A 56,634-nucleotide genomic window follows, 5' to 3' on the forward strand; every position below is an offset into this window, starting at 1 on the left:
GATGCCCGGGGTGTCGACGACCCAGCCGGAGTGGTCGGGCAGCGGCAGGGCCACGGCCGAGGTCGACGTGTGCCGTCCCTTGCCGACCCCGGAGACGACGCCGACGGCGCGGTCGGCGTCCGGGACGAGGGTGTTGACCAGCGTCGACTTGCCCACCCCGGAGTGCCCGATCAGCGCCGACACCCGCCCGGTGACCACCTCGCGCAGCTCCTCGGGATCGCGGTCGGATCGCGTCACGACCACCGGCAGGTCGAGCTCGGCGTAGTGGGCGGCGAACTCCGCCGGGTCGGCGAGGTCGGACTTGGTGAGGCACAGCACCGGCTCGAGGCCACCCGCGTAGGCCGCGACGAGGGCGCGGTCGACGAAGCCGGTGCGGGGGACCGGGTCGGCGAGCGCGGTGACGATCACCAGGTGCGACGCGTTGGCGACGACCACGCGCTCGTAGGGGTCGGTGTCGTCCGCGGTGCGGCGCAGGACGCTGCTGCGCTCGGCGACCCGCACGATGCGCGCGAGGGCGTCGTCACCCCCGGAGACGTCGCCGACGAGGTCGACGCGGTCGCCGACGACCACCGGCGTCCGGCCCAGCTCCCGGGCCCGCATCGCGACGATGCGCCGGGACGGGTCGTCGTCGGGCGCGCAGGTCCAGCGCCCGCGGTCGACGGCGACCACCATCGCCGCCTCCGCGTCGGCGTGGTCGGGGCGTCGCTTCGAGCGCGGCCGGGTGCCCCGCCCCGGACGGACGCGGACGTCGGACTCGTCGAGGCGCGACGTCTCCCCGCGCCCGCCGCCCCGCGCCCCGCTCGGTGACATGGGCGGCTCAGGACCCGGCGCCGACGAGCAGCGGCCAGTCGGCGGCGAAGTCGGGCAGGGTCTTGGTGGTGGCCGCGACGTCGTCCACGCGCACGCCGTCGACGACCAGCCCGACGATCGCGCCGGCGGTGGCCATCCGGTGGTCGGCGTAGGCGCGCCACGGGCGGGTCGGCGCCGACAGCGGCGCCGGGGCGATCTCCAGCCCGTCCGCGGTCTCGGTGACCCGAGCGCCCACGGTGCCCAGCTCCGCGGCGAGCGCGGCCAGGCGATCGGTCTCGTGGCCGCGGATGTGGCCCACGCCCCGCAGCCGCGACGTCGCTCCGTCCCGCGCGGCGACCGCGGCCAGCGCCGCCACGGTGGGCGTGAGCTCGCTGACCTCGGTGAGGTCGACGTCCACGCCCGGAGCCGGTCGGGCCCGCGGACGGTCAGCCCCGCGGCGCCGAGCTCGACGCGGGCGCCGAAGGCCTCGAGCACGCGGAGCACGGTGCCGCCGGGCTGCAGGTCGGTGTCCGGCCAGCCCGCCACGGTCACCTCGCCGCCGGTGGCGACGGCCGCGGCCAGGTACACCGCGGCGCCCGAGAGGTCGGGCTCGACGTCGAGCACCGCCGGCGCGGTCACGGGCCCCGGCGCGACGTGCCAGCGCGCGGCGCCCTCCCCGTCGTCCGGCCCGACGATGACCCCGGCGTCGCGCAGCATCGCCACGGTCATCGCCACGTGCGGCAGCGACGGCACCCCGCGGTCGCCGGCGTGGACGACGGTGACGCCGCGCGTGTAGCGGGCGCCGGAGAGCAGCAGCCCGGAGACGAACTGGCTGGACGCCGACGCATCGACGGTGACCTCGCCCCCGGCGGGCTGCGGGCCACCGGTGACGGTCAGCGGCAGGGTGTCGCCCTCGACACCGACGCCGAGCCCGCGCAGGCCGGCGACGATGCCGCCCATGGGCCGCTCGCGGGCCCGGGGTCGCCGTCGAGCACGACGGGCCCGTCGGCCAGCGCGGCGAGCGGCGGGACGAACCGCATCACGGTGCCGGCCAGCCCGCAGTCGACGTGCCCGCCGTGGAAGGTGCCGGGGGCCGTGACGGCCAGGTCGACGGTGCCGGTGCGGCCCTCGGTGAGCGTGACGGTGGCGCCCAGCGCCTCGAGCGCGCCGGCCATGAGCGTGGTGTCGCGCGAGCGGGCGGCGCCGCGGACGTGGCGGGTGAGGCCGTCGGTGCCCAGCGCGGCGAGGACCAGCGCCCGGTTGGTGACCGACTTCGACCCCGGCACCGACACCGTCCCGCGCACGGGCCCGCCCGCGGTCGGGGCGGGCCAGGGCTCGAGCACGTCGGTCATGACGCCATCCTCCCGCGCCGGAGCGACACCGGGGGAGCGGGACCCGCGGATGATCAACCGCCCAGATGCCGCCGGAGGTGGGCGACGACGTCGGCGGGCGCTTCCTCGGGCAGGAAATGACCGGTACGCAGGGTCGCCGTGGACAGCGTCCCGGCCCACCGCGACCAGACCTCGCCGGGGTCGAAGGGCAGGACGGCGTCGCCGGGGTCCTGCCAGAGCGCCAGGGTGGGCGCCGCGACCCGTCGTCCCCGCTCCCGGTCCGCCCGGTCGTGGTCCACGTCGACGGTCGCGCCGGCGCGGTAGTCCTCGCAGATCGCGCGGACGGTCTCCGGGCGCCGGCAGGCGGCGAGGTAGCGCTCCCGGACCTCGGGCGGGATGGCGTCCGGGACCACGGTCCACGCGTCGAGGAAGTGGCCGAAGAAGCCGTCGGGGTCGGCGCCGATCATCGTCTCGGGCAGCGGCGTCGGGTGCGCGAGCAGGAAGAGGTGGAACGCGAAGACGCCCGCCGTGCCGTGCAGGGCGTCCCAGGTCTCGACGGTCGGCAGGACGTCCAGGACGGCCAGGTGGGTGACCGCCTCGGGGTGGTCGAGGGCCGCGCGCAGCGCCACGAGCGCGCCCCGGTCGTGCCCCACCACCGCCACGCGCTTGTGGCCCAGGCGGCGCGCGACCTCGAGGAGGGTCCGGGCGGTGGTGCGCTTGGCGAGGGATTCCGGCACCGCGCTGTCCCCGTAGCCGGGCAGGTCGGGGCAGATCACCGTGTGGGTGCGGGCGAGCTCGGGGGCGACGTGGCGCCACACCTCGTGGGTCTGCGGGAAGCCGTGCAGCAGCAGGAGGGCGGGTCCGTCCCCGCCGACGTGCGCGACGACCTCCGCGCCGTCGACGGTCGTGGTGACGCGCCGGAAGCCATCGATCATGCCCCGAGGGTCGCCCTGGTGCCGGACGGTTCCGGTCCGCCTCCGTCGTCGACCACGGGGTGTTGGGGTGCGGTGCCAGGATGGAGGCATGTGCGGCCGCTACAGCCAGGCGAAGGACCCGGCGACCCTCGCCGAGGAGTTCGACGCCGTCGACGCCACCGAGGGCGCGTGGCCCGGTCCCGAGCACAACGTCGCGCCCACCACCACGGTGATCGCCGTCGTCGACCGGCACCCGCGCGACGGCGCCGGGAAGGCCGACCCCCAGCGGCTCGAGCGCAGCCTGCGCGCCATGCGCTGGGGGCTGGTGCCGGGCTGGGCGGACGACCCGAAGGTCGGCAGCCGGATGATCAACGCCCGGTCCGACTCGCTGACCAGCAAGCCCGCCTTCCGCCGCGCGGCCAAGGGCCGGCGCTGCCTGCTCCCGGCCGACGGCTGGTTCGAGTGGCAGCGCGACGGCCCCGGTGGACGCAAGGTCCCGTACTTCATCACGCTGCCCGGCGGGCGCTCGATCGCGTTCGCCGGCCTCTGGGAGACGTGGCGGCCGAAGGACGCGCCGAAGGGGACCCTCGGTCCGGGTGATGGGCCGCTGATCAGCACGACGGTCGTCACCATCGACGCCGCGGGCCCGCTCACCGCGATCCACCACCGGATGCCGCTCGTGCTCCCGGCCGAGCGCTGGAAGGCGTGGCTCGACCCCGACAACGACGACCCCACCGACCTCCTCGAGCCGCCCCCGCCCGAGCTGCTGACGTCGTTCGAGCTGCGCCAGGTCTCCACCAAGGTCAACAACGTGAAGAACCACGGGCCGGAGCTGCTCGAGGAGACCCACGACGAGCCCGAGCAGGTGGGCTTGGACCTGGACATCGACCGGGACCTCGAGGCCGACGTGCCGGCCACGCAGTGATCGCGGTCGAGACCCCGCACGGCCCCGCCCAGGTCCACCTCGAGGCACCCGACGGCGACCCGCACGCCCTCCTGGTGCTCGGTCACGGCGCCGGCGGCGGTGTCGAGGCGCCCGACCTGCTCGGCGCCCGCTCCGCGGCCCTCGGCGCGGGCCTGGCGGTCGCCCGCGTCCTCCAGCCCTACCGCGTCGCCGGGCGGAAGCCCCCGCGCCGGCCGCCCAGCTCGACGAGGCCTGGGCCGCGGTCGTCGCGCACCTGAGCGCGGCGTTCCCCGGGGTCCCCCAGGTGCACGGCGGGCGGTCCTCGGGCGCGCGCGTGGCCTGCCGGGGTGCGACGACGCTGGGCGCCGTCGCCGTCCTCGCGCTGGCGTTCCCCTGCTCGCCCCGCCCCGCCGCGACGGATCCCGCGCCGACCGGGGCCCCGAGATCGACGCCGTCACGGTGCCGGTGCTCGCGGTCTCCGGCGAGCGCGACCGCTTCGGGATCCCCGCGCCCACGGCCACCCGCGAGGTCGTCGTGCTCGCCGGCGACCACTCGCTCAAGGCCCGCGGGCCGGTCGCCGCCGCGGTGGCGCCGTGGCTGGCGCGCGTGCTCGCTCAGCCGGCCGACCCCGCGCCGGCCACCGCCCGCAGGTAGCGCTCGCCGGTCGTGCGCAGCTGGGCCACGAGCTCGGGCGGGCCGTCGACGTGGAAGTCCCTGTCGAGCATCCCGATGTAGGCGGAGACGGTGGCGACGCTGTCCGCGCCGGTCACGAGCACGCAGCTGCGCTCGTCGCGCGGCTCGACGACGCCCACCGCGGGGTTGATGTGCGCGAGCACCTCCGCCGCCGGGGCGTGGACCACGATCCGCGCGTGCACCGACCACCCGGACGCCGCGACCTCGCGGAGCACCAGGTCGGTGAGGTCCTCGGGCGGCTCGACGGGCGTGAAGCGACCGCCGCCCGGCGTGCGCAGCTCCAGGCCGTCGGCGCGCAGCACCGTCCAGCGGTCGTCCCGCGGGTCGCGCACCACCACGTACCAGCGGCGCTGCCAGCTGACGAGGCGGTAGGGCTCGAGGAGCCGGCTGGGTCCGTCGGCGGCCCCGGCGACCCGCAAGGCCGTCCGATCACGGATCGCCTCGGCGAGCGCGCGCAGCAGCGCCGGGTCGACCTCGGGGTCGGGCGCGTCGGACCCGGTGTTCTCCGGTCCGCGGTCGGTGGCCTCGGTGAGGGCGGCGAGGGTGCGGCGCAGGCGGTGGGGCAGCACCCGGTCGAGCTTGGCGAGCGCGCGGTCCCCGGCCTCCCGGGTCCCGGCGAGCCCGGTGCCGGCGCGCAGCCCGAGGGCGATCGCCACGGCCTCGTCGTCGTCGAGCAGCAGCGGGGGCAGGGAGGCCCCGATCCCGAGCCGGTAGCGCCCGGTCCGACCCGTCTCGGCGTCGACGGGGTAGCCGAGCTCGCGCAGCCGGGCCACGTCGTTGCGGATCGTCCGGGTGCTCACCCCGAGGCGGGCGGCGAGCTCCGGTCCCGGCCAGTCGGGGCGGGACTGCAGCAGCGAGAGGAGGGCCAGCATCCGGGCCGAGGTGTCGCGCACGGGATGAATCCTGCCCGTAAACGAGGAACGAAACGTGCCTGGTTGGGTCCTATCGTTCTCCCATGAGCAGCGACACCAGCAGCAGCACCGTCATCGGCCGCTTCACCATCGAGGTCCCGCAGGCCGAGCTGGACGACCTCGCCGACCGGCTGGCCCGTACCCGCCTGCCGCGCCCGGCCCCCGGGGACGACTGGGACTACGGCACGCCGAACCACTACCTCGCCGGGATGGTCGAGCGGTGGCGCACGACGTTCGACTGGCGCGCCCAGGAGAAGCGGATGAACGCCGTGCCGAACTTCCTCACCGAGATCGACGGCCAGACCGTCCACTTCGTCCACGTGCCGTCGGCCGAGCCGGACGCGACGCCGCTGCTCCTGCTGCACACCTACCCCGGCTCGTTCGCCGAGTTCCTGGACATGATCGGCCCGCTCACCGACCCCGTCGCCCACGGCGGTCGCGCGCAGGACGCGTTCTCGGTGGTCGTGCCGTCGATGCCCGGCTTCGGGTTCTCGACGCCGGTGGCCGACCGCGGCTGGACGATGGCCCGGGTCGCGCGCACCTACGACACCCTCATGCGCCGGCTCGGCTACGAGTCCTACGGCGCCCACGGCAGCGACGGCGGCGCGATGGTCGCCCGCGAGCTCGGCCTGCTCGACCCGCCCGGGTTCCTCGGCCTGCACGTCCTGCACCTGTTCAGCTTCCCGTCGGGCGACCCGAGCGAGTTCGAGCGTCTCGAGCCGTCGGACTACGCCGGGCTGGAGCACATGCAGTGGTTCCAGTCGGTCGGTGGCTACAACCAGATGAACGGCTCGCGCCCGCAGACGGTGGCCGTCGGGCTCGCCGATTCCCCGGTCGGCCAGCTCGCCTACAACGAGCTGTTCACCTCCTTCGGCAACGGGACGAGCCTGGTCAGCGAGGAGCAGATCCTCACCCAGGTCTCGCTCTACTGGCTCACCAACACCATGGCGACGGCCGCGCGCTACCACTTCGAGGAGGCGCACTCGGGTGTCGAGCCGCGGGTCAGCGCCGCGCGGACCGGCGTGCAGGTGTTCGCCGACGACTTCCAGACGATCAAGGTGTTCGCCGAGCGCGACAACACGAACATCGTCCACTGGAGCCGTCACGAGCAGGGTGGGCACTTCGCGGCGCTCGAGCTGCCGGAGGTCGTCGCCGCCGACCTGCGGGTGTTCTTCGGTGCGGTGGACTGAGAGCTAGGAAGCCGCGATCTCGGCCAGCTCGGCGCCGGTGGCGGTGACGAGGTCGTCGGGGGCCAGCTCCATCTGCAGCCCCCGACGGCCTGCCGAGCAGAACACCGTCCCGTGCTCGGCCACCGAGAGGTCGATCACGACGTCGAGCGGCTGGCGCCCGCCCAGCGGGGCGATGCCGCCGACCACGTAGCCGGTGAGGCGCTGGGCCGCGGCGGGGTCGGCCATCACGGCCCGCTTGCCCCCGCACGCCGCCGCGAGCGCCTTGAGGTCGAGCGTCCCGGCGACCGGCACCATCGCCAGCACCGGGCGGCCGTCGACCTCGGCGACCAGCGTCTTGAGCACCCGCCGCGGGTCGAGGCCGAGGGCGTCGGCGGCCTCGGTGCCGTAGGCGGTCTTGCCCGGTGCGGTGTAGGGGTGCGTCGTGTACGGGATGTCCGCATCGTCGAGCGCCACCAGGGCCGGGGTCGCCGCCGCCGCTCGTCGCGCCACGACCGGCGAGGGTAGCGACGCCCACCCGCGCGACCGGCGGGAATCCCGCACCGCGAAACCGCGTTGATGCGGACATGCCAGCAGTGATGACGATGGCGGAGGCCGGTCGGGCCCCCGTGGCGCCGTTCCCCGGCGTGACGTCGTCCGCGGAGTGGGATGTCCGGGACCTGACGCGGGTAGTCTCCGCGGGATCCGTAGACGTTCCGACCGCGCCCCGGGCGCGGTCCGAAGGGAGCCCCGTGGCCGACGCGGCGAGGGCTGTGCCCGACCAGACCCCCGGCGACACCAGTAGTGACCAGGGGCGACCCGAAGCGGTCGACGTGGCCACCGAGACACCCGAGGAGCGGGCCGCGCGTTTCGAGCGCGACGCGATGCCCCTGGTGGACCAGCTCTACGCGGCGGCCCTGCGGATGACCCGCAACCCGGCCGACGCCGAGGACCTGGTGCAGGAGACGGTGCTCAAGGCGTACTCCTCGTTCGCCTCGTTCACCCCCGGCACCAACCTCAAGGCCTGGATGTACCGCATCCTGACCAACTCCTACATCAACACCTACCGCAAGCGGCAGCGTCAGCCCCAGCAGTCGCCGACGGACGAGATCAGCGACTGGCAGCTCGCCCAGGCGGGTGAGCACACCTCGCTCGGCCTCCCGTCGGCCGAGGTCGAGGCGATGGAGAACCTGCCCGACACCGACATCCGCGACGCGCTGCAGGCGCTGCCGGACGACTTCCGGATGGCGGTGTACCTCGCGGACGTCGAGGGCTTCGCGTACAAGGAGATCGCCGAGATCATGGGCACCCCGATCGGCACCGTGATGTCGCGGCTGCACCGCGGTCGCAAGCAGCTCCGCGACGCGCTCACCGACACGGCCCGGGACCGCGGCTTCCTGCGGGGCGCCGACGGCGCGCGGGTGACGTCCGGAGAGGGGGCGGCACGATGAGCTGCGGCGAGCCCCACGAGACCGACTGCTCCGAGGTGCTGGCCGAGGTCTGGCTGCTGCTCGACCACGAGTGCGACGCCGACCGCGACGCCCAGCTCCGCCGCCACCTCGACGAGTGCGGGCCGTGCCTGGCGCGCTACGGGCTCGAGGAGAAGGTCAAGAGGCTGCTGGGCCGCAGCTGCGGCGGCGAGCACGCGCCGGCGGAGCTGCACCAGCGGCTGCGCGAGCAGATCCGTGCCACGGTGCTCGAGCAGGCCGAGGTCACCGTCGAGCGCGGGCCCGGCGGCACGGTCGTCGAGGTCAACCAGACGCGCGTCGAGTCCTGGCGCAGCTAGACAGCCCCGCAGCTGCACACACCGCACGACGCACGAGGGCCCGTCCGCGAACCTCCGCGGACGGGCCCTCGTGCGTGTGCGGGCAGGCGCTCAGGAGTTGGGGCGCTTGCCGTGGTTGCTGGCCTTCTTCTTGCGGTCCCGCTTCTGGCGCGCGCGCTTCGACATGCGTCCATCGTCGCACGTGGGGAGACCGCGACCGGCGCGGTGGTTGGATGATCGGCATGCAGGGCAGCGGGAACCGCGGGCGGCCGGTGTCGACGCTCTCGAACCTCCTGGCGGCCCACACGGACCTGTCCGGGGCGTCCGTGGCCCACCTGCAGCGCATCGTCGCCGAGTGGCAGCTGCTGGCCGACCTGTCGTTCGCGGACTTCCTGCTGTGGGTCCCCGTGACGAGCCCGCAGGGGACGAGGCGGTTCCTCTGCATGGCGCAGAGCCGCCCGACGACGACAGCGACCGCCCACCCCGAGGACATGGTGGACAGCGCGCCCGCCGAGAGCCTGGTGCCGCAGCTGCAGCGGGCCATGGAGGACACCACGCTGCGCCGCGAGGACCAGCCGCGGTGGCACCGCGGGCGGTCGGTGCGCCGCGAGGTCGTGCCGGTGCGCGCGCCGCAGGCCCGGGAGGCCTCGGGCCGGGGTGAGGTGATCGCCGTCCTGGGGCGCGACACCAACCTCGCCGCGCCCCGGGTGCCGAGCACCCTGGAGATCTCCTATCTCGCGGTCGCGGCGGACCTGCTGCAGATGGTCGCCGACGGCACGTTCCCGACGGCGCAGAGCAAGGACGAGGGCCGCTCGACGCCACGGGTGGGCGACGGGCTGGTGCGCATCAGCTCGACGGGCCGGGTGCTCTACGCCAGCCCGAACGCCGCGTCGGCGTTCCACCGGCTCGGGTGGAGCGACGAGCTGGTCGGCGCGGACCTGGCCGGGGTGGTGCGCGAGGTCGCCGACGACGCCTTCGAGGGCACCGAGGCCGCCGAGCACGTGCGGGGCGCGCTGGCGGGCACCCCGTCGCAGCGCGCCGAGCTGGAGGGCCACGGGGCGTCGGCGGTGCTGCGGGCCCTACCGCTGCACCCGCGTGGGGTGCCGTCCGGCGCGGTCGTCCTGGCCCGCGACGTCACCGACGTCCGTCGCCGCGACCGCGCCCTGCTCAGCAAGGACGCCACGATCCGCGAGATCCACCACCGCGTGAAGAACAATCTCCAGACCGTCGCCGCCCTCCTGCGGCTCCAGGCCCGCCGCACGCCGCACGCCGAGGCCCAGGAGGCCCTCACGGAGTCCGTGCGACGGGTGGCGTCGATCGCGCTGGTGCACGAGGCGCTGGCGGCGTCGGTCGACGAGCGGGTCGACATCGACGACGTGCTCGACCGCGTGCTGCCGATGATGAACGACCTCGCCCGCCCCGGCGCCCGTGTGGCCATGAGCCGGGCCGGGGAGGTGGGTGTGCTGCCGGCGGTGATGGCGACGCCGCTGGTCATGGTGCTCACCGAGCTCGTCGCCAACGCCCTCGAGCACGGGTTCGCCGAGCGGGCCTCGGGATCCGTGGTCATCACGGCGACGCGCACGGCCGCGGTGCTGGAGGTGGAGGTCGCCGACGACGGCCGCGGCCTGCCGGAGACGTTCTCGCTGGAGCGGGCCACGGGCCTGGGGCTGCAGATCGTGCGCACGCTCGTCGACTCCGAGCTGGCCGGGGCCCTGAGCATCCGGCCCGCCGAGGACGGGGGCACCCGCGCGGTGCTGAAGGTCCCGCTGCAGCACCGGGGGCGCTGACAGGGCCTCCGGACGGGCCGCAGCAGCACGAAGGCCCCGGACCCGTCCGTGGGACGGGGCCGGGGCCCTCGTGGTCTCGGTCGTGGTCGGCCGCCTGGGGAGCGAGCGCCCGGCCACGATGCCGAGGTGCGTGCCGCCGATCAGGCGGTGTGCACCTCGGGCCGGATGCCGTGACGCTTCAGCGCACGGCGCTCGTCCTCGCTCGCTCCGCCCCAGACGCCCGCGTCCTGACCGGACTCCAGCGCCCACGTGAGGCACTCGGTCATCGCGGGGCAACGCCGGCAGACGCTTTTCGCGCGGGCGATCTGAGAGAGAGCGGGGCCACTCGTGCCGACGGGGAAGAACAGTTCCGGGTCCTCGTCGCGGCAAGCAGCGTCGTTCCGCCAGTCCATCGTTCTGAGCTCCTCGGTGGGCGCGCCTCGGGGTGCGCGCCGGTCGTGGTCGTCATCGTCTCGACCTCGTCGTAGGCCCCGTGTAGGGCCCGCGACCTGTCAGGAGAGACTGAGGACGTCAACTCCCGTTCGAACTGTGACGTCGGTGCCACGGACGAATGCGGTGTCGCCGTCCCCTGCCTCGTGCCCGTCGCTCGCACATTCACGAACGTCGGACCCTCCGGTCCGAGTGCACGTCCCTCTCGGGTCGTGCGCCCTTCCCGGTATTCGCGGGGGATGCGACTCAATCTGCAGGACGTGACCAGGGAGATCGAGTGGCAAGCGGCTCGACGGGCGAACTCGGTCGGTGAGTGGAATAGCGCGGACCGTCATGAGCGCCCGGCTGCGACGAGCGACGATTCAGGCACGACGAACCGTCCACCCGTGTGAGCGAGCGCGACGAGCGGTCAGCAGCACGGCTCGATTCAGAAGGCCCTGACCCTGATCGGATCTCACACGGAGTTCACATCGCGCTCGTCGGCGGCCTCAGACGACCACGCGCAGGGCGTCCGGAACGGCCACGAACTCGACGTCGCTGCGTTCTCCGAGGTGGTCGCCGTCGACCTGGAGGTTGACCGGCTCGTCGCTCGTGACGCGGATCGCGGGCACGTCGTCGCGACGCAGCACCGAGGGCAGCCCGGCGGCCCCGTCGCGGCGCAGGACCTGCCGGACGAGCCGCAGGACGGTGGGCAGGCCCAGGGAGTGCAGGGCGAAGAGCCCGAGGCCGCTGTCGAACGAGCAGCCGGGGTTGGTGCGCACCGGACGGGCCCCGAGATACGTCCACGGGTCGGTGTTCGACACGAGCGCCAGGCGGATCCCGCCGACCGGCTCCTCGCCCTGCACCTCGACGGTGAGGTCCGGCGGGTCGACCCGGGCCCGGGACCAGCGCCGGATCGAGGTGGCCACGTAGCGCGTCGGTGTGGCGTCGTGGCCCCGACCGCGGGCACGCTCCATCGAGGCGATGACGTCGGCGTCCCAGCCGAGACCGGCGTTGAAGCTGAACCACCGCTCGTCGGCGCGCCCGAGACCCACGCTGCGCGAGCGGCCCTCGGCGATCGCGCCGAGCAGCGTGTGGGTGGCCTCGAGCGGCTCGCGGGGGACGCCGAGGGCGCGGGCGAAGACGTTCGCCGACCCGCCGGGCACCACGCCGAGCGCGGGCACGTGCTCGCCGGGCCCGTCCGCCAGCAGGCCGTTGAGGGCCTCGTTGACCGTCCCGTCGCCGCCGAGCACGACCACCAGGTCGACGGCCTCGGCCCGCGCCCGGGCGGCGAGCTCGGCGGCGTGGCCCCGGTACCGGGTCACGACCACGTCGAGCTTGATCTCGCTCGCGAGCGCGTGCGCGATGACGTCCTGACCGGCCGCCGTCGTCGTGGTGGCCGAGGGATTGGCCACGAGCAGCGCACGCACGGCCCTCACCGTAGACCGGGTGTCCCGCCCGTCCGGGGGGTGCCGGGTACCGATGTCGCCGATGTCTCCACCGAGCGGTGGACCACACACCGCGGAAGCCTAGGCTGATCCCGTGACGACGCCACGCCCTGTGCGCCTCGCAGCACTCGGAGTGCTCACCGAGGGTGTGGTCGCGCTCGTCGTCGCGGCGCTGATGGTGGCCGCGGGCCTGACCTTCTCGGTCTGGGGCTTCCTCGTCCTGCTCGGGGTGGGCATCACCGTGGCCGGCGTCGCGCTCCTGCGCGGCGCGCGCGGGGCCCGCGGGCCGTCGATCGTCGTCCAGCTGCTCACCCTCGGCTGCGCCTTCTACGCGGCGGTGCCGTCGGGCCGCCCGGACTGGGGCGTACCGGTGCTGCTGCTGGCCGCGGCCGTGCTGGCCGCGCTGATCTCGCGCCCGGCCCGGGAGTGGGCCGGTACCTAGTACCGGTCCGCGGGCGGCGGCGGCGGCTCGACGAGGCCGCCGGGGGCGTTGAGCAGGTCGATGCGCGACACGCCGCGCTCGTGGCCCAGCACCGTCACCGACGCGGCGTCGAACGCGAAGCCGACCCCGGCCGCCGGCTCCAGCCCGAGGTAGCGGGCGATGAGCACCCGGCCGGCGTGGCCGTGCCCGACGAGCACGACGTCGCGCTCGGTGAGCTCGCGGTCCGCGTCGGCGAGGACGCGGTCGAGCCGGGCGGCCACCTCGGCGCCGGTCTCGCCGCCGGGGCACGGGTGCGTCCACACCGTCCAGCCCGGCACCTCCTCGCGGATCTCCGGGGTCGTGCGGCCTTCGTAGGCGCCGTAGTCCCACTCGACGAGGTCCTCGCGGACGGCGTCGGGCTCGAGGCCGGCCAGGCGGGCGGTCTCCGTCGCCCGCTGGCGGGGGCTCGTCCAGACGACCGGCCGCGGCACGTCGAGCCCGCGCAGCGTCACCAGCAGCCGGCCGGCGGTCCGGGCCGCGTCGCGACCCTTCTCGGTCAGCGGCAGGTCGGTGCGGCTGGTGTGCCGTCCGTCGCGGGACCATTCGGTCTCGCCGTGACGCAGCACGTAGATGCGTCCCGTCGGGCTCGCGCTCACCGCTGGCTCCTGGTCATCCGTGACTCCTACCCGCCCGGGGAGACGACGACGCGCCCGCCCCGCACGTGCGGGACGGGCGCGTCGTCGTGAACGGGCGCTTGCGAGCCGGACTCAGCCCTTCTTGGTCTCCCAGAAGATGTCCGAGATCTCGGCGATGTAGTCGAGCACCTGCTGCCCGGACTGCGGGTCCATGGACGACTTGGCGCCGCCCTCACCGCCACCGGCGGCCTTGGTGGCCTTGTTGAACAGCTCGTGGAGCTGCGGGTACTTCTCGAAGTGCGGCGGCTTGAAGTAGTCCGTCCAGAGCACCCAGAGGTGGTGCTTGACGAGGTCCGCCCGCTCCTCCTTGATCTGGATGGCGCGGGCCCGGAAGGCCGGGTCCTCGTTGCCCTGGTACTTCTCCTGGATCGCCTTGACCGACTCGGCCTCGATCCGGGCCTGAGCCGGGTCGTAGACGCCACAGGGGAGGTCGCAGTGTGCGGTGGCCTCCAGGCGCGGGCGGAGGACGCTGGAGAGCAGTCCCATCTCGCCTCCCTCTTCCTCACGGGAAATGGTGATCGTTCCGACGTCAGTCAACGTACCCCCGTGACCCGACCCCGACACGTGGAGCGCCGCCGGTGAGGACAGCCCGTGAGCTGCTGATCACGCTGGTGGGACGGCGTCCGCGCCGGGTGCTCGTCCGCGGCCCGTCGATGGCGCCCACGCTGCGCGACGGCGACGTGGTGCTCGCGCTGCCCGGGACGCGGGTGCGGCCGGGCGAGGTCGCGCTCGTGCGCTGGTCCTCGCGGCCGGGCCAGCTCTCGGTCAAGCGGGCGGCGCTGGAGGACACCGACGGCTGGTTCGCCGTCGGTGACGCCCCGGGGTCCTCCACCGACTCGCGCACCCTGGGGCCCGCGGAGGTGCTCGGTCCGGTGCGCTGGCGGCTCTGGCCACACCCGGGGCGGGTGCGGGCGCGATGACGGCCCAGGAACGGGCTCAGGGGGCCAGCAGGGCCCTGTGGCGCTCCCGGCACGCCGCCCAGGTCGGCAGCGTGCCCGCCGCGAGCGCCTCGTCGAGGTCGGGAGCCGCGGCGTCCTTGTCCGACAGGACGAGGTCCGCGCGCGGGATCCACTGCTCCCAGGGCAGGCCGAGCGCGGGGTCGAGCGGGGAGATGCCGTGCTCGGCGGCCGGCTCGTACTCCCGGGAACAGAGGTACGTCGTCACCGTGCCCTCGTCGAGGGCGAGGAAGGCGTGCCCGAGGCCCTCGGCGAGGTAGACCGCCTGCAGCGTCGCGCCGTCCAGGCGCACCGCGTCCCACGCCCCGAAGGTGGGGGAGCCGCGGCGGACGTCGACGACGACGTCGAGCACGGCGCCCGCGCTGCACTGCACGTACTTGGCCTGGCCGGGCGGCACGTCGGCGTAGTGGACCCCGCGCAGCACGCCGCGCCGGGATACGCTCGTGTTCGCCTGCGCAACATGCAGGGGGTGCCCCACCGTGTCGGCGAACACCCCGGCTTGGAAGGGCGCCGCGAACGCGCCCCGCGCGTCCGGGAACACCGGCGGGCTGAACAGCCACGCGCCGGGCACACCGAGCTCCCGCGCCTCCACGGACGCCGACCCTAACCTCGGCAGTGCCACGTCCCGGCGCGCGTGCAGCCCGGACCGATCCGGCCTCCTGTGCCGCGACCCCCGACCCCGCTTGGAGCCCCCGTGAGCGACCCCGTGAATGAGGCTGCCGACACGACCCCGTCCCTCGACGGCCGCGACATCACCGAGGAGGAGGTCTTCACCGCCCACGAGGGCGGCAAGCTCTCCGTCGCGCCCACCGTGGGCCTCGGCGGACGACGCGACCTCGCGATCGCCTACACCCCCGGGGTGGCCAAGGTGTGCCGCGCCATCGCCGACGACAAGGCCCTCACCGCCCGCTACACGTGGACCCACCGCCTCGTGGCCGTCGTGTCCGACGGCACCGCCGTCCTCGGCCTGGGCGACATCGGCCCCCGCGCGTCGCTGCCGGTGATGGAGGGCAAGTCCGCGCTGTTCAAGGCGTTCGCCGACCTCGACTCCATCCCGCTGGTGCTCGAGACCACCGACGTCGACGAGATCGTCGACACGATCGTCCACCTGCGCCCGAGCTTCGGGGCGGTCAACCTCGAGGACATCGCCGCCCCGCGCTGCTTCGAGATCGAGCGCCGGCTGATCGAGGCGCTCGACTGCCCGGTGATGCACGACGACCAGCACGGCACGGCGATCGTGGTGCTCGCCGCGCTGCGCAACGCCGCCCGCGTCCTCGACCGCGACCTCGCCGGGCTCCGGGTCGTCGTCAGCGGGGCCGGGGCCTCCGGGGTCGCCTGCGCGAAGATCCTGCTGTCGGCCGGGGCGCACGACGTGGTCGTGCTCGACTCGCGCGGCGTCATCCACGCGGGCCGCGACGGCATGAACGTCGAGAAGATGGCCCTCGCCGAGATCACGAACCCCCGCGGCGTGCGCGGCGACCTCGCGGCCGCTGTCGACGGGGCCGACGTGTTCCTGGGCCTGTCGGGCTCGACGGTCCCCGAGTCGGTGATCGCCTCGATGGCCGAGGGCGGCGTCGTGCTCGCGCTGTCGAACCCCGATCCGGAGATCGACCCCGCCGTGGCCCGCAAGCACGCCGCGGTCGTCGCCACCGGGCGCAGCGACTACCCGAACCAGATCAACAACGTGCTCGCCTTCCCCGGTGTGTTCGCCGGGGCGCTCGACGCGGCCGCCCGGCGGATCACCGAGGCGATGAAGCTCGCGGCCGCCGAGGCCATCGCGGACATCGCGGCCGGCGACGACGAGTTCGGCCCCGACCACATCGTCCCCAGCGCGCTCGACCCGCGGGTCGCGCCCGCCGTCGCCGAGGCGGTGGCCCGGGCCGCGGCCGAGGAGGGGGTCGTGCGCCGGCACGTGGCCGAGGTCGCCGTCGACGGGCACCACTGATCCCCTGCTCCCACCCCGGGAGATCCGGTTGGGCATCACGGGATTGCGTTCCACGGGAAGTGGGTACGGCTCCCGTGGTCCTGCGCGCCCGGATGTCGTGTCGCCCGCCCGGAGCAGGGATCGTGCACGTTCGGCGGTGGCACGTCGTTCGTGGCCGGGAACGAACCGTTCGTAGCGGCAAGATCGCACCGACCGTGAGGTGTCGAGCCGCACGTGGGTGATCGTCCGTTCCATCGGTCGAGTCGCGATGGGCCACACGCCGTTCGTCGTGGACTCCGTCTGCTTCGGCGCGACGACCGGTCGATGGACTCAAGGTTGAACGATCAGGTGATGCAGCACGACGCGTCCCGGGCCACGGTCGCCGCGCGACCTCCCCCACTCCGGTGATGTTGCCGATCCCCGACCGTGTCTCCTTCGTTGCTGAGACAGACGCGGTCGGTCCGTTCCTCTCCGGGGAGCGGTGGGGGCCCGCGCGGCGAGGGAGTCGAGACGTGAGCAGTGCGGTGCCGGTGCCGGGCTCGCGGGGCCTTGTCGTCGTCCAGGCGACGACGACGCCCCGCCGGCCCGACGCGGCCGCTGCTCCCGACGCCGGCGTCCCGGTCCTGCCGGCCGGTCCCGCGCTGCGCCACGACGCCCAGGGCCGGATCACCGAGGTCCGTGAGCAGGTGGCCCGTCTGGTCGACCCCACAGGGGCCCTCGACCCGCGCACGATGCTCGGACGGCCCGTGCGGGAGCTGCTCGCCGACCTCGGCCCGGCCGACCAGGGCGCGGCCGACCAGGGCATGGGGGGCCTCTACACCGCGCGGCTGCGCCGCGTGGCGGGAGCGCCGCTGCCGGTGCGGGTGGTGGCCTGGCCGGACACCCGCGGCGGCGCGGCCCTCGTGCTGGTGCCGGAGGCCGCGGCGGCTCCGGCGGCTCCGGCCGGTCCTGCGGCTCCGTCGAACCCCTCGGCCCCCTCCGCCGCCGACATCGAGCGGATCGCGGGCCTCGGGCACTGGGAGGTCGACCTCGCCACCGGGTCGGCGTGGCTCTCGCCGGTGCTCGCCGAGCTCCTGATGATCGACCCGCACGCCGCCCGCAGCGCCGAGACGCTCCTCGCCGCCCTGCACGCCGAGGACCGCGGCGGGCTCGCGCGCCGGTGGCAGGCCCTGGTCACCGAGGGTGCCCCGCTCGAGTGCGAGGTGCGCCTCGGCGACGGCAGCGGGCGCATCCTCGCCCTCCACGCGGCGCTGCGGGCCGGCACCGTGCTCGGCACGGCAGCCGACGTCACCGCCCGGCGCCACGCCGAGGAACGGCTGCGGGCCTCCAACCAGCGCTTCACCGACCTGCTGGCCGTCGCCCCGGTCGGGATCGCGCTCTTCGACGACGACGAGCGGCTGGTCAAGGCCAACCAGGCGCTGTGCCGCCTGCTGGGCCAGGGCCCGGAGGCGCTGCGCGGCCGGCGCGCCGACGAGCTGCTCGACCTCTCGGCGGAGTCGGCCGCCGGCCCCGGCCCGGCGACCCCGCTGCTCGCCCGTCCGGCGGGCTCGGCGGGCTCGGTGAGCTGGTCGTGCACCCCCGCGCGCTGCGCACCCGGGAGCGCGGCGCCGGCGGCGCGGTCGCCGAGCCCGTGTGGTGCGAGCTGCACGTGTCGGTGTCGGTGCACGAGGACGGCGGCGTCACCCACCTCGTGGTGTTCACCGACGTCACCGACGCCCGCCGGGTCGAGGCGAGCCTGCGCCACCAGGCCATGCACGACGAGCTGACCGGCCTGCCCAACCGCCGCGCGCTCACCACCACGGTCTCGCGGCTCCTGGCGGGCCCGACGGCGCGGCGCACCGGGGTGCTGTTCTGCGACATCGACAACTTCAAGCGCGTCAACGACTCGCTCGGCCACGACGCCGGCGACGAGCTGCTCGTCGAGCTCGCCCAGCGCCTCCGCGACCGCCTGCCCGCCGGGTGCGCGGCCTCGCGCAGCGCCGGGGACGAGTTCGTCGTCGTCTGCGCCGACGTCGACCTGCACGGCGGCCTGGACGCCCTGTCGGCGACCGTGGCCGGCATCCTGCGCACCGCCATCCCCGTGCACGGCCAGCTCGTGCGCATCTCGGCGACGGTCGGGGCTGCGGTCGGCGCCACCATCGGGCTCGGCGTCGGCGACCCCGACAGCCACCGCGCCGACCCGTCGGGCCCCGACATCGACCCCACCGACGACCCGGTGGCCCAGGTGCTGCGCCGCGAGCGGGCCACGGAGCTCGCCGGGCTCGAGCCCGCGCCGGGCCACCCGGGCACCGGGGACCTCATGCGCTTCGCCGACGCCGCGCTGTTCGAGGCCAAGAGCGGCGGCAACGGTCGCTTCGCGCTGGCCGACGAGGCGATCATGAAAGGCGCCGACGAGGCGCTGCGCATGGAGACCCAGCTGCGCGAGGCGATGGTCAACGACGAGCTGGTGCTGCACTACCAGCCCGTCGTCGGGGCGGACGGGCGCATCCAGACGGCCGAGGCGTTGGTGCGCTGGCAGCACCCCGAGCACGGCCTGCTCTTCCCCGACAAGTTCCTGCCGGTGGCCGAGGCGGCCGACCTGCTCGGCGACCTCGACCGCTGGGTGCTGCGCGCCGCGGTCCGCGAGGCCGCCACGTGGCCGGGCACGGCGCCCGACGGGATCCCGCCGTCGGTGGCGGTGAACCTCGCGGGCCTGCTGCCCGGCGACCCGGACTTCCTGCCCGTCGTGCGCGCCACGGTCGCCGAGTCCGGGCTGCCGTGGGACCGTCTGGTGCTCGAGCTGGTCGAGACCTGCCTCGCCGACCTGCCCTCGCACACGCTGCGGGAGATGAACGAGCTCATCGCCGCGGGCGTGCGCTTCGCGGTCGACGACTTCGGCACCGGCTACTCGTCGCTCTCCCGTCTCACCGGCCTGCCGGCGCAGATCGTCAAGCTCGACCGCGCCTTCGTCCGTGGGGTCGCCACCGGCGAGTCCGACCGCGCGGTGGCCCGCGCGGTCGTCGACCTCACCGCCGCGATCGGGCAGGTGTGCGTGGCCGAGGGCGTGGAGGACGAAGACCAGTTCGCGGTGCTGCGCGACCTCGGCGTGCACGCCTACCAGGGCTGGTTGTTCGCCCGCGCGATGCCGGCCGAGGCGTTCACCGAGCTCGTGCGCCGCGGCCCGATCGTCCCGGAGACGCGCGTCGCAGGGTGATCGACGTCACACCGGGTGGTGGTGGCCGGTCGTGATCGGTCGCGACCGTCGGGGGGTCGGGCTAGATTCACGCGTCGACTCGGTGGCCGACTCGTGGCCGCCGGCGGATCCCGGGGGCGTCGTACGTGATCGAGTTCCGGGACGTGGGGAAGCGCTTCGCCGACGGCACCGTCGGCCTGGAGTCGTTGTCGCTGACCGCCCGCGAGGGCGAGATCACGGTGCTGGTGGGGCCCTCGGGCTGCGGCAAGACCACCTCGTTGCGCACCGTCAACCGCATGGTCGAGCCCACGTCGGGCTCGGTGCTCCTCGCCGGCAAGGACGTCGCCGAGGGTGATCCGGCGCTGCTGCGCCGCGGCATCGGCTACGTCATCCAGCAGGCCGGCCTGTTCCCGCACCGGCGCGTGCTCGACAACGTGGCGACGGTGCCGGTGCTCCAGGGCCTCCCGCGCAAGGAGGCCCGGGCCCGGGCGGCCGAGGTGCTCGAGCGCGTCGGCCTCGACGCGACGATGGCGCAGCGCTGGCCGGCGCAGCTCTCGGGCGGCCAGCAGCAGCGCGTCGGGGTGGCCCGCGCGCTGGCCGGTGACGCGCCCGTGCTGCTCATGGACGAGCCGTTCTCGGCGGTCGACCCCGTGGTGCGCGTCGAGCTGCAGGACGAGCTGCTGCGCCTGCAGGCCGACCTCGGGAAGACGATCCTGTTCGTCACCCACGACATCGACGAGGCCATCCGCCTGGGCGACCGCGTGGCCGTGCTGCGCGTCGGCGGCCGCCTGGCGCAGTTCGCGCCGCCCGACGAACTGCTCGCGCACCCGGCCGACGAGTTCGTCTCCGGGTTCGTCGGGCGCGACCGCGGCTACCGCCGCCTGGGCTTCGTGCCGGCCACCGCGCTGCAGCTCTCCGAGCTACCGACGCGCGCGGACGCGAACGGCGACTCGGGGGTGCCGGGGGAGTGGACCGTCCTGCTCGACGGGGCCGAGCGTCCCGCGGCCTGGCTCGGGCCCGACGGGGTGCGCCACGAGCTGGGCTCGGTCTACGTCACGGAGGGGGCGGACGCGGCCTCCGAGGCGGCCGGCACGCTGCGCGGCGCCCTGGACGCGGCGCTGAGCTCGCCGGCGGGCCGGGGCGTGGCGGTCGACCGCGAGGGCCGCTTCCGGGGCGGGGTCGCCCCCGACGACGTGCTGGCGCTGCTGCGGCCGGACCCGGTCCCGTGAGGGCCTTCGGCTACGACATCGACGAGCTCGTGATCGCCCACGTCCTGCTCGCCCTGATCCCGGTCCTGGTGGGCCTGGTGCTCGCCGTCCCGCTGGGCTGGTGGGCGCACCGGTCGCCGGGGGCGCGCCGGGTGCTCGTGCCGCTGTCCGGCGCGCTCTACACGATCCCCTCGCTGGCGCTGATCGTGTTCATCCCGATCCTGCTGGGCACGCCGATCCTCAGCCCGCTCAACGTGGGGATCACGCTGGTCATCTACACGGTGGCGCTGCTCGTGCGCAGCGTCGCGGAGGCCCTCGACGCCGTGCCGGTCACCGTCACCACGGCGGCGGTCGCCGTCGGGTACCAGCCGTCCGGGCTCTTCTTCGGCGTTCAGCTCCCGCTCGCCGTGCCGGTGCTCACCGCCGGGATCCGGGTCGCGTCGGTGTCGGCGTTCTCGCTGGTCACGGTCGGTGCGCTCGTCGGCGTGCAGTCGCTGGGCACCCTGATGACCGACGGGTTCCAGCAGTCGTACCCGGCGATGGTCGCGGCCGGCATCATCGGCTCGATCGTGCTCGCGTTCGTCTTCGACGCGCTGTGGCTCGCGCTGGGACGGGCGCTCACGCCCTGGGTCCGCGCACGGACGGGGGTGTAGGGCGTGCTCGGTCGACTCCTCGAGTGGTTCTCCGCCCCGGCGCAGTGGAGCGGGCCGAACGCCATCCCGGCCCGGGTGCTCGAGCACCTCGGGTACACCCTGCTGGCCGTCGTCATCGCCGCCGTCATCGCCCTGCCGCTGGGCGCGCTCATCGGGCACACCCGGCGCGGCGAGCTCGCGGTCGTCGGCGTGGCCAACGGCCTGCGCGCGCTGCCCGAGCTCGGCGTCCTCGTGCTCTTCGTGCTGCTGCTGGGCCTCGGGCTGCTGCCGCCGACGCTCGCCCTGGTCCTGCTCGCGATCCCGCCGATGCTCGCCGGCGCCTACTCCGGCGTCGCCGGGGCGGACCCGGGCGCGGTCGACGCCGCCCGCGGGATGGGGATGCGCGAGTCCCAGATCCTCCTGCAGGTCGAGGTGCCCTCGGCCGTGCCGCTCGTGCTCGGCGGGGTGCGGTTCGCGACGCTGCAGGTCATCGCCACCGCGACCATCGCCGCCTACGTCGGCCTCGGTGGTCTCGGGCGCTACATCCTCGACGGCTTCTCGGTCCGCGACTACCCGCAGGTGCTCGGCGGCGCCCTCGTCGTCGCCGTGCTCTCGATCGTCGTCGAGCTCGTCCTCCAGGGCCTCGGACGCCTCGTCACGCCCGGCCCCGACCGCGCGCGGCTGCGCCGCACACCTCACACCGTCACCACCAGAGAGGTCTCCCCGTGATCCGATCCCCGCGTGCCCTGTTGGTCGGGGCCGTGCTGGCCGCCGGCGCGCTGCTCGCCGGCTGCGGCGGCGGCTCCGACCCGCTCGCCACCGCTCCCGCCGGACCCTCCGCCCAGGGCACGGTCCGCATCGGCTCGGCGAACTTCACCGAGAACCGGCTGATCGCCGAGATCTACGCGACGGCCCTCGAGGGCAAGGGCGTCACCGTCGAGCGCCGCTTCGGCATCGGCAGCCGCGAGACCTACTACCCCGCCGTCGAGCGCGGCGAGATCGACCTGGTGCCCGACTACACCGGCAACCTGCTGCAGTTCATCGACCCGCAGACCACGGCCACGGCGTCGGACCAGGTCTACCAGCAGGTCTCCTCCAAGCTGCCGCCCCAGCTCCAGCTGCTGGCGCAGAGCCCCGCCGAGGACAAGGACGCCGTCGTCGTCACCCGGGCTTTCGCGACGCAGAACAACCTCCGCTCGATCGAGGACCTCACGCCGCTGTGCCCGACGGTCTCCTTCGGGGGCCCGCCGGAGTTCCAGCAGCGCGCCTACGGCATCCCGGGCCTGCAGCGGCTCTACAACTGCACCTTCAAGGAGTTCCGGGCCCTCGACGCCGGTGGCCCGCTGACCGTGGCGGCGCTGCGTGACGGCACCGTCCAGGCGGCGGACCTGTTCACCACCGACGCCTCGATCCCGGAGAACGACTTCGTGGTGCTCGAGGACCCGCGGTCGAACTTCGCCGCCCAGAACGTCGTGCCGCTGGTCAACCGCGCCAAGTCCTCCGACCCGCGCGTCACCGACACGCTCAACCAGATCTCGGCGGCCATGGACACCACCCAGCTGACCCAGCTCAACGCGCGGCTCGCGGGCCCGGACCGTCCGGACCCGCAGACCGTCGCCCGCGACTGGCTGAACTCGGCCGGCATCCGCTAGCCCCTGCCCTCCGGAGCGAACGGGCGGTTCGCTGCTTCTAGGCGCACGAACTCCCCGTTCGCTCCGGAGTCCGGGGCCCGTCGGCCCTGTGTCAGGGTGGTCGGCGTGCCCCGTCGCGTTCCCGTGGTGCTGATCGCCGGTCACCTCGGGTCCGGCAAGTCGACGCTGGTCAACCACCTGCTGCGGCGCGCCGACGGGGTCCGGATCGGCGTCGTGGTCAACGACTTCGGGGCGATCGGGATCGACGCGATGCTCGTCGCCGGGCAGGCCAGCGCCGTGACGTCGCTGGCCGACGGGTGCTTGTGCTGCACCACCGACGCCAACGGCCTCGCGGGGCTGCTGGCCGAGCTGACGGCCCCGGCCGCCCGCCTCGACCTCGTCGTCGTGGAGGCCAGCGGCCTCGCGGAGCCGCGCGAGCTCGTGCGCCTGCTCCTCGACGCCGTCGGGGGCGAGGCGCGGCACGCGGCGTACGGCGGGCTGGTGGTGGTCGTGGACGCGGCGGGGGGTGCTGCGGGCTCTGTGGACGAGCCCGACCCTGCGGTCCGGCTCGCCGACCTCGTGGTGCTCAACCAGGTCGACCGCGTCGACGACCCCGCCCCGCTGCTCGCGTCCCTGCGCGCGATCGCGCCCGGCCCCGTGCTCCCGGTGGTGCGCGGGGCCCTCGACCCGGCGCTGCTCGTCGACCCGCCGGCCCGCCGCGGGCCACCGCGATCGGGCCAGCTCTCGTTCGACGCGCTGCTGCGCGAGGACTCCGATGACGCGGCCGTCGAGCACGCCCACGCCGCCTGGGAGAGCGTCGCGGTCGACCGGGACGGGCCGCTGGACCCGGCGCGGTTCGCGGCGTTCCTCGAGGCGGGCCCGGCCGGCGTCTTCCGCTCCAAGGGCGTGGTGCGGTTCCCCGGCGCCGCCCCGTTCGTCGTGCAGACGGTGGGGACGGCGATCCGGGTGCGACCGGCGCCGCGGTCCGTCGACGTCGCCGGCGCCCGGCTCGTGTTCCTCGGCGTCGGGCTCGACGCGGCGGCCCTGCACGCGGCGCTCGACGCCTGCGCCGCCGACCCCGCGGCGGGCGAGCCCTCGTTGCTCCCGGTCCTGCGCTACGAGGAGTCCGACCGGGTCGACGCCGTCTGACCTGCGGCGTCGCAGCGAACGCGCTGTTCGCTGCTTCTACGCGCGCAAAGTCCCCGTTCGCGCGCGTGGACCGGCGGCGTCGCGGAGATCACCAGGACGAAAGGCACCTCGTGGTCGCCCTTCGAGGTGCCTTTCGGCCTGCTGATCGTGCTGTCAGCGACCTACTCGTCGTCGCTGTCGTCGCGCGCCAGGAACGTCGCGAACCGGTCGGCGGCGCCCGCGTGCTCGGGGTGGGCGTCGACGAAGGCGCGGAGGCGGTCGGCCAGCCACGCCAGGCTGACCTCCTCCTCGCCCCGCCGGTCCTCGAGCTCCTCGATCCCGCGATCCGTGAAGTACAACGCTAGTCGCCCAGCGCCTCGGCGATCAGCGCCTTCTGCTCCACCTCGTGCACCTTGGCGACGCCGGCGGCCGGGGCGGCCATGCGGCGGCGGGACACGCGCTTGAGGTGGGGCAGGCGGCCGTTCATGCGCTCCGGCAGCCAGAGGCCCAGGAACGGCCAGGCGCCCTGGTTGGCCGGCTCCTCCTGCACCCAGCGGACGTCGTCCGCGTTCGGGTAGCGGTCGAGGACGGCCGTGAGCTCCTCGGTGGCCAGCGGGTAGAGCTGCTCCATCCGCACGATCGCGATGTCGTTGGTGCGACCCGCCTTCTCGCGGGCGGCGACCAGCTCGTAGTAGATCTTGCCGGCGCACAGCAGGACGCGTGAGACGCCGTCGGTGTCGCCGCTGGCGAAGGCCGGGTCGTCCAGGATCGGGCGGTAGCCGCCGTGGGTGAAGTCCTCCACCGGGCTGACGGCCGCCTTGTTGCGCAGCATCGACTTCGGGGTGAAGACGACCAGCGGGCGGCGCACACCGTCGATGGCGTGGCGGCGCAGCAGGTGGAAGTAGTTCGACGGGCTGGACGGCACCGCGACGGTCATCGACCCCTCGGCGCACAGCTGCAGGAAGCGCTCGATGCGCCCCGAGGTGTGGTCCGGCCCCTGGCCCTCGTGGCCGTGCGGCAGGAGCAGCACGACGTCGGAGGTCTGGCCCCACTTGGCCTCACCGGACGAGATGAACTCGTCGATGATCGACTGCGCGCCGTTGACGAAGTCGCCGAACTGGGCCTCCCACAGCACCAGGGCGTTGTGGTTGGCCACCGAGTAGCCGTACTCGAAGCCGACCGCCGCGAACTCCGAGAGCGCCGAGTCGTAGGGCATGAACTTGCCCTGGTCGGCGGTGAGGTTCCGCAGCGGGACGTACTCCTCGCCGTTGTGCCGGTCGATGATCACCGAGTGGCGCTGGACGAACGTGCCGCGCCGGGAGTCCTGGCCCGACAGGCGCACGAGCTTGCCGTCGATGAGCAGCGAGCCCCAGGCCAGCAGCTCGGCGTACGCCCAGTCGATGCCCTCCTCGGTGTCCGTCGCGGCCGCCTTGCCGCGGCGCTCGAGGACGGGCTTGACGCGCGGGTGCGCCGCGAAGCCCTCGGGCAGCTCGGTGTGCGCGCGGGCGATCCGCTGGATCACCTCGAGCGGCACCGCGGTCTGCAGGGAGTTGGGGACGGCCTGCTCCCACTCGACCGACGGGCTGGGCTCCGGGTCGGCCTTCTCCAGCTCGCGGACCTCGTTGAACACGTGCTCGAGCTGGCTGCCGTAGTCGCGCAGCGCGTGCTCGGCCTCGTCGAGCGAGATGTCGCCGCGGCCGATGAGCGACTCGGTGTAGGTCTTGCGCACCGAGCGCTTGGCGTCAATGACGTCGTACATCTCCGGCTGGGTCATCGAGGGGTCGTCACCCTCGTTGTGGCCCCGGCGCCGGTAGCAGATCATGTCGATCACGACGTCGGAGTTCCAGCGCTCGCGGAACTCGACGGCGAGGCGCGCCACCCAGACGCAGGCCTCGGGGTCGTCGCCGTTCACGTGGAAGACGGGGGCGTCGATCATCTTCGCCACGTCGGTGCAGTAGTGCGTCGAGCGCGTGTGCTCGGGCGCGGTGGTGAAGCCGACCTGGTTGTTGACGATCACGTGCACCGTGCCGCCGGTGCGGTAGCCGCGCAGCAGCGCGAGGTTGAGCGTCTCGGCGACCACGCCCTGGCCGGCGAAGGCGGCGTCGCCGTGCAGGGCGACGGGCAGGACGGTGAAGCCCTCGGGCCCCTTGTCGAGCACGTCCTGCTTGGCCCGCACGATGCCCTGCATCACGGGGTCGACGGCCTCGAGGTGCGACGGGTTCGACGTCAGCGACACGGTCGTCTCGCCGTCGCCGAACATCCGGAAGAACTTGCCCTCGGCGCCGAGGTGGTACTTCACGTCGCCGGAGCCGTGCGCCTGGCCCGGGTCGAGGTTGCCCTCGAACTCGCGGAAGATCTGCGACACCGGCTTGCCGACGATGTTCGCCAGCACGTTGAGCCGGCCGCGGTGGGGCATGCCGACGACGACCTCGTCCATCTCGTGCGCCGCGGCCGTGTCGAGCACGGCGTCGAGCAGCGGGATGACGGTCTCGGCGCCCTCGAGCGAGAAGCGCTTCTGCCCGACGTACTTGGTCTGCAGGAAGGCCTCGAACGCCTCGGCGGCGTTGAGCTTCGAGAGGATGTACTTCTGCTCGGCGACCGGCACCTTCTCGTGCGGGCGCTCGATGCGCTCCTGGAGCCAGTCGCGCTTCTCGGGGTCGAGGATGTGCATGTACTCGATGCCGATGGTGCGGCAGTACGAGTCACGCAGGACCCCGAGGACGTCGCGCAGCTTCATGCAGCCGCGGCCGGCGAAGCCGTCGACCGGGAACTCGCGGTCGAGGTCCCACAACGTGAGCCCGTGCGACGCGATGTCCAGGTCGGGGTGCTTGCGCTGGGGGTGCGACAGCGGGTCGGTGTCGGCCATGAGGTGGCCGCGCGTCCGGTACGCGTCGATCAGCTCGATGATCCGCGCGGTGCGGTCGATCTGCGACGACGGCAGGTCCTGGCGCCAGCGGATCGGCTCGTAGGGGATCCGCAGCGACGCGAAGATGTCGTCGTAGAAGCCGTCCTCGCCGAGCACGAGGTGGTGGATGCGCCGCAGGAAGTCGCCGGACTCGGCGCCCTGGATGATCCGGTGGTCGTACGTGGACGTCAGCGTGATGATCTTGCTGATGCCCATGTCGGCGAGCTTCTCCTCGCTCGCCCCCTGGAACTCGGCGGGGTACTCCATGGCGCCGACGCCGACGATGGTGCCCTGGCCGACGGTCAGGCGCGGCACCGAGTGGTTGGTGCCGATCGTGCCCGGGTTGGTCAGGCTGATCGTGACGCCGGAGAAGTCCTCGCTGGTCAGCGCGTTGTTGCGCGCCTTGCGCACCATCTCCTCGTAGGAGGCCCAGAACTGCGCGAAGCTCATGTTCTCGGTGCCCTTGAGGGCGACGACGACGAGCGTGCGCGAGCCGTCCTTGCCCGGCAGGTCCATCGCCAGGCCGAGGTTGACGTGCCCGGGGTCGACGACGGCGGGCTTGCCCTTGTCGTCCTCCCCGTAGTGCCGGTTCATGTTCGGGAAGTCCGCGAGGGCGCGGACCATCGCGTACCCGAGCAGGTGGGTGAACGAGACCTTCCCGCCGCGCGAGCGCCGCAGGTGGTTGTTGATGACGATGCGGTTGTCGGCCAGCAGCTTCGCCGGCACGGCCCGCACGCTCGTCGCGGTGGGCAGCTGCAGCGACGCGGTCATGTTCTTCGCGATCGCGTTCGCGGCGCCGCGCAGCGGCTTCGTCGTCTGGTCCGCGTCGGCGCCCGCGCCCGGCTGGGCGGCCTTGGCGGGGCTCGTGGTGCCGGCCGGCGGCTTGCTCGGGGTCTCGCCGCTGCGCGAGGCGGTGGTGCGCGCGCCGTCGGTCGCCGGGGCGGCCGGCGAGCCGGTGCCGGTGGTGCTGCCGGCGGGAGCGCTGCCGTTGGCGGACGACGAGCGGGGGGCGTCCTGCGAGGACGACGCGGTGCTCGTGGAGGCCTTCCCGTTGGACGGGGCGGGCGCGGGGGCGGCCGACGCGCCGTCACCGTCGGGCGCCGCCGTGTCGGCGTGGTCCCCGGCGGCGTCGTCGGCCTGCTGGTCGGCCTGCTGGTCGGCACCGTCGGGCTGGCTGTCGGCAGGGGCGTAGTCGGCGAAGAACTCGTGCCACGCCTTGTCGACCGAGGAGGGGTCGGCGAGGTAGCGCTGGTACATCTCGTCGACCAGCCACTCGTTGGGTCCGAACTGGGCGGTCGGGCTACTACTCGACACGACTCGAAATCGCCTCAATCAGTCATCGCGGTGGCGTCGGAAGCGTGTCCAGATTAGCGCTTGACACCGCCCGGGGTGGGGCCCCTGTCGCACACTGCACCGGTCCACACGACCGTTGCTCCACCTGCGAGGGGCTTCGGGAGGTCCTGAGACCGGCGTCTCACCGCGGAGTGCCCGGTCGGACGCCGCGCGTCACGTCACGAGCCGGGCGAAGACGACCGTGTTGTCGCGGTACGAGCGCGCGGCGTCGTCGAAGTCGCCGCCACAGGTGATGAGGCGCAGCTCGGGGCCGGCGGTGTCGCCGTAGACCTCGAGGCTCGGGAACTCGTCCTTCGGGAAGGAGCGCACGGCGTCGACCGCGAAGGTGCGCGACGACCGGTCCGCCGACGTGATCGTGACCCGGTCGCCGGGACGCAGCCGCCCGAGGTCGTAGAACACCGACGGGCCGTTCGCGGCCGAGTCGACGTGCCCGAGGACCACCGACGGGCCGACCCGTCCGGGCGTCGGCGACCCGCGGTACCAGGCGGCGTGGTCGTACGCCGGGCCCGGCACCGGCACCTCGAGGGTGCCGTCCGGCTCCAGCCCGACCGAGTCCACCGGCGACGCGACGTCGATCGCGGGGATCGTGATCGACGCCGGGGGAGACCCGGTGGCCGGTTGCCGGCGGGGTCCCGCGGCGGCGGTGGGTGGGGTCGTGGCCAGCGGGTCGGCGGCGACGGCGGCGGCCGGGGCGGGTGGCTCCGACCCGAGGAGCCCCGCGCCGCCCAGCACGAGGCCGAGCACCGCGAGCGCGCCGGCGACGACCAGCAGCACCCGGCGGCGGGCCGGTGCGGTGGACTCGGTCATCGCGTGCTCCCGGGGTTCGGCGACTACTGGCTGGTATCGCTCGCTGAGCGAGCGATACCAGCCAGTAACCGGATCAGAGGGTCAGTGCCGGGCGCCCGCGCGGCGCCGGGCGGCGAAGCCCACGCCACCCGCGGCGACCAGGGCGACGACACCCGCGGTCAGCAGGACGGGCGACGGTCCGCTGGTGGAGCCGCCGCCGGTCTCGACGCCGCCGGCCGGCATGGCCGGCATCTGGCCGGGCAGGTTGACGACGATGGTGGCGACGCCGACGGTCAGCCCGCCCTGGATCGCGTCGGTGCCGAACGCCTGGTTGAGCGCGGTCGCGGCGGTCTGCGAGAGCCGCACCGTGGTGCCGGTCAGGGTGGCCGTGCCGGCGGCGGCGTCGGTCGAGATGGGCTGCAGGGTCGAGCCGTCGAGGTCGAACAGCACCGCCGACTCGGCGATGGTCTGGCCGCCCGCGCTCACCTTGCCGCTGAGCGTCGCGGGGTTCCCCGGGTCGATGACGAAGTCCGTCAGCTCGACCTTGGTCTCGCCCTTGGTGAGGCTCAGCCCGCTGCCGTCGTGCTCGATGCGGCCCTGGACGTAGGGGTTGACGGTGCCGGGCTCGTAGACGGTGACGTTGCCCCCGGTGATCGGGAACTTCACGCTGCCGTCGGCGAGCGTGGCGTCGCCGATCGTCCCGGGGGTGACCTCGAGCTGGGTCAGGGCGTCGGTGAAGCCCGGGTCGAGCCGGACCGACGACGACTGGCCGGTGAGGTCGGGGATGGTGGCGACCGGGTCGGCGGCAGCCGCGGTACCGGCGGTGAGCCCGGCCAGCGCCAGGGCCGACACACCGCTGACGAGCAGGGTGGCGAACGTACGACGAAGGGTCACGAGAAGGCCTTCCGGAGGCGAGATCAGCGTCGGTGCTGAGCTGATGTCCCTCGTCCGCGCCCGGCGGCCGACCGGTTCGGAAATGGTCGGATCCGACGGGAAACCGAACTGATCGGGCCGCCGGGACGAAGGATGCTGTCCGATTCCCCGATTTCGTCTGCCGGACAATTCTCGGGCGTCATCCGAGCTGGTCAGGGGCCGTGCCATTCCCTCCGGGAACGGATCAGCCCGTGCGCGCGAGGTCGTCGTCGTCGAACGGGTCGACCGCCTCGATCGCGTCGTCGACCGTGCCCGCCCCGGCACGCCAGAGGCGCGCATAGGCACCGTCGCGCGCCAGGAGCTCGGCGTGCGCGCCCTCCTCGAGGATCCGCCCGCCGTCGATCACCACGATGTGGTCGGCGCGCGCGGCGGTGGCGAGGCGGTGGGCGACGACGAACGTCGTGCGGGGCGCCGCGCCGGTGCCGCGCGAGACGCGGTCGCCCGCAGCCAGCACGGCGCCCTCGGTGGCCGGGTCGAGCGCGGCGGTGGCCTCGTCGAGCAGCAGCAGCCGGGGGTCGACGAGCTCGGCGCGCGCGAGGGCGACGAGCTGGCGCTGGCCGGCCGAGAGCCCGCCGCCCCGCTCGCCGATGGGCTGGCGGAACCCCGCCGACAGCGACGCGATCATGTCCACGGCGCCGACGTCCCGCGCGGCCTGCTCGATCCGCGCGGGGGTGGCCTCGGGGTCGCCGTAGGCGATGTTCGAGGCGACGTCGCCGACGAACAGGTGTGCCTCCTGCGGCACGACCCCGAGGTGCCGGTGCAGCGTCGGGATGTCGAGGTCGCGGATGTCGACGCCGTCGAGGAGCACGGTGCCCGCGGTGGCGTCGTAGAACCGCGCGACGAGCTTGACCACGGTCGACTTCCCGGCCCCGGTGGCGCCGACGAGCGCGACGGTGCGCCCGGGCGGCACGTGCAGGGAGAAGTCGGCGAGCGCGGGCGCGGTCGCGCCGGCGTAGGTGAAGCCGACGTCGCGCATCTCGACCTCGCCGCGCAGGTCGTCGAGCACCACCGGGTGCTCCGGCGAGGGCACCGACGTCGGCGTGCGCAGCAGCTCGCCGATGCGGGTGAGCCCGATGCGCGCCTGCTGGTAGCCGTCGAACACCTGCGAGAGCTGCTGGACGGGGCCGAAGAACATCGCGAGGTAGAGCAGGAACGCCGCGAGGATGCCGGGGGAGAGGCCGCCGGTGGCGACGCGGGCGGCGCCGACGCCGAGGACCGCGGCCTGCGCGAGGTCGGAGAGCATCGCGGCGAACGGGAAGTACGTCGCGATCATGCGCTGCGCGCGGACCCGGGCGCGTCGGTAGGCGTCGCTGTTGCCGGCGAAGGTGGCCGCCGAGCGGTCCTCGTGGGTGTGCGCCTGGGCCACCCGCAGGCCCGCGACGTTCTCCTGCAGGTCGGCGTTGACGACGCTGACGCGCTCGCGCGCCTCCGCGTACGCCGCCGACACCATGCGCCGGAAGATCAGCGTGGCCACGATCAGCACCGGCATGACGGCGAACGAGACGAGCGCCAGTTCGAGGTCGGTGACCAGCAGCGCCACCGCGACGCCGAGGACGGTCAGCAGGCTGACCACGGCCTGCGCCATGCCCGTCTGCAGGAACGACGACAGGGCGTCCACGTCCGTGGTCATCCGCGTCATGATCCGGCCGCCGAGCTCGCGCTCGTAGAAGTCGAGCCCGAGGCGCTGGAGGTGCGCGAAGCTGCGCGTGCGCAGCAGGAACAGGCGTCCCTCGCCGATGCGGGCGGTGAGCACCGTCTGCGCCGCGACCACCACCCAGTCGACGGAGACGACCACCAGGCCGAGCCCGACGGCCAGCCACAGGATGTCGAGCGAGCCCGCCTGGATGCCGCCGTCGACGGCGAGGCGCGCGAGCGAGGGGAACGCCACGGTGGCCGCGGCGTCGAGGCCGAGGAGCACGACGGCGAGCACGAGGGCCCACCGCACGGGCCGCATCAACCGCCCGAGCCGGAAGCCCGGGTCGGGCGCCGTGGGGTCCTCGCCGTAGAGCCGGGGCTCCTCGGTGGCGGGCGGCAGCTTCTCCAGGGCCGCCGTCATCTCGGTCGGTGCCGCCCCGTCGAGCCCACCGGCCAGCGCCTCCGAGCCCGAGGAGACCGCGATCGGCCCCGGCGGGGGGACCGGGCGGTCGGGCGCCGGGTCGTCGGGCCACAGGGACGGGGTGATGGTGGCGTCCCGACCCTCGGCCACCGGGGCAGCGGGGTCGGCGGGCTCGTCGAGCACCCAGCCCGGCTCGTCGATGAGCTCGGCGGGCCCGGCGAGCAGCTCGCGGAACAGCCGGCAGCGGCCCTCGAGCTCGGCGTGGGTGCCGACGTCGACCACCCGGCCGCCGTCGAGCACCGCGATCCGGTCGGCCAGCGAGAGCGTCGAGCGCCGGTGGGCGATCACCAGCGTGGTGCGCTGCGCGGTGACCGCCTTCAGGGTCTCACCGATCGCCGCCTCGGTGGTGGGGTCGACCGCGGACGTGGCGTCGTCGAGCACGAGGACGCGGGGGTCGTAGAGCAGGGCGCGCGCGAGCGCCACGCGCTGGCGCTGGCCGCCTGAGAGCGTCAGGCCCCGCTCGCCGACGCGGGTGTCGTAGCCCTCGGGCAGGTCGTTGATGAACCCGTCGGCCTGTGCGGCGGCCGCGGCGGCGCGGATCTGCTCCTCTCCGGCGTCGGGGCAGCCGTAGGCGATGTTGGCGCGCACGGTGTCGGAGAAGAGGAACGCCTCCTCGAACACCACGCCCACCGCCCGGCGCAGGGCGTCGAGGCGCAGCTCGCGCACGTCGACGGCCTCGCCCGGCGGGCCGATGCGCAGCGCGCCGCCCTGCACGTCGTAGAAGCGCGGGGCGAGCAGCGCGACCGTCGACTTGCCCGAGCCCGCGGTGCCGACGAGCGCCACCGTCTCGCCGGGCGTGATCTCGAGCGTCAGCCCGTCGAGCACGGGCTCGCTGCGCGCGTAGCCGAACCGGACGTCGTCGAGCTCGACGCCGAGCGGCCCCGCCGGGACCTCGCGGGCCGCGGGCGCGTCGACGATCTCGGGCTGGGAGTCGATGAGCTCGTAGACCCGCTCCACGCCCGCGCGGGCGAGCTGGCCGGTGACCACCAGCCCGGCGACGAGCCGCGCGGGCCCCACGAGCGCCGCGACGTAGGAGGTGAACGCGATGAACACCCCGAGCGAGATCTGCCCGCTGACCGCGAGCGCCCCGCCGAGACCGAACACCCCGAGCTGGCCCAGCGTCGGCAGCGCCTGCAGCGTCGGGGTGAGGCGGGCGTTGAACCGCGCCGCCCGCAGACGCTGGGCGTAGAGCCGCCGGGCGGCGTCGCGCAGCCGGCCCGTCTCGCGGTCCTCCTGCCCGAAGCCCTTGACGACGCGGACGCCGGTGACGGCCTCCTCGACGTGCTGGGCGACCTCGGCGGCGCTCTGCTGCGCGGCCCACGTCGCCGGGAACAGGCGTCGTCGCATGCGCGCGGTGAACAGGACGCCGACCGGCAGGATGATCATCGAAGCGACCGTGAGCAGCGGCGAGAGCCACAGCATGATGGCGACCGAGACCACCAGCTGCCCAAGCGTGCCCGCCACCAGCGGGACCATCCCCAGCAGGCCCTGGACCTGCTGCAGGTCGGAGTTGGCGCGCGAGACGACCTGTCCGGTGCGCAGGGCGTCCTGCTTGGGCCCGTCGAGGCGCGAGACCGAGCCGAACACGCGCCGGCGCAGGTCGTGCTGGACCCCGAGCGAGAGCCGGCCCCCGAGGTAGCGGCGCAGGAAGGCGGCGCCGAAGCGGACGACGGCGATGACGGCCATCGCGATCACCAGCGGGCCGAGGCCCGCGGTGGACCCGGCGACGGCGCGGTCGACCGCCGTGCCGATCAGCAGCGGCCCGACGGCCTCGAGGCTGACGCCCAGCACCGAGGCCGTGAGGGCGGCCACGGTGAGTGAGGGGCGGCGCCAGCAGTCGCTCGCGAGACGTCGCATCCAGCCACGGGCGCGGCGGGTCGGCACGTCCTCCCGCGCGGGGACGTGCTCGGTGGTGCGCTCCGTGGTGCCCTCCGGAGAAGTGGTGGTGGACGGGAGGTCTCCCTCCCAGATTAGGACGGCCCCCCGACAGGCCGCCCGATCGCGGACCCCGACGTGACGAACGACCGGCGTCGTGGTCGAATACCGGCGTGCGCCACTTCCTGCTCGGCCCCCTCTGGGAGAGCCGCCGCGCGCACGTGTTCGACGAGCGGTGTCGACGGGCCTGACGAGCCGACCGTCGCGAGCCATCCGGTCGCGACGTCCCGTCGCCCGCGCGCCGCACCGATCCCTCCCTGACCCCGGGGGGACCGTGCGCGCGCGGTCGCCCGCACCCGGAGGAACGACCGTCGTGACCGCCCTGGTCGACACACCCACGCACGTCAGCACGCACGCCAGCCCGTTCGCCCGTCCCCGCACCCTGCGCGCCGACCGCCGCCGCTGGCAGGACGGCCCGACCCCGGCGAGCCTCGCCGACCTCGTCGCCCTCACCCGTGAGGTGGCCGACGAGGTCCACGCCGGCCGTCACACCGTCGAGGTCGACCCCGTGCACCGCTGGTCGCAGCGCCTGCACGCCGACGAGCACCTCGACGTCTGGTTGATCTCCTGGGCCAGCGACCAGGCCGCCGAGCTGCACGACCACGGTGGCTCGCTCGGCGCGCTCACCGTCGTGCGCGGCGGCCTGACCGAGTGGCGCTGGACCGCCGGCAGCGAGGACGACGACGCCTGCCGTGCCGAGGAGCTCGCCTCCCGCGGCCCCGGGCTGCGCCGCCGGGTCCTCGAGCCCGGCCGCAGCGTCGCGTTCGGCCTCGGGCACGTCCACGACGTCAGCAACCGCGCGCTCGAGACCGCGGTCAGCGTGCACGCCTACTCCCCGCCGCTGTCGGCGATGTCGTACTACGGCGTCGAGGGCGGCGTGCTCAAGCGCACGCGTTCCGAGCTGGTCGAGCCCGGGCAGCCTCCCGAGTGAGCGCGATCTCCGATCTCCTCGACCGCGCCCGGGCGCGCCTGCGGCGGCTCGACCCGCGCGACGCGGCCGACGCCGTCGACGCCGGCGCCCTGCTCGTCGACATCCGTCCGGGCTGGCAGCGCCTCGACGAGGGCACGGTGCCGGGCGCGGTGGTGATCGAGCGCAACCACCTCGAGTGGCGCCTCGACCCGACGTCCGACGCCCGGATCGCCGAGGCGGACTCGCCCGACCGGCAGTGGATCGTGCTCTGCTCCGAGGGCTACACGTCGTCGCTCGCGGCCGCGGCGCTCCAGGAGATCGGCCTGCACCGGGCCACCGACGTCGTCGGCGGCTTCCGTGCCTGGTCCGACGCGGGGCTGCCCACGGCGCCCGGGAGCGACGAGCGCCCCGACTACGCGCGTCGCGGTGACGCCGCGCACTGACTGGCCCGCACTGAGGTCGCGCCGCAGCTCTGACAGCCTCGACGGATGCACCCGGATGCCCCGGTGGGAACGCGTCTCGCGACAGGACTCGACGGTCGCCTCGAGGCGGTGGCGGCGCTCTACCGCGACCTGCACGCCCATCCCGAGCTGGCGTTCGCCGAGCACCGGACCGCCGCGCTGGTCGCGGACCGCCTGACCGCGATCGGGCTCGAGGTCACCACCGGCGTCGGCGGCACCGGGGTGGTCGGGGTGCTGCGCAACGGCGCCGGGCCCACCGTCCTGCTGCGCGCGGACATGGACGGCCTGCCGATCGCCGAGGACGACACGGTCGCCCACCGCAGCCGCGACACCGGCGTCGACGCGGACGGCGCGACGGTGCCGGTGATGCACGCGTGCGGGCACGACACGCACATGGCGGCGCTGGTCGGGGCGCTGGAGTGCCTCGCCGCGGACCGTGCGGGCTGGTCGGGCACGGTCCTGGCGGTGATGCAGCCGGCCGAGGAGGTCGGGGGAGGGTCGCGGGCGATGCTCGCCGACGGGTTCCTCGAGCGGTTCGGCCCGTTCGACGTCGCGCTGGGCCAGCACGTGACCTCCGCCCCCGCCGGCCATCTCTACGCGCGGGATGGGGTGTTCATGGCCGCCGCCGACAGCCTGCGCGTGACCGTGCACGGCCGGGGCGGCCACGGCTCGACCCCGCACGCGACCGTCGACCCGGTCGTGATCGCCGCGGCGATCGTGCTGCGGCTGCAGACGATCGTGGCCCGGGAGGTCGCCCCGGCCGACTCCGTGGTGGTCACGGTCGGCTCGCTGCACGCGGGGAGCAAGGAGAACATCATCCCCGACCGGGCCGAGCTGAAGATCAACATCAGGACCTTCGACCCGGACGTCCGGGCACGGGTGCTCGCGGCGGTCGACCGGATCGTGCGCGCCGAGGCCGCCGCCGCGGGGGCGCCCGCCGAGCCGGACATCGAGCCGCTCACCGACTTCCCGTTGCTGGTCAACGACGTCGACGCCACGGAGCGGGTGCGGGCGGCCTTCGAGTCCGCCTTCGGCGTCCCGAGCGTGCACGAGGCCCCGCGCCGCTCGGGCAGCGAGGACTTCGGGTGCTTCGGGGACGCCGCGGGCGTGCCCTCGGTGTTCTGGAACTTCGGCGGGCTGGATCCCGACGTCTACGCGGCCGACGCCGAGCACCCCGAGGCCGCCGTCACGGCCGGGCGGGCACCCGGTGTGCACTCCCCCCACTTCGTGCCCACGGCGCTCGAGCCGGTGCTGCGCCGGGCCGTGGAGGCGGTGCTCGTCGCCGCCGGCTGCTGGCTCCGTCCCGCGCCCTGACCGGCGGTCAGACCCGAGGACCGTCCGCGGGCGCCTCCGCCACGTGGCGGCCGAGGGCGGCCCGGAACGCCTCCGGCGTCTGCGGGGTCACCAACGCCCCGAGGATCGCGATGGCGGCGCCCACCACGAGGAACGAGAACGCGGCCTCGTAGGAGATCGTCTCGGCGAGGTAGCCCATGACGAAGGGGGACACCGCCCCGGCGAACTGGCCACCGAAGTTGACCATGCCGCCCCCGACGCCGGCGTAGCGCGCGGGGAGCATGCGCAACGGCAGACCGAAGATCTGCATGTAGGCCAGGTACATCACGAGCGTCCCGCACGTCTCCCAGACGATGAACTCGACGGCGGTCTCGGCGCGCACCATGAGGACCAGCAGCACCGCGGTGACCAGCATGACCGGGATGACGACGCGGCGGTGGTTGCCGCGCAGCCAGCGATCGAAGATCACACCGCCCAGCACCATGCTGATCGCGGCGCCCAGCCACGGGACGCCGGAGAGCAGGCCGGCGCCGGTGAGGGACACGCCCTTGGTCTCGCGCAGGAACGTCGGCACCCACGACACCAGGCCCCAGCCGATGATGTTGAACCCGCAGAACATCAGGGTGAAGCGCCACATCACCGAGGAGCGCAGCAGCCGCAGCGCCTGCCGCGGCGGGACCTGCTCGGGCAGGCCCGCGTCCGCGTCGTCCGCGGTGCCGGCCTCGGTGGGGGTCAGGCGGCGCGGGAGGCCCTTCCAGAGGACCAGCACCATCAGCAGGCCCAGGACCGCGGCGGCGAAGAAGGCGCCGCGCCACCCGAGCGCCACGATGAGCGGCGCGGCCACGGCCGGGGCGATCGCCGACCCGAGCGGGTTGGAGGCCGACATCGCGCCGTTGGCGGTCATGCGCTGGGCGCGGGTGGTCCGTTCGCTGACCGCCTTGATCGACGCGGCCGGGAACAGGCCCTGGAAGACGCCGAACACGGCGCGGATCACGATCATCGACCAGAGGCCGCGGGCCAGCCCGCACGCGGCCGTGAACACCGACCAGCCGACCGCGGCGACGAGCATGGTCCGCTTCGCGCCCCAGCTGTCCGCGAGCAGCCCGCCGGGGATCTGGAAGAGGGCGTAGGTGATGAAGAACGAGGTGAGGATCAGGCCCTGCAGCGTCTCGCCGGCCCCGAACTCGGCGCCGATCTCGGGCAGCGCCAGGGTGATCACGAGGCGGTCGACGTAGTCGACCAGCCACGTCACGAACAGCACGACGACGGTGACGATCGCGATGCGCCGGCCGGGGCCGCGCGGGTCCGGACCCTCGGTGGACGTCTCGGTGGACACGCTGCGACCTCCCTGCCCCGGTGAGCGACGAGGGGGAGTCTGCCGAGGGGCGAACACCCCGGTGCTCGTCGTGACGGTCAGGGTCTCGGCCGTTCATTCGTCGGATGCTCCAAGTCCGGGCGCCGAGACGAGCAGGGCCACGGCGGCGGCGAGGCGCTCGTCGGGATCGGCGAGGTCGAGACCGACGAGCTCGGGCAGCCGCGAGAGCCGGTAGCGCAGGGTGTTGGCGTGCACGCCGAGGTCGCGGGCGGCCGCGGTGACGTCGCCGAACGCGGCCAGGAACGCGGCCAGCGAGGCGACGTAGTCGGTGCCCCGGCGGGCGTCGTGCGTGCGCAGCGCCGCGAGCGGGCCGCCGTGCCACCGGGGGTCGCCGCGCGCGGCGTCGGCCAACGCCAGCAGGCAGGCCGACGCCCACACCTCGTCCGGGCCCGCGCTGCCGTCCACACCCCGCCGGGCCAGCGCACGCACGACGAGCTCGGCCTCGCGCCGGGACGCGGCGACCTCCCCGAGGTGGGCGGCGCCCACGCCCACACCCACCCGGAGCCGGACGCCCACGGCCGCGCCCACCGCCTGGGCGAGCGTCGCGAGGTCGCGCCGGGCGGCGGCCTCCGAGCGCACCTCGAGCAGGACGAGCACCACCCGCCGGGGACCGACGGTCGCGACGGCATGCCGCCGGTGCCCCGCGAGCAGGCGCAGGGACTCCTCGCGGACGCGGTGCAGCAGGGCGGTGTCCCCGGTGTCCCCGGTGTCGACCGGCTCCACCACCGCGACCACCGCGGGCGCGTCGGGCTCCGTCCCGAGGTGACCGGCGACGGTGGCCGGGTCCGCCTCGCCGAGCAGGAGCCGCCCGAGCAGCTCCTCGGCCAGCCGACGGCGCGCCAGGTCCTCCGTGTCGAGCCCGAGGAGCCGGTGCGCGGCGACCCCGGCGGCCTCGCGCAGCAGGGCCGCGGCCTCGGGGGCCAAGGGCCCGTCGCCCTCGGCGACCCAGATCGAGCCCAGGTTCTCGTCACCCGCGCGGATCGCGATCGCGAGCCGGCGCCGGGCGCCGAGCTCGGGGACGGCGTCGGCCTCCACGACGCCCTCGTCGGACCACAGACGCCGGTAGAACCCGGCCGCCGCCAGCCGTCGCCGGTACTCCGCGGGCCCGGCCTGCTCGAGGACGGCCCCGCGCCGCACGTCGTCGTCCGCGGCGGTGAGCCGGGAGGCCGCGAGCAGCCGCTGTGCCGGGGTGAAGATCATGGCCGAGCCGTGCACCAGCTCCGCGAGCCCGTTGGCCAGCGCGGTGAGGGCCGGCTGGCGGCCGAGCACGGAGCCCGGGGCCGGCGGCGGGGCGGCCGCACTGGCGAGCACGGCCCGCAGGCGCCCGATCGTCTCGGCCCATTCGCGGTCGGCGGCGAGGGCGAGGACGGCGACGCCGGCCTGCTGGGCACTCCGGGACAGGGCCCCGTCCCGGCCCGGCCGCGCGCGGACGACGACCGCGACCGCCCCCGCTCCGACCGCCTCCTCGAGCACCGCGGCGAGCCCGCGCTCGTCGGTCCGGCGTCCGGGCAGCAGCCACAGGTCGGCGGCCTGCGGCGTCGCGTCGGGCTCGTGGACGGCCAGCGTGCGCACCGGCACGTCCAGGCCCCGGGGAGCGACCACCACCTCGAGGCCGTCGGGCGCGAGGGCCTCGACGAGCGTGGCGAGCAGGGCGGGACGGGTGCCGGACGCGTCGTCGTTGTGCGGTTCCACGGCGAGCGCCTCCTCGACTTGGCGGGACGGCCAAGCATGCCCGGATCCGGAGCACGGATGCTGGCCTCGTGCCGCTCGCCGACGTCGACACCACGGATCTGCGACGCCGCCTGGACGCCCGCGCCCGGACGATGACCGAGGACCTCGGGCGGCTGGTGGCCGCCGAGTCGCCGTCCGCCGACCCCGCGGCCCTCCGGCACTGCCGGGAGGTCCTCTCGGACGTGGGGACCGAGCGGCTCGGGGTCGCGCCGACGGTGCTCCCCGACGGCGCGGACGGTGCCCCGGGCGGGCTGTGGTGGCGCCTCGGGCCCGACGGCGAGGCCCCGGTCCTGCTCGTCGGTCACCTGGACACGGTCTGGCCCCTCGGCACGCTCGCCCGCCGCCCCTTCACCGTGACCGACGGGCACGCCACCGGGCCGGGCGTGTTCGACATGAAGGCGGGCCTGGTGCAGGGGCTGCACGCGCTCGCCGCCCTGCAGGAGATCGGGGACGTCCCCGCGGTGGCCCTGCTCGTCACCGCCGACGAGGAGGTGGGCTCGGCGACGGGCGGCCCCGCGGTCACCGCCGCCGCGGCGGGAGCGCGGGCGGCGCTGGTGCTGGAGGGCTCCGCCGGGGGCGGGCGGCTCAAGCACGCCCGCCGGGGCTGGTCGTTCTACGAGATCGTCGTGGCCGGACGCGCGGCCCACGCGGGCCTCGAGCCCGAGGCGGGCCACAATGCCCTGCGCGACCTCGCCCGCATCGTCACCCGCCTCGACGAGCTCGCCGACGACGCCAGCACGGTCACCCCCACCGTGGCGACGGCGGGCACCACCCGCAACACGGTGCCCGCGAGCGCCTGCGTCACCGTCGACGTGCGCTGCGCCGAACGTGCGGGCCAGGAACGGCTCGACCGGGCGCTCCGCGCGCTCGTCGCGGCCGAGGCGGGGCTCGGCGCGAGCGTGGAGGGCGGGATCAACCGTCCGCCGATGGAGGCGGGGCAGGCGGAGGACCTCGTCGCCGTGGCGCGCGCATGCGGCGCGCGGCTCGGCCTGCCCTGGCCGGGCACCGCGGCCGTCGGCGGGGTCTCCGACGGCAACCTCTGCGCCGAGGCGGGCACGCCGACCCTCGACGGGCTGGGCGCCGTCGGGGGCGGGCCGCACGCGGAGCACGAGTGGGTCGACCTCGCGCGGATGCCGGAGCGCGCGGCCCTGGTCGCGGCGCTCGTCGCCACCCTGGGTGCGCCCGACTACGGCCGTGACCCTGGCCCGTCACACGACGACTGAGCGATGATCCCGGTGTGGACACGCCGGAGACCTGGATCACCCCGCTCACGCCGCTCTCGTTCCTGCGGCGGTCGGCCGCGGTCTACCCGGACAAGGTCGCGATCGTCCACGGGACGGCGCGCCACACCTACGCCGAGTTCGCCCGCGACGCCCAGCGCCTGGCCCGCGGGCTGCGCGCGAGCGGCGTCGGGCCCGGCGACCGCGTGGCGTGCCTGCTGCCGAACGTGCCGGAGATGCTCGTCGCGCACTTCGGGGTGCCGCTGGGCGGGGCGGTGCTCGTCGCGGTGAACACCCGCCTGTCCAGCGAGGAGGTGCGCTACATCCTCGACCACTCCGGCGCCACGGTCCTGGTGGTCGACTCGACCCTGCGCGCCGTCGTCGACCCCGTCGCGGACTCGCTGGAGACGGTCCGCGAGATCGTCACCCTGGTCGACCCGCAGGGCCCCGATGCGGGCGCCTCGGTCGAGGGCGCGACCTGGGACGACCTGCTGGCGCGCGGCGACCAGGGGGCGGACCTGCCCTGGGAGGTCGACGACGAGCGCTCGACCATCAGCATCAACTACACGAGCGGCACCACCGGGCGCCCCAAGGGCGTGCAGTACCACCACCGTGGCGCGTACCTGAACTCGCTGGGCGAGATCGTGCACTCGTACCACGACCCGTCGAGCGTCTACCTGTGGACGCTTCCGATGTTTCACTGCAACGGCTGGTGCACCCCCTGGGGGATCACCGCGATCGGCGGCACCCACGTCTGCCTGCGCGAGGTCCGCGGAGACGCGATCTGGGCGCTCATCGACGAGCACCGGGTCACCCACCTCAACGGCGCGCCCACCGTCGTCACCACGATCATGAACGCGGCGGAGGCCCGGACGCTGGACTACGCGCTGGTGGTCACCACCGCCGGCGCCCCGCCGAGCCCCACGACCATCCTCGAGATGGAGAAGATGGGCTTCCGGATCGTCCACGTCTACGGCCTCACCGAGACCTACGGGCCCTACACGGTGTGCCAGTGGCAGGAGGACTGGCGAGGCCTCGAGGAGCACGAGCGGGCGCGGCTGCAGGCCCGCCAGGGCGTCGGCATGCTCATCGCCGAGCCGGTGCGGGTGGTCGAGACCCTGGGCGAGGACGTCGCCGAGGACTCCTCGGCGTGGGCGTCGGTGCAGCTCGTCGACGTGCCGGCCGACGGGCAGACGATGGGCGAGATCGTCATGCAGGGCAACAACGTCATGTCGGGCTACTTCCGCGACGACGACGCGACGGCGAAGGCGTTCGCCGGCGGCTGGTACCACTCCGGCGACCTCGGGGTGATGCACCCCGACGGCTACGTCGAGCTGCGCGACCGCGCCAAGGACGTCGTCATCTCCGGCGGCGAGAACATCTCGACCGTCGAGGTCGAGCAGGCCGTGCTGAGCCACCCCGCCGTGCTCGAGGCGGCCGTCGTCGGTGTCCCCGACGAGCGGTGGGGCGAGCGCCCCAAGGCGTTCGTGGTCCTGCGGCAGGGCAAGAGCGCCGAGCCGGACGCGATCATCGAGCACGTCAAGGGCGCCATCGCCCGCTACAAGGCGCCGCGTGACGTCGAGATCGTCGAGGAGCTCCCGAAGACCTCCACCGGGAAGATCCAGAAGTTCGAGCTCCGCGCCAAGGAGTGGGGCGACGCCACGTCGCGCATCCGCGGCTGAGACCCGCCGCCTGCCGCCTGCCACGCATGGGAGGGGGCGGTGGCGGGAACCGCTGACGGACGACGGAGGATGTCCGTCGAGTGGCACCGAGGAGCGAGGGCGCGTGAGCGAGCAGTTCGTGGACCAGGCCGAGACCGTCGTCGACAACGACACGAGTGCCCTGGACGCCGAGCCGTCCGAGATCCTGGACGAGGACCGCCTGGACGCCGACCCGCTCGAGGACGGCATGGACGGCGCCGACGGCTACAGCCGCGACGTCCGGCTCGGCGGCACCCAGGAGTGGGAGACCGAGTCGCCCACCATCGACCGGCGCCTGCCCCAGGAGCAGCCCGAGGCCGGCGCCGACGAGGAGGTGCCCGAGCGCCCGCTCGCGGCGCAGCCGATCGACGAGCTGGACGAGTCCATCGACGACCCGGAGAACGCGGTCGACGGTGTCGGCGGCGGCGTGGTGCTCGACGCCACCGGCGCCGACGGGGCCACCGAGGGCGAGCTCCTGGCCGAGGACGCGACCGAGATCGAGCTCGGCGTCTCGTCCGCCGCGGACGCCGTGGAGGCCACCGGCCTGCCCGCGGACGACGCGATCGGCGAGGTCGCGGCCCTCGACAACGAGCCGGGCACCGCAGAGGAGCAGGCCATGCACGTGGAGCAGGAGAACTGAGCGCGCGGGGGGTCGCGCGCCCCGAGGTGCCGCGACGGGTGGTGCTGGCCGCGGGCGCCGTGGGGATCGCGGTGCTGCTCGTGCTCGTCGGGGCCCTCATGGGCGGCTGGCGACCCTTCACCGCCGCGCCCGACGTGCTGACGTTCGGACCCGGCGGCGACCTCGAGCAGTTCGTCCTCTTCGACGGGCAGTGCGCCCGCGGGGAGCTCGCGAGCGGCGGGGACTTCGGCGATGCGGCCGACGCCCAGTGCGGTACGCCCCACGACGTCGAGGTGGTGGCCTCGCGGGCCCCGATCGACGAGGGGCGCCCCGTGGCCTACCCGGGCGAGGCCGCGCTCGCGGACTTCGGGCGGGCGTACTGCGCGCTGTTCGCCGACTCGGAGCTGCTCGTGCCCACCTCCGGGGGCGTCGACCGCGACGACCTGCGGATGACCGCGGTGATCCCCTCCGAGGCCGCGTTCGACGCGCCGCGCACGGCGGGGGCGTCGTCCTCCGGAGCCCGCCAGGTCAGCTGTGTCATATCGCGTGCTGACGGTGAGCCACTGACCGATCGCTTCTCGGTGATCTGATCGGCCCAGTCGGTCAGGTCCGGGAGAGGTATTGCCCCGTGTGGGTGTGATGGCGACCATGGCGCCCATGAGCACCCCACCCGTGACGAGCCGCCGGACGCTCAAGCGTCGGGCCGTGGTCGCGAGCACGGTCGGCACGACCATCGAGTGGTACGACTTCTTCCTCTACAACACGGCGGCCGCTCTCGTCTTCGGGCCGCTGTTCTTCAACAACAACGCCGCCGGCGGCGTGCTGCTCGCCTTCTCCACGCAGTTCGTGGGGTTCGCGGCCCGCCCGATCGGCGCCGCGATCTTCGGCCACTACGGCGACCGCATCGGGCGCAAGTACAGCCTGGTGGCGACGTTGCTGCTCATGGGCGGCGCGACGGTGCTCATCGGCTTCCTGCCGACCTACGAGACGATCGGCATCGCAGCGCCGATCCTGCTCACGCTCCTGCGCGTGCTGCAGGGCATCGGGGTCGGCGGCGAGTGGGGCGGCTCGGTGCTCATGAGCATGGAGTGGGGCACCCGCAAGCAGCGCGGGCTGATGGCCGCGTGGCCCCAGGCGGGCGTGCCGATCGGGCTCGCGCTCGGGACGGCGGTCGTCTACTTCTTCTCCGGCCCGGAGTTCCTCGCGTGGGGCTGGCGCGTGCCGTTCATCGCCAGCATCGTGCTCATCGGGATCGGCCTCTGGGTGCGGCTGACCGTGCTCGAGTCGCCCGCGTTCGCGCAGATCAAGACGTCGGGCAAGGTCGCGAAGCTGCCGCTGGCCGAGACGCTGAAGACGCAGTGGCGCGACGTCCTCAAGGCGATGTTCGTGCGCACGGCCGAGCAGGCGCCGTTCTACATCTTCACGTCGTTCGTGCTGGCCTACGGCACGAAGGAGCTGGATCTCGAACGCAGCGACCTGCTGCTCTACCTCATCATCGCGGCGAGCATCGGCATCATCAGCGTGCCGTTCTTCGGCTGGCTCTCCGACGTCCTGGGGCGCCGACTCGTGTACGGCGTCGGCGTCGTGCTCACCGGGCTCTACGCATTCCCGTACTTCGCCCTGCTCAACACGAAGACCGGGAGTCTGATCCTGCTCGGGATCATCCTCGGGCTGGTCTTCCACGACATGATGTACGGCCCGCAGGCGGCGCTGATCTCGGAGAGCTTCGGCACCGGGATCCGCTACACCGGCGCCGGCCTGGGCTACCAGCTCGCCTCGATCACCGCGGGCGGCCCGGCGCCGCTCATCGCGACCGCGATCCTCGCGGGCACCGGGACCACGACGTGGATCTCGATCTACATCATCATCTGCGCGGTGATCTCGATGGCCGCGCTACTGATGATGCATCCGCGGCCGCCGGAGGCCGACGAGGCGGACTTCGCCTCCGAGGACCACGCGGGCGAGGAGGCCATCGCGGACGCCGCGCGCTCGGAGCGCACCCCGACCTGAGGTCCCCGCCCCGGGGATGATGGGACGGATGCCGATCCGCCCGCTGACTCCCGACGCCCTCACCGACGAGCTCGTCGCGGCGATCGAGAGCGCCGGACCCGGCCGGGTCCGGGTGCTCGTCGACGGTGCTCCGCCGGCCCGGACGGAGGTGCTCGCGGACGCCCTCGTCGACCCGTTGCGCGTGCGCTCGCGGCCCGTGGTGCGCGTGTCGGCCTGGGACTTCCTGCGCCCCGCCTCGGTGCGCCTCGAGCGCGGGCGCACCGATCCGGACTCGTTCTACGACGACTGGCTCGACGCAGGCGCGCTGGTCCGTGAGGTGCTCGCGCCGATGGGGCCCGGCGGGAGCGGCCAGGTCCTGCCCCGGCTCTGGGATGTCGACGTCGACCGGGCCGCCCGCGCGGAGCGGGTGGCGGTGCCGCCGTCGGGTGTCGTGGTGGTCGACGGGCCCCTGCTCCTCGGGCGTGGCCTGCCGGCGGAGCTGGCGGTCCACCTCGCGCTCTCGGCCACCGTGCTCGAGCGCCGCACCCCGGCCGACGAGGCCTGGACCCTGCCCGCCTACGCCCGCTACGACGACGAGGTCGACCCGGTCGCCGTCGCCGACCTCGTCGTCCGGGCCGACCACCCCGACCGCCCGGCCCTGCAGACGGCCTGAGTCGCGGGGGTGTGTCAGCGTGGGGGCCACGCTGACGTTCACCGTCAGAAGAGCCCCCACGATCACCCCGGCGCACGCTCCGCGTGCAAGCCCTGCGTCCTCGCTGACACTCAGCGCCAGGAAATCCGCGTCGATCACCCGGACTGCGTCGCCTCGCGGAACTTCGCCCAGACCTCGGGACGGAGCCGCCCGCGGTCGGGGACGTCGATCCCGGCGGCGCGGGCCCAGGCGCGGACCTCGGCGGTCGAGGCCTCGGGTGCCGTGGTCGCCGTCAGCTCCGTGGTGGCGCCCGGCAACCGGGCCTCGATGGCGTGCTCGTCGTGCGCCCACGCGAGGGCGGCGGCGAGGTAGCGGAAGGTCCACTCCTCGGCCAGCGGCCTCGTCTCGGCGAAGACGATCGGGACGTCCGGCCAGCGGACCTGCAGCTCGGCCAGCGAGTCGGCCACCTGGGCCGGGCGCACATGGCGTTGGGCGAACACCTGGGACCAGCGGTCCTCGACCACCACCGCCGCCCGGGGGAGCGCGGACAGCTCGCCCAGCGCGAAGCGCAGACGGCCGTTGGCGACGCTCGAGATCAGGTCGGGCAGCGACTTGCGCTCGACCGACGCCGCCAGCGACTCCCCGAGGACGACGCCGTAGTCGCCGGCCGGGAGGGCCCGCCGCACGGTGTGCGCCTGCTGGGACGCGAACCGGTAGGGGTAGCGCTCGTGGGCGTCGACGACGATCTCGATCTCGTCGGTCCCCGTCCCGTCGAGGCCGGCCGGCCGGGCGGTCGGCGTGCGGACCTGCGGACGGGCCTGCTTGCGGGTCCGGGGCGACTGCCAGAAGACCATGTCCCGCCCGCGCCCGCGGGTGTAGACGATCTGGGACCGGTTCTCCCGGGCACGGTCGAGCACGACGTCGATGGCCGCGCCGCGCCGGGCGCACGACCGCAGCGCGACACGCTCGACGATCTCGACGGCGTCGCCGGCGGGCCATTCCTCGGGATCGGCGGGGTGGCAGTACAGCGCCTTGGTCCGCGGCCAGGTGTCCGACGTGCGGAAGAGCAGACCGTCGCCCAGCGGTATCCAGACGAGGAAGCCCAGTGACGATCCCGGATCGGGATTGCGGGCGATGACGAGGTCCGCCACGGCCGCGACCCTAGCGCGGCCGGGGCGCCCGCCGACCCGACGTCAGGCGGCCTGCTGGCGCGCCCGCAGCGCGAACCCCGGGTAGCCCGCGGCCGCCTCGGCGTCGCACATCTCGCGGTAGCGCGCGAAGCCGCCGGCGTAGGGCAGGAAGACCCGGGGCTTGCCCGGCACGTTCGCGCCGAGGTACCAGGAGCTCGCGGCCTGCGGGAGCAGCGTCGCGTCGGCCGCCTCGCGCACGTGCTCCGCCCACTGGGCCTGCGCCTCGGGCGTCGGCTCGGCCTCGAGGTCGTGGGCGCGCAGGTGCGCGACGAGGTCGGCGATCCAGTCGACGTGCTGCTCGATCGAGGTCGGCATGTTGGTGAGCACCGACGGGCTGCCCGGGCCGGTGATCGTGAAGAGGTCCGGGAAGCCCGCGACGCCGAGCCCGAGGTAGGTGGTGGCGCCCTCGGCCCACGCGTCGGCGAGCGACTGGCCTCCCGTGCCCCGGATGCCGAGGCGCAGCAGCGGCCCGGAGAGGGCGTCGAATCCCGTGGCGAACACCAGGACGTCGAGGGGGTGCTCGGCGCCGGACTCAAGGCGCACGCCCCGCGGGGTGATCGTCGCGATCGGGTCGGCGCGGACGTCGACCAGGGACACGTCCGCCCGGTTGTAGGTCTCGAAGTAGCGCGTGTCGATCGGCGGGCGCTTGGTGGCGAACGGGTGGTCGCGCGGCGTCAGCGCCTCGGCGGTGGTGGCGTCGTCCACCGTCTCGTGGATCTTCGAACGCAGGAAGTCGGAGGTCTCCTCGTTGACGGCGGGGTCGGTCAGCACATCGCGCACGGCCGCCCGGAAGCGCAGGCCGCCCCGCTCCCAGGCCCGCTCGAGGAGGGCGCGCCGCTCGTCGTCGGGCAGGGCGAGGGTGTCGACGTCGCTGACGACGAAGGGGTGCCCGTTGGTGGACGCCTGCTGGAGCTCGCGGATGGCGGCGTAGTCGGCCTTGTAGCCCGCGGCCTCCTCCGGGGCGAGCGGGGCGTTGCGGGCGGGGATCGAGAAGTTCGCGGTGCGCTGGAAGACGGTGAGGTGCCCGGCCGACTCCGCGAGCACCGGGATGGCCTGGATGCCGGTGGACCCGGTGCCGACCACCCCGACCCGACGGCCGGCGACGTCCACGCCCTCGTGCGGCCACTGCCCCGTGTGGTGCCACTCGCCGGCGAAGGACTCCAGGCCCGGGATGTCGGGCACGTTCGCCGACGACAGGCACCCGACGGCGGTGACCAGCCACCGGCACGTCCAGCGCCCGCCGTCCTCGGTGTCGATCACCCAGCCGTCGCCGTCGTGGGCGGCCGAGACGACCGTCGTCGAGAACGAGATGTCGCGCCGCAGGTCGAAGCGATCGGCCACGTGCTCGAGGTAGGACAGGATCTCCGCCTGGCCCGGGTAGCGCTCGCTCCAGTCCCACTCCTGCTCGAGCTCGGAGGAGAAGGCGTAGCAGTAGTAGTAGCTCTCGGAGTCGCACCGGGCGCCCGGGTACCGGTTCCAGTACCAGGTGCCGCCGACGCCCTCGGCGGCCTCGAGCCCGTGGACCGAGAGGCCGCGCTCGCGCAGGCGGTGGATCGCGTAGAGCCCGGCGAAGCCGGCCCCGATGACGACGACGTCGGGATCGTTGGCCATGCTCACGAGTCTCGGTCGCCGTGTCGCGCAGGACAACCGTCAGCGCAGCGAGCAGCCCGGGTTCAGCGTGCCCTCCGGGTCCAGCGCGGCCCGCACGCGCCGCAGGACGTCCAGGGCGCCGGGGTCGCCGAGCTCGGCGAGGTGGTGGGCCTTGGCACGCCCCACCCCGTGCTCGCCCGACACCGCGCCACCCAGCGCGATCCCGGCGGCGAACACCCCGTGCAGCGTCGCGGCCAGCTGCTCCGGGTCGGGCTGGAACACTGCGAGGTGCACGTTTCCGTCCCCGGCGTGGCCGCAGCCCAGCACCCGCGAGCCGTGGGCGTCGCCGACGGCGCGGGCCCGCCCGAGGAACGCCGCCATCGCCGAGCGCGGCACGACGAGGTCGACGATCTCGTCGGCGCCCGCCGCCTTGACCGCCCAGAACGCCTTCTCCCGCGCCTCGACCAGCCGCCGCGCCGACCCCGCGGGCAGGTCGAACACCTCTGCGGCGCCGAGGGCGGACAGGGTGTCGGCGAGCTCCTCGGCGTCCTCGTCGACCCGTTCCGCGCGACGGCCGGCGAGCTCGACGAGCAGGTGGTCGGCGTCCACGAGGTCCTCGGGCAGGCCGAGGGTCAGGTCGGCGGCGGCGCAGACCGCGCGCATGGTCGGGCCGTCGAGGTACTCGCACACCGACGGCGCGAGCCCCGCGCCGACGATGCGCCCGACCGCGGCGGTGACGGCGTCGGCTCCACCCGCTGCGCCGGTGAACGGTGCCAGCACCGTGCGCCGGGCGGGCAGGTGCGGGTGCAGGCGCACGATCACCTCGGTGACCAGCGCGAGCGTGCCCTCGGACCCGATGAGCAGCTGGGTGAGGTCGTAGCCCGAAGAGATCTTCGCGAGCCGCCCGCCGGTGCGCACCACCGTCCCGTCGGCGAGCACCGCCTCGAGGCCCAGCACGTGCGCGCGGGTGACGCCGTAGCGCACCGCGCGCATGCCGCCGGCGTTGGTGGCGACGGTGCCGCCGAGCGACGCCGTCTGCTCACCGGGGTGTACGGGGTAGGTGAGCCCGTGCTCGCCCGCCGCGGCGTCGAGGTCCTCCAGCGAGACGCCCGGCTGCACCACGGCGACCGCGTCGACGGGGTCGATCTCGAGGATGCGGCCCATGCGGGCGAACGAGAGGAGCACCGCGCCGTCGTCGGGGGTCGCGGCACCCGAGAGGCCGGTGCCCGCCCCCCGGGCGGTGACGGACGCGCCGGCGGCCCGCGCGGCGCGCACCACGGCGACGACCTCGTCCCGGTCCGCGGGCCACACGACGTACGCGGGCTTGCCGGCCGGCACCCCGAGCGCCTCGTCGGCGCACAGGTCGGCCACCGACGGGTCGTCGCCCGCGATCACGTGCTCGGCGCCGACGGCGTCGGCGAGCGCCTGGAACATCCCCGTGTCCTAGCACGATCCGCTACGCTCCGAACCGGTTGCGAAATGCAATCAGAACGAGGAGGCGTCCCGTGGGCCGGTTGATGTACTCGATGATGACGACGCTCGACGGCTACGTCGCGGACGCTGACGGCGACTTCGGCTGGGGCATCGAGCAGGACATGGAGCTGCACCGCTACTTCGAGGAGCTCATGCGGCCCGTCCGCACCTTCCTCTACGGCCGCCGGATGTACGAGACGATGGTCTTCTGGGAGACCGCCCACGAGCTGCCCGACGAGCCGCCCGAGATGGCCGAGTTCGCCCGGACCTGGCAGGCGGCCGACAAGATCGTGTTCTCGAAGACGTTGGAGACCGTGTCCAGCGCCCGGACCGCGATCGCCCGCGAGCTCGACCCCGACGCGATCCGGGAGCTCAAGCAGGACGGCGACCTCACCGTCGACGGGCCCGGGCTCGCCGCCGCGGCGCTCGCGGCCGGGCTCGTCGACGAGATCGGGCCGATCGTCGTCCCCGTCGTGGTCGGCGGCGGCACGCGCTTCCTCCCCGAGGGCGTCCGCCTCGACCTCGAGCTCGTCGAGGAACGGCGCTTCGCGAGCGGGGCGGTCCACCTGCGCTACCGGACTCGTTAACGTCTCGGGCCATGGTGGTCCGCGACGCCCCGGTCGTCTCGCACGTCGAGCACTCCGAGCACGCCCGGCGGCCGCGGCGCGTCGAGGTGGTCGACGTGCTCGACGTGACCCCGCGGATGCGCCGCGTGCGCCTCGCCGGCGACCTGCACGACCTGCCGGTGACGGGCCCGACCGACCACGCCAAGCTTTTCTTCCCGCCCTCGCCGGGGGAGGAGCCGCCGGAGCCCCAGCTGACCGCGCGCGGCCTCGCCGCCCCGCCGGCGGGCACGTCCCGGCCCTACCGCGAGTACACGCTGCGCCGTCACGACCCCGCCGCGGGCACCGTCGACGTCGACCTCGTGCGCCACGGCGGCGGGCTCGCCGGGACGTGGGCCGAGGACCCGCGCGGGGCCCTGTGGCTCTACGGCCCCCGCTCGAGCGCGTCGGTCGCGGCGCGGGACTGGTACCTGCTCGGAGGCGACGAGACGGCCCTGCCCGCGCTCGCCCGCTGGCTCGACCAGCTGCCGCCGGTGCCGGTCACCGTCGCGGTCGACGTCGCCGACGCCGCCGAGGAGGCCTACCTCGCCGACGTCCCGTCGCACGTCACCGTGCACTGGCGCCACCGCGACGGCGCCCCGGCGGGCACCACCGGCCTGCTCGACCACGTCGTCGCGGGCTTCACGCCCCCGCCGGGCGAGGGCTTCGCGTGGATGGGGGCCGAGGCGGGCGAACTGCGCCCGGTCCGCCGGCGCCTGCGCGCGATCCTGCCGACCGCCGCGGTCGACCTCGACGGCTACTGGCGCCGCGGCGTGGCGGGCACGGGACTGGGCTGATCGGCCTACGTGAGTGGAATTCACGGCTATAGCCGGGAACTTCACTCACGTACACGACCGATCCAGAGCAGCCCCAGGATCGGGAGGAGGACCGGCACGAAGCCGTAGCCGACGCCGAAGTCCGACCAGACCGTCGGGTCGGGGAAGTCCTCGGGCCGCAGCAGGGACAGCGTGCCGATCCCGAGGACGCCGACGAGCTCGACCACGACCGCGACCAGCGCCACGCGCCGGGCCCCGCGGCCGAGGGCCACGGCCGCGACGAGGTAGACGGCCGCCGCGAACGCCGAGAGCAGGTACGCCTCCGGCGCGCGCTCGAACTGCACCGCGATCTGGTAGATCGCCCGGGCGCCCGCCGAGATCGCGAACACCACGTAGACGACGAGCAGCACCCGGCCGGGCCCGGCCGACAGGGACCGGGTCTCAGGCACCGGTCACCGTCCAGACCTGCCCGGTGCGCAGCGCCAGCACCGCGAGCGTCACGCCCGCGACCGCGAGCACCACCGACCCGTAGCGGGTGCGCTCACCGTGGGCCAGCGCCGCGCCGATGGGGAGCGCGACGAGCGTCGCGATCAGGTAGCCGACGATCTCGATGATCGCCCCGACGGTGCGCCCGGGCTGCACGAACAACCCGACCACGAGCACGAGCGCCAGCACGAGCGCCACGGCCTCGAGCGCCACGAGACCGAGGCGGTGCGCCTTGGTCGGGGCCTGGCCGACGGCCGCCGACACCGCGCACCACAGCGCCCACGCCAGCGCGAGGGCGAGCACCGCGAAGGTGAGGCCGACGATCACGCGCGGCAGCCTACGAGCCGGTCAGGACGCGGCCTGCGCCCCGGCCTCGCGCCGGGCGTAGGAGACCGCGGCCATCGCCGCGCGCGCCGAGCCGAGCACCGACGCCCAGTCCGCCTCCGCGTCGCCCGCGCGGGCGGCGAGCAGCTCGCGGGCGCACAGCGCGGCCTCGTGCGCGGCCCACAGGAGCGGGTCGCGGTCGGCCGGCGGGGCGCTGAGACCGGTGACCACCGCGGCGAGGTGCTCGTCCAGCTCTCCGAGCCCGGAGGCGGGGGCGCTCACCCCGTCACCCCGACCTCGGCGAGGAACGCCGCCATCGCGTCGACGCTGCGGAACCGCTCGATGTCGAAGTCGTCGAGCGGCAGCCGGCACCCGAAGGTGTCCTCGATCCCGACGATCAGCGTCACCAGCGCCAGCGAGTCGATCAGGCCGTCGGCGACGAGATCGGTGTCGGACGAGGGCACCTCGACGCCGAGACGGTCACGCACCAGGTCGATCAGCTGGTCGTGCACCGCTCCGGTGCTGGCGTCCGGCATGGTCAGCGTCCTCCTGTCGCGGCGCCGGCGGGGGTGAAGCGCTCCCGCAGCGCCGGGCGGTCGATCTTCCCGTTGACGTTGTGGGGCAGGTCGTCGAGCTCGGCCCACCGCGCGGGCACCATGTAGCGGGGCACGAGCTCGGCGACGGCGCTGCGCAGCTCGGTGGGCGGGAGCGCGTGGCCCTCGGCCACCGAGTAGGCGCAGCAGATCGTCGTGCCCTCGAAGCCGCCGGTGTCGACGCCGACCACGGCGCACTCCCGGATGCCGGCGACGGTGGCCAGCGCGGCCTCGATCTCCCCGAGCTCGATGCGGTACCCGCGGCTCTTGATCTGCGAGTCGGCGCGGCCGAGGAAGTGCACGACGCCGTCGGCGTCGGCGCGCGCCAGGTCGCCGGTGCGGTAGAGCCGCTGCCCCGCGACGGGGTCGGCGCGGAACGCGGCCGCGGTCTTCTCCGGGTCGCGCCAGTACCCGGGCGAGAGCCCGGCGCCGCCGATCCAGAGCTCGCCCGTCTCGCCGGCGGGCACCGGGGCCATCGCCTCGTCGAGGACGCGCAGCTCCTCGCCCTCGCACGCCCGCCCGATCGGCACCGGCAGGGTCTCGTCGGCGGGGACCTCGGGGACGTCGAAGAAGCTCGACGCGATCGTGGCCTCGGTGGGGCCGTAGAGGTTGGTGAACCGGACGTGGGGCAGCCGGCGCATCCAGTGCGCGAGCACCGGAGTCGGCAGCACCTCGCCGCACCACAGGAGCCGCTCGAGGGCCGGGAAGTCGTCCTGGGCGACCGCGTCGAAGCGCGCGAGGTAGGTCAGCACGCTCGGCACCGAGAACCACTGGGTGAGCGCGCGGTCGCGGATGAACGACGCCGTGCCGCGCGGGTCGATGCCCAGCGACGCCGGGACGAGGTGCAGCTCGGCGCCCGCGGCGAGCGTCGCGTAGATGTCGAACGTCGACAGGTCGAAGTGCAGCGGCGGGTGCCCGGAGATCCGGTCGCCGGGCTTCGCGCCGAAGTGGCGCAGCGCCCAGTCCACGAACGCGAGCACCGTGTCGTGAGTGATCATCACGCCCTTGGGCGCGCCGGTGGAGCCGGAGGTGAAGAGCAGGTGGGCGAGGTCGGCGGGCGCCGCGCCGGGCGCGTCGGCGGGCGCCGCGAGCAGGTCGGCGCGCGTGAACGCGGCCGGAGCGTCGTCGATCGCACCGACCACGGGCGGCGGACCGGGCAGCTCGGCGAGCACCCCGTCGAGCAGGGCGCGCGACCCGGCGTCGACCAGCACCACCTCGGGCTCCGCGGCCCCGACGATCCGCGCGACCCGCGAGGCCGGCCCGGCCGGGTCGACCGGCACGTAGGCGCCGCCGGCGCGCAGCGTCCCGATCAGCGCCGCGACCGTCCACGGCGCCTTCTCCGCGAGCACGCACACCCGCGCGCCCGGGGTCAGGCCGTGCGCGAGCAGCACGTGCGCGACCCGGTTCACCGCGGCGTCGAGCTCGGCGTAGGTCAGCGTCTCGTCGACGCCGACGAGCGCGGGCCGGTCGGCGTGCCGGTCGGCGGACGCCGCGAGCAGGTCCTGGAGGTGGCGGGTCATGCGCGGGCCGCCGCTCCGGCGCGGGCGAACACCTCGCCCGCGTGGCCGAGGTCCTCGGCCGCCGGCGGGATGTCGAGCACGAACACCTCGGTGCCCCGCTCGACGTAGCGCGCGACCTCGGCGGCGACGCGGTCGTGCGAGCCCACCAGGTACGGGCAGAACGACTGGTAGTTCTCGAACGGGCCGAGCCAGTAGGGCTCCGGCTCGGCGCCGAGGTCGGTCCGCGGCGTCGGGGCCGTGTCCCGCGCTGGGTCCCGGGCGGCGGCGAGCTGGTGGTGCCAGTGCGAGTCGGAGACCCGCATCGCCATGGCGTGGGCCACCTGGCCCGCGCGGTCGACGGGGAAGCGCTCGTGGGCCACGCGCCAGGCCTCGTCGGCGTCGTCGCGGGCGATGATGCCCATCCGGACGCCGCCGCCGGTGGGCGCGTCGGCGTCGGTGACGGAGTCCGCGCCGAGCGGCTCGGGGTACCGGATGGGCGTCGCGCCGATCGCCTCGGCCGCGGCCCGGCCGGCGGGGGACGAGCCGGAGATCAGCACCTCGGGCATGAGCTCGGGCGGCAGCGCCGGGGCCAGGCGCAGGTTGTGCACCTGGTGCCACCGCCCCTCGACCGTCACCGTCTCCCCGCGCAGCAGGGCCGTGAGGATCTGCGTGTACTCGACGGTCCGGGCGTAGCGGTCGTCGTGCTCGGTCTGGTCGCCGAGCGCGACGAGGTCGTTCTTGAACCCGCCCGCCAGCATGTTCAGGTGCACCGACCGGCCGTGCAGGTACGCCAGCGAGGACACCATCGACGCCGCGGTGTACGGGTGCATGTACACCGGCTGGACCGCGACGAGCGGGGCGAGCCGCTGCGTCGCCGCGATCGCCGTCTGCGACACCAGCCACGGGTCGGCGATGCCGTTGTCGGTGTAGACGAGCATCCCTGCGCAGCCGGCTTCCTCGCTCCAGCGCGCCGTGGCGGCCACCGCCTCGAGGTAGTCGGCCGCCGGCACGTCCTTGGACTGCGGGCACGTCGAGTAGACCGTGAGTCCGGTCGGGGTCATGCGGCTTCCCTCTCACGCCAGAGCAGGTGGTGGCCCATCCACCACTCACCGTCGAGCCGGGTCAGCAGCGTGTCGTCGGCGTCGAGCGCCGCGAGCACGCCGGTGTCGTCGGAGTCCACCAGCGCCCAGGCGCTCGAGCGGACCACGCAGCGGCGCCGGCGCACCGCGTCGGCGAGCGACGGCTCGAGCCGTCCCGCCACCGCCGCCGCACCGCGCGCGTCGGCCTCCGCGATGAGGTGGTCGAGCACCGGGCCCGGGTCGGGACCGGTGGCCGCGAGCTGCTGGACCTGGGCGATCCCGCCCGCGGGCACGAAGGCCACGTACCAGCCGAGCACACGGCCGTTGCGTCCGCGCACCAGGCGGCGCAGCACCTCGCCGCGGACCGGGACCACCGCGTCGAGCTCGCCGAACAGGCCGGTCAGGTACCGCTCGTCGTAGTCCGGGTGCAGCCGCCAGTGCCGCGGGGCCGAGGACGTCTGCTCGAGCAGGGCCTCGACGGTCAGGGTCTCGGCGGTGACGTCCGGGTCCGGCGCCGGGGCGGGGCGGGCGCCGATGCGCGGGATCCGCCGGGCGAGCGCGTCCAGCCCGCCGCCGACGCTGCGCAGCGGTCCGGGGACCGGGCGCCCACGGTCGCCGAGCAGCGACGCGACCGTCGACGTCGGGCGCAGCACGCGGTACCAGCCGAACGACGGCGCCGTGCGGACCCGGCCGCGCAGCGTGCGCCAGATCTGGCGCATGTAGTCGGTGGCGCCGTCGGTGATCGTGAGGTCCTGCGGGCCCTGCATGTACGTGCGGGTCAGCAGCGCCCCGATCCCGGGGTTCGACGACTCCGCGACGAGGTGACCGGAGCAGCCCACGCGCAGCGCCCGGCCGTCGAGCCGCACCCGGCGCGGGTACGAGCCGAGGAAGCCGATGATCGCGCCGTCGCCGCCCTCGGCGACCAGCGGCGGGATCTCCGGGTCGGCCCACACGGCGTCCAGGCACAGGCGCTCGAGGTAGCCGGCGAGCGGCGTCGGCGGCGTGGCCCCGCCCGACCGGGCGACGCGCTCGTAGAGCGAGGCGACGGCGGGCAGGTCCTCGCGCGTCAGGGGGCGGATCGAGCTCATGCGACCCCGGTGGCCGTGCCCTCGACGACGTACCCCTCGATGTAGAGGCGGTCGAGGGCGATGCCGGCGAAGG

Annotated in this window: 53 protein-coding genes and 3 pseudogenes (2 of these 56 only partly in view); 27 read left to right on the plus strand and 29 right to left on the minus strand. The window is 74.6% G+C overall.

Annotated features, from left to right (window positions below):
- The 3 genes and pseudogenes from rsgA to ACQPYN_RS08915 form a co-directional block, all read right to left on the minus strand.
- A protein-coding gene (gene rsgA, locus ACQPYN_RS08905) for a ribosome small subunit-dependent GTPase A (RefSeq protein WP_433036018.1) crosses the window boundary here: on the minus strand, window positions 1–810 show its 5' portion. Its footprint begins 234 nt before the window's first position; the window shows 810 of its 1,044 coding nt (coding positions 1–810); its start codon is at window positions 808–810; its stop codon lies off the left edge, out of view.
- Window positions 811–817: 7 nt separating this feature from the next.
- A pseudogene (gene aroA / locus ACQPYN_RS08910) lies at window positions 818–2,141 on the minus strand (3-phosphoshikimate 1-carboxyvinyltransferase).
- Between the two features lie 53 nt (window positions 2,142–2,194).
- The gene (locus tag ACQPYN_RS08915) at window positions 2,195–3,055 is read right to left on the minus strand and encodes an alpha/beta fold hydrolase (RefSeq protein WP_433036021.1); all 861 of its coding nucleotides are present in this window, start codon (window positions 3,053–3,055) and stop codon (window positions 2,195–2,197) included.
- 88 nt (window positions 3,056–3,143) lie between these two features.
- Between ACQPYN_RS08915 and ACQPYN_RS08920 the strand changes: the two genes are divergently transcribed.
- Together ACQPYN_RS08920 and ACQPYN_RS08925 are read left to right on the plus strand one after the other, a co-directional pair.
- Window positions 3,144–3,959 carry an SOS response-associated peptidase gene (locus ACQPYN_RS08920; RefSeq protein ID WP_433036024.1) on the plus strand — a complete coding sequence of 272 codons (816 nt, stop codon included), beginning with the start codon at window positions 3,144–3,146 and terminating at the stop codon, window positions 3,957–3,959.
- Window positions 3,956–4,592: pseudogene (locus tag ACQPYN_RS08925) on the plus strand (alpha/beta hydrolase family protein). The gene ACQPYN_RS08920 and the pseudogene ACQPYN_RS08925 overlap by 4 nt, the downstream one beginning before the upstream one ends.
- On the opposite strand, the gene ACQPYN_RS08930 reads toward ACQPYN_RS08925, so the two are convergent.
- Complete coding sequence (locus tag ACQPYN_RS08930) at window positions 4,553–5,524, minus strand: helix-turn-helix transcriptional regulator (RefSeq protein WP_433036027.1); 972 nt, start codon at window positions 5,522–5,524, stop codon at window positions 4,553–4,555. The pseudogene ACQPYN_RS08925 and the gene ACQPYN_RS08930 overlap by 40 nt on opposite strands.
- 62 nt (window positions 5,525–5,586) lie before the next feature.
- On the opposite strand from ACQPYN_RS08930, the gene ACQPYN_RS08935 reads away from it, so the two are divergent.
- Entirely contained in the window at window positions 5,587–6,732 is a 1,146-nt protein-coding gene (locus ACQPYN_RS08935) for an epoxide hydrolase family protein (RefSeq protein WP_433036030.1), read from the plus strand.
- Window positions 6,733–6,735: 3 nt separating this feature from the next.
- On the opposite strand, the gene ybaK is transcribed toward ACQPYN_RS08935, so the two are convergent.
- Window positions 6,736–7,221, minus strand: coding sequence for a Cys-tRNA(Pro) deacylase (ybaK, locus tag ACQPYN_RS08940; RefSeq protein WP_433036033.1), 486 nt, complete (start codon window positions 7,219–7,221; stop codon window positions 6,736–6,738).
- A gap of 320 nt (window positions 7,222–7,541) precedes the next feature.
- On the opposite strand from ybaK, the gene ACQPYN_RS08945 reads away from it, so the two are divergent.
- Together ACQPYN_RS08945 and rsrA are read left to right on the plus strand one after the other, a co-directional pair.
- Window positions 7,542–8,159: a sigma-70 family RNA polymerase sigma factor gene (locus ACQPYN_RS08945; RefSeq protein ID WP_433038798.1), complete on the plus strand. Its 618-nt coding sequence runs from the start codon at window positions 7,542–7,544 to the stop codon at window positions 8,157–8,159.
- Window positions 8,156–8,494 carry a mycothiol system anti-sigma-R factor gene (gene rsrA, locus ACQPYN_RS08950; protein ID WP_274193085.1) on the plus strand — a complete coding sequence of 113 codons (339 nt, stop codon included), beginning with the start codon at window positions 8,156–8,158 and terminating at the stop codon, window positions 8,492–8,494. The genes ACQPYN_RS08945 and rsrA overlap by 4 nt, the downstream gene beginning before the upstream one ends.
- A 90-nt stretch (window positions 8,495–8,584) precedes the next feature.
- Here rsrA and ACQPYN_RS08955 read toward each other — a convergent pair whose 3' ends face one another.
- Window positions 8,585–8,659, minus strand: coding sequence for a 50S ribosomal protein bL37 (locus ACQPYN_RS08955; protein WP_378034828.1), 75 nt, complete (start codon window positions 8,657–8,659; stop codon window positions 8,585–8,587).
- 86 nt (window positions 8,660–8,745) lie between these two features.
- Here ACQPYN_RS08955 and ACQPYN_RS08960 point away from each other — a divergent pair, with 86 nt between their 5' ends.
- Window positions 8,746–10,260, plus strand: coding sequence for a sensor histidine kinase (locus ACQPYN_RS08960; RefSeq protein ID WP_433038800.1), 1,515 nt, complete (start codon window positions 8,746–8,748; stop codon window positions 10,258–10,260).
- A gap of 140 nt (window positions 10,261–10,400) precedes the next feature.
- Here the strand turns inward: ACQPYN_RS08960 and ACQPYN_RS08965 are convergent, their stop codons facing one another.
- A complete protein-coding gene (locus ACQPYN_RS08965; protein ID WP_274191547.1) occupies window positions 10,401–10,652 on the minus strand; it encodes a WhiB family transcriptional regulator in 252 nt (83 codons plus the stop codon).
- A 525-nt stretch (window positions 10,653–11,177) separates the two neighbouring features.
- Window positions 11,178–12,098, minus strand: coding sequence for a diacylglycerol/lipid kinase family protein (locus tag ACQPYN_RS08970; RefSeq protein WP_433036038.1), 921 nt, complete (start codon window positions 12,096–12,098; stop codon window positions 11,178–11,180).
- A 112-nt stretch (window positions 12,099–12,210) separates the two neighbouring features.
- Between ACQPYN_RS08970 and ACQPYN_RS08975 the strand changes: the two genes are divergently transcribed.
- Window positions 12,211–12,558, plus strand: a complete 348-nt coding sequence (locus tag ACQPYN_RS08975; RefSeq protein ID WP_274193088.1) for a hypothetical protein — start codon at window positions 12,211–12,213, stop codon at window positions 12,556–12,558.
- Here ACQPYN_RS08975 and ACQPYN_RS08980 read toward each other — a convergent pair.
- Together ACQPYN_RS08980 and sodN are read right to left on the minus strand one after the other, a co-directional pair.
- Entirely contained in the window at window positions 12,555–13,193 is a 639-nt protein-coding gene (locus tag ACQPYN_RS08980) for an acid phosphatase (RefSeq protein WP_433036041.1), read from the minus strand. The genes ACQPYN_RS08975 and ACQPYN_RS08980 overlap by 4 nt on opposite strands.
- A 111-nt stretch (window positions 13,194–13,304) precedes the next feature.
- Window positions 13,305–13,718: a superoxide dismutase, Ni gene (sodN, locus tag ACQPYN_RS08985; RefSeq protein ID WP_274191551.1), complete on the minus strand. Its 414-nt coding sequence runs from the start codon at window positions 13,716–13,718 to the stop codon at window positions 13,305–13,307.
- Between the two features lie 92 nt (window positions 13,719–13,810).
- Here sodN and ACQPYN_RS08990 point away from each other — a divergent pair, with 92 nt between their 5' ends.
- Entirely contained in the window at window positions 13,811–14,152 is a 342-nt protein-coding gene (locus tag ACQPYN_RS08990) for a S24 family peptidase (RefSeq protein WP_433036044.1), read from the plus strand.
- 16 nt (window positions 14,153–14,168) lie between these two features.
- On the opposite strand, the gene ACQPYN_RS08995 is transcribed toward ACQPYN_RS08990, so the two are convergent.
- The gene (locus ACQPYN_RS08995) at window positions 14,169–14,780 is read right to left on the minus strand and encodes a dTDP-4-dehydrorhamnose 3,5-epimerase family protein (RefSeq protein ID WP_433036046.1); all 612 of its coding nucleotides are present in this window, start codon (window positions 14,778–14,780) and stop codon (window positions 14,169–14,171) included.
- Between the two features lie 102 nt (window positions 14,781–14,882).
- Between ACQPYN_RS08995 and ACQPYN_RS09000 the strand changes: the two genes are divergently transcribed.
- From ACQPYN_RS09000 to ACQPYN_RS09035, 8 genes and pseudogenes are all read left to right on the plus strand, one after another.
- Window positions 14,883–16,133: an NAD(P)-dependent malic enzyme gene (locus ACQPYN_RS09000; protein WP_433036048.1), complete on the plus strand. Its 1,251-nt coding sequence runs from the start codon at window positions 14,883–14,885 to the stop codon at window positions 16,131–16,133.
- A 1,055-nt stretch (window positions 16,134–17,188) separates the two neighbouring features.
- A pseudogene (locus ACQPYN_RS09005) lies at window positions 17,189–17,590 on the plus strand (PAS domain-containing protein); the annotation flags it as partial.
- 92 nt (window positions 17,591–17,682) lie between these two features.
- Entirely contained in the window at window positions 17,683–19,305 is a 1,623-nt protein-coding gene (locus tag ACQPYN_RS09010) for a putative bifunctional diguanylate cyclase/phosphodiesterase (protein ID WP_433036050.1), read from the plus strand.
- 125 nt (window positions 19,306–19,430) lie between these two features.
- A complete protein-coding gene (locus ACQPYN_RS09015; RefSeq protein WP_433036052.1) occupies window positions 19,431–20,513 on the plus strand; it encodes an ABC transporter ATP-binding protein in 1,083 nt (360 codons plus the stop codon).
- Window positions 20,510–21,145 carry an ABC transporter permease gene (locus ACQPYN_RS09020; RefSeq protein WP_433036054.1) on the plus strand — a complete coding sequence of 212 codons (636 nt, stop codon included), beginning with the start codon at window positions 20,510–20,512 and terminating at the stop codon, window positions 21,143–21,145. The genes ACQPYN_RS09015 and ACQPYN_RS09020 overlap by 4 nt, the downstream gene beginning before the upstream one ends.
- A 3-nt stretch (window positions 21,146–21,148) precedes the next feature.
- Window positions 21,149–21,853 (plus strand): ABC transporter permease, encoded by a 705-nt coding sequence (locus tag ACQPYN_RS09025; RefSeq protein ID WP_433036056.1) that lies wholly within the window; start codon window positions 21,149–21,151, stop codon window positions 21,851–21,853.
- Complete coding sequence (locus ACQPYN_RS09030) at window positions 21,850–22,776, plus strand: ABC transporter substrate-binding protein (RefSeq protein ID WP_433036058.1); 927 nt, start codon at window positions 21,850–21,852, stop codon at window positions 22,774–22,776. The genes ACQPYN_RS09025 and ACQPYN_RS09030 overlap by 4 nt, the downstream gene beginning before the upstream one ends.
- A 105-nt stretch (window positions 22,777–22,881) precedes the next feature.
- Window positions 22,882–23,904 (plus strand): CobW family GTP-binding protein, encoded by a 1,023-nt coding sequence (locus ACQPYN_RS09035; RefSeq protein WP_433036060.1) that lies wholly within the window; start codon window positions 22,882–22,884, stop codon window positions 23,902–23,904.
- Window positions 23,905–24,065: 161 nt separating this feature from the next.
- On the opposite strand, the gene ACQPYN_RS09040 is transcribed toward ACQPYN_RS09035, so the two are convergent.
- The 5 genes from ACQPYN_RS09040 to ACQPYN_RS09060 all read right to left on the minus strand — a co-directional run bounded on the left by ACQPYN_RS09040 (window position 24,066) and on the right by ACQPYN_RS09060 (window position 33,833).
- Window positions 24,066–24,242, minus strand: a complete 177-nt coding sequence (locus ACQPYN_RS09040) for a DUF6104 family protein (protein WP_274191560.1) — start codon at window positions 24,240–24,242, stop codon at window positions 24,066–24,068.
- A gap of 2 nt (window positions 24,243–24,244) precedes the next feature.
- Window positions 24,245–28,102 (minus strand): multifunctional oxoglutarate decarboxylase/oxoglutarate dehydrogenase thiamine pyrophosphate-binding subunit/dihydrolipoyllysine-residue succinyltransferase subunit, encoded by a 3,858-nt coding sequence (locus tag ACQPYN_RS09045; RefSeq protein WP_433036063.1) that lies wholly within the window; start codon window positions 28,100–28,102, stop codon window positions 24,245–24,247.
- A 192-nt stretch (window positions 28,103–28,294) separates the two neighbouring features.
- The gene (locus tag ACQPYN_RS09050) at window positions 28,295–28,948 is read right to left on the minus strand and encodes a class F sortase (protein WP_433036065.1); all 654 of its coding nucleotides are present in this window, start codon (window positions 28,946–28,948) and stop codon (window positions 28,295–28,297) included.
- A gap of 81 nt (window positions 28,949–29,029) precedes the next feature.
- A complete protein-coding gene (locus ACQPYN_RS09055) occupies window positions 29,030–29,821 on the minus strand; it encodes a hypothetical protein (protein ID WP_433036067.1) in 792 nt (263 codons plus the stop codon).
- Between the two features lie 223 nt (window positions 29,822–30,044).
- Window positions 30,045–33,833: an ABC transporter ATP-binding protein gene (locus ACQPYN_RS09060; protein ID WP_433038802.1), complete on the minus strand. Its 3,789-nt coding sequence runs from the start codon at window positions 33,831–33,833 to the stop codon at window positions 30,045–30,047.
- Between the two features lie 391 nt (window positions 33,834–34,224).
- Between ACQPYN_RS09060 and ACQPYN_RS09065 the strand changes: the two genes are divergently transcribed.
- From ACQPYN_RS09065 to ACQPYN_RS09075, 3 genes are read left to right on the plus strand one after another with little or no spacing between them, the layout of a single operon-like run.
- On the plus strand, window positions 34,225–34,842 hold the full coding sequence (locus ACQPYN_RS09065) for a cysteine dioxygenase (RefSeq protein WP_433036069.1): 618 nt from the start codon (window positions 34,225–34,227) through the stop codon (window positions 34,840–34,842).
- Window positions 34,839–35,264, plus strand: a complete 426-nt coding sequence (locus tag ACQPYN_RS09070; RefSeq protein ID WP_433036071.1) for a rhodanese-like domain-containing protein — start codon at window positions 34,839–34,841, stop codon at window positions 35,262–35,264. Before ACQPYN_RS09065 ends, ACQPYN_RS09070 begins: the two co-directional genes overlap by 4 nt.
- A gap of 45 nt (window positions 35,265–35,309) precedes the next feature.
- The gene (locus ACQPYN_RS09075) at window positions 35,310–36,596 is read left to right on the plus strand and encodes an amidohydrolase (RefSeq protein ID WP_433036073.1); all 1,287 of its coding nucleotides are present in this window, start codon (window positions 35,310–35,312) and stop codon (window positions 36,594–36,596) included.
- Between the two features lie 7 nt (window positions 36,597–36,603).
- Here ACQPYN_RS09075 and ACQPYN_RS09080 read toward each other — a convergent pair whose 3' ends face one another.
- Both ACQPYN_RS09080 and ACQPYN_RS09085 read right to left on the minus strand, forming a co-directional pair.
- Window positions 36,604–37,911 (minus strand): MFS transporter, encoded by a 1,308-nt coding sequence (locus tag ACQPYN_RS09080; RefSeq protein ID WP_433036075.1) that lies wholly within the window; start codon window positions 37,909–37,911, stop codon window positions 36,604–36,606.
- A gap of 93 nt (window positions 37,912–38,004) precedes the next feature.
- Entirely contained in the window at window positions 38,005–39,642 is a 1,638-nt protein-coding gene (locus ACQPYN_RS09085) for a helix-turn-helix domain-containing protein (RefSeq protein ID WP_433036077.1), read from the minus strand.
- Window positions 39,643–39,710: 68 nt separating this feature from the next.
- On the opposite strand from ACQPYN_RS09085, the gene ACQPYN_RS09090 reads away from it, so the two are divergent.
- The 6 genes from ACQPYN_RS09090 to ACQPYN_RS09115 all read left to right on the plus strand — a co-directional run bounded on the left by ACQPYN_RS09090 (window position 39,711) and on the right by ACQPYN_RS09115 (window position 45,882).
- Complete coding sequence (locus tag ACQPYN_RS09090; protein ID WP_433036079.1) at window positions 39,711–40,904, plus strand: M20/M25/M40 family metallo-hydrolase; 1,194 nt, start codon at window positions 39,711–39,713, stop codon at window positions 40,902–40,904.
- Window positions 40,905–40,918: 14 nt separating this feature from the next.
- Window positions 40,919–42,583, plus strand: coding sequence for an acyl--CoA ligase family protein (locus ACQPYN_RS09095; RefSeq protein ID WP_433036081.1), 1,665 nt, complete (start codon window positions 40,919–40,921; stop codon window positions 42,581–42,583).
- Window positions 42,584–42,686: 103 nt separating this feature from the next.
- Entirely contained in the window at window positions 42,687–43,241 is a 555-nt protein-coding gene (locus ACQPYN_RS09100; protein WP_433036083.1) for a hypothetical protein, read from the plus strand.
- Between the two features lie 38 nt (window positions 43,242–43,279).
- Window positions 43,280–43,810: a hypothetical protein gene (locus ACQPYN_RS09105; RefSeq protein WP_433036085.1), complete on the plus strand. Its 531-nt coding sequence runs from the start codon at window positions 43,280–43,282 to the stop codon at window positions 43,808–43,810.
- A 67-nt stretch (window positions 43,811–43,877) separates the two neighbouring features.
- Window positions 43,878–45,230 carry an MFS transporter gene (locus tag ACQPYN_RS09110; RefSeq protein ID WP_433036087.1) on the plus strand — a complete coding sequence of 451 codons (1,353 nt, stop codon included), beginning with the start codon at window positions 43,878–43,880 and terminating at the stop codon, window positions 45,228–45,230.
- Window positions 45,231–45,258: 28 nt separating this feature from the next.
- Window positions 45,259–45,882, plus strand: coding sequence for a uridine kinase (locus tag ACQPYN_RS09115; protein ID WP_433036089.1), 624 nt, complete (start codon window positions 45,259–45,261; stop codon window positions 45,880–45,882).
- A gap of 134 nt (window positions 45,883–46,016) precedes the next feature.
- Here ACQPYN_RS09115 and ACQPYN_RS09120 read toward each other — a convergent pair whose 3' ends face one another.
- Genes ACQPYN_RS09120 through ACQPYN_RS09130 form a run of 3 tightly spaced genes read right to left on the minus strand, consistent with a single transcriptional unit; the run spans window position 46,017 to window position 50,075 of the window.
- Window positions 46,017–47,012, minus strand: coding sequence for an ERCC4 domain-containing protein (locus ACQPYN_RS09120; RefSeq protein WP_433036091.1), 996 nt, complete (start codon window positions 47,010–47,012; stop codon window positions 46,017–46,019).
- 42 nt (window positions 47,013–47,054) lie between these two features.
- The gene (locus ACQPYN_RS09125; protein ID WP_433036093.1) at window positions 47,055–48,662 is read right to left on the minus strand and encodes a flavin-containing monooxygenase; all 1,608 of its coding nucleotides are present in this window, start codon (window positions 48,660–48,662) and stop codon (window positions 47,055–47,057) included.
- Window positions 48,663–48,701: 39 nt separating this feature from the next.
- Window positions 48,702–50,075 carry an FAD-binding oxidoreductase gene (locus ACQPYN_RS09130; RefSeq protein ID WP_433036095.1) on the minus strand — a complete coding sequence of 458 codons (1,374 nt, stop codon included), beginning with the start codon at window positions 50,073–50,075 and terminating at the stop codon, window positions 48,702–48,704.
- 71 nt (window positions 50,076–50,146) lie between these two features.
- Here ACQPYN_RS09130 and ACQPYN_RS09135 point away from each other — a divergent pair, with 71 nt between their 5' ends.
- Window positions 50,147–50,701: a dihydrofolate reductase family protein gene (locus tag ACQPYN_RS09135; RefSeq protein ID WP_433036097.1), complete on the plus strand. Its 555-nt coding sequence runs from the start codon at window positions 50,147–50,149 to the stop codon at window positions 50,699–50,701.
- 11 nt (window positions 50,702–50,712) lie between these two features.
- Complete coding sequence (locus tag ACQPYN_RS09140; protein ID WP_433036099.1) at window positions 50,713–51,513, plus strand: siderophore-interacting protein; 801 nt, start codon at window positions 50,713–50,715, stop codon at window positions 51,511–51,513.
- Between the two features lie 41 nt (window positions 51,514–51,554).
- Here the strand turns inward: ACQPYN_RS09140 and ACQPYN_RS09145 are convergent, their stop codons facing one another.
- The 8 genes in view from ACQPYN_RS09145 to ACQPYN_RS09180 are tightly spaced (at most 21 nt apart) and all read right to left on the minus strand, a layout consistent with a single transcriptional unit that may run on beyond the window.
- A complete protein-coding gene (locus tag ACQPYN_RS09145; protein WP_433036101.1) occupies window positions 51,555–51,941 on the minus strand; it encodes a hypothetical protein in 387 nt (128 codons plus the stop codon).
- On the minus strand, window positions 51,934–52,305 hold the full coding sequence (locus tag ACQPYN_RS09150; protein ID WP_433036103.1) for a hypothetical protein: 372 nt from the start codon (window positions 52,303–52,305) through the stop codon (window positions 51,934–51,936). Before ACQPYN_RS09150 ends, ACQPYN_RS09145 begins: the two co-directional genes overlap by 8 nt.
- A gap of 21 nt (window positions 52,306–52,326) precedes the next feature.
- On the minus strand, window positions 52,327–52,584 hold the full coding sequence (locus ACQPYN_RS09155; protein WP_433036105.1) for a hypothetical protein: 258 nt from the start codon (window positions 52,582–52,584) through the stop codon (window positions 52,327–52,329).
- Window positions 52,581–52,838: an acyl carrier protein gene (locus ACQPYN_RS09160; RefSeq protein WP_328309793.1), complete on the minus strand. Its 258-nt coding sequence runs from the start codon at window positions 52,836–52,838 to the stop codon at window positions 52,581–52,583. Before ACQPYN_RS09160 ends, ACQPYN_RS09155 begins: the two co-directional genes overlap by 4 nt.
- Before the next feature lie 2 nt (window positions 52,839–52,840).
- Complete coding sequence (locus tag ACQPYN_RS09165) at window positions 52,841–54,415, minus strand: amino acid adenylation domain-containing protein (RefSeq protein ID WP_433036107.1); 1,575 nt, start codon at window positions 54,413–54,415, stop codon at window positions 52,841–52,843.
- Window positions 54,412–55,455, minus strand: a complete 1,044-nt coding sequence (locus ACQPYN_RS09170) for an LLM class flavin-dependent oxidoreductase (protein WP_433036109.1) — start codon at window positions 55,453–55,455, stop codon at window positions 54,412–54,414. The genes ACQPYN_RS09165 and ACQPYN_RS09170 overlap by 4 nt, the downstream gene beginning before the upstream one ends.
- The gene (locus tag ACQPYN_RS09175) at window positions 55,452–56,561 is read right to left on the minus strand and encodes an N-acetyltransferase family protein (RefSeq protein ID WP_433036111.1); all 1,110 of its coding nucleotides are present in this window, start codon (window positions 56,559–56,561) and stop codon (window positions 55,452–55,454) included. Before ACQPYN_RS09175 ends, ACQPYN_RS09170 begins: the two co-directional genes overlap by 4 nt.
- Window positions 56,558–56,634 carry the 3' portion of a carbamoyltransferase family protein gene (locus ACQPYN_RS09180; RefSeq protein WP_433036113.1) on the minus strand. Its footprint extends 1,687 nt past the window's final position, so the window shows 77 of its 1,764 coding nt (coding positions 1,688–1,764); its start codon lies beyond the right edge, outside the window; the stop codon is at window positions 56,558–56,560. Before ACQPYN_RS09180 ends, ACQPYN_RS09175 begins: the two co-directional genes overlap by 4 nt.

This window comes from Actinomycetospora sp. CA-053990, assembly GCF_050948445.1.
GTDB lineage: Bacteria > Actinomycetota > Actinomycetes > Mycobacteriales > Pseudonocardiaceae > Actinomycetospora > Actinomycetospora callitridis.

Coding starts and splice junctions, on each gene's coding strand:
- ACQPYN_RS08915 (WP_433036021.1), bottom strand. CDS start 3,055: ATGATCGATGGCTTCCGGCGCGTCACCACGACCGTCGACGGCGCGGAG.
- ACQPYN_RS08920 (WP_433036024.1), top strand. CDS start 3,144: ATGTGCGGCCGCTACAGCCAGGCGAAGGACCCGGCGACCCTCGCCGAG.
- ACQPYN_RS08935 (WP_433036030.1), top strand. CDS start 5,587: ATGAGCAGCGACACCAGCAGCAGCACCGTCATCGGCCGCTTCACCATC.
- rsrA (WP_274193085.1), top strand. CDS start 8,156: ATGAGCTGCGGCGAGCCCCACGAGACCGACTGCTCCGAGGTGCTGGCC.
- ACQPYN_RS08965 (WP_274191547.1), bottom strand. CDS start 10,652: ATGGACTGGCGGAACGACGCTGCTTGCCGCGACGAGGACCCGGAACTG.
- sodN (WP_274191551.1), bottom strand. CDS start 13,718: ATGGGACTGCTCTCCAGCGTCCTCCGCCCGCGCCTGGAGGCCACCGCA.
- ACQPYN_RS09050 (WP_433036065.1), bottom strand. CDS start 28,948: ATGACCGAGTCCACCGCACCGGCCCGCCGCCGGGTGCTGCTGGTCGTC.
- ACQPYN_RS09060 (WP_433038802.1), bottom strand. CDS start 33,833: ATGCGACGTCTCGCGAGCGACTGCTGGCGCCGCCCCTCACTCACCGTG.
- ACQPYN_RS09075 (WP_433036073.1), top strand. CDS start 35,310: ATGCACCCGGATGCCCCGGTGGGAACGCGTCTCGCGACAGGACTCGAC.
- ACQPYN_RS09110 (WP_433036087.1), top strand. CDS start 43,878: ATGAGCACCCCACCCGTGACGAGCCGCCGGACGCTCAAGCGTCGGGCC.
- ACQPYN_RS09115 (WP_433036089.1), top strand. CDS start 45,259: ATGCCGATCCGCCCGCTGACTCCCGACGCCCTCACCGACGAGCTCGTC.
- ACQPYN_RS09125 (WP_433036093.1), bottom strand. CDS start 48,662: ATGGCCAACGATCCCGACGTCGTCGTCATCGGGGCCGGCTTCGCCGGG.
- ACQPYN_RS09130 (WP_433036095.1), bottom strand. CDS start 50,075: ATGTTCCAGGCGCTCGCCGACGCCGTCGGCGCCGAGCACGTGATCGCG.
- ACQPYN_RS09140 (WP_433036099.1), top strand. CDS start 50,713: ATGGTGGTCCGCGACGCCCCGGTCGTCTCGCACGTCGAGCACTCCGAG.
- ACQPYN_RS09160 (WP_328309793.1), bottom strand. CDS start 52,838: ATGCCGGACGCCAGCACCGGAGCGGTGCACGACCAGCTGATCGACCTG.
- ACQPYN_RS09165 (WP_433036107.1), bottom strand. CDS start 54,415: ATGACCCGCCACCTCCAGGACCTGCTCGCGGCGTCCGCCGACCGGCAC.
- ACQPYN_RS09170 (WP_433036109.1), bottom strand. CDS start 55,455: ATGACCCCGACCGGACTCACGGTCTACTCGACGTGCCCGCAGTCCAAG.
- ACQPYN_RS09175 (WP_433036111.1), bottom strand. CDS start 56,561: ATGAGCTCGATCCGCCCCCTGACGCGCGAGGACCTGCCCGCCGTCGCC.